This window comes from Amycolatopsis sp. NPDC004079 (genome assembly GCF_040610415.1).
Classification (GTDB): Bacteria; Actinomycetota; Actinomycetes; order Mycobacteriales; family Pseudonocardiaceae; genus Amycolatopsis; species Amycolatopsis halotolerans.
Genome location: NZ_JBEXMH010000036.1, coordinates 1 through 56,497, shown reverse-complemented (window position 1 = coordinate 56,497; position 56,497 = coordinate 1). Strand labels below are relative to the sequence as shown.

The 56,497-nt window shown below is 68.9% G+C and carries 58 protein-coding genes (1 of these 58 cut by a window edge); 31 read left to right on the top strand and 27 right to left on the bottom strand.

Annotated elements, in window-relative coordinates; translation table 11 throughout:
* From ABZX37_RS30600 to ABZX37_RS30580, 5 genes are all read right to left on the bottom strand, one after another.
* On the bottom strand, positions 1-289 hold the beginning of the coding sequence (locus tag ABZX37_RS30600) for an ESX secretion-associated protein EspG (RefSeq protein WP_354745372.1). 452 nt of this gene lie to the left of the window's left edge; the window shows 289 of its 741 coding nt (coding positions 1-289); its start codon is at positions 287-289; the stop codon falls past the left edge of the window.
* An 8-nt stretch (positions 290-297) separates the two neighbouring features.
* Complete coding sequence (locus ABZX37_RS30595) at positions 298-1,761, bottom strand: hypothetical protein (RefSeq protein WP_354745370.1); 1,464 nt, start codon at positions 1,759-1,761, stop codon at positions 298-300.
* A gap of 3 nt (positions 1,762-1,764) precedes the next feature.
* Positions 1,765-2,409 carry a DUF3558 domain-containing protein gene (locus tag ABZX37_RS30590; protein ID WP_354745368.1) on the bottom strand — a complete coding sequence of 215 codons (645 nt, stop codon included), beginning with the start codon at positions 2,407-2,409 and terminating at the stop codon, positions 1,765-1,767.
* The gene (locus tag ABZX37_RS30585) at positions 2,406-2,879 is read right to left on the bottom strand and encodes a hypothetical protein (protein WP_354745366.1); all 474 of its coding nucleotides are present in this window, start codon (positions 2,877-2,879) and stop codon (positions 2,406-2,408) included. The genes ABZX37_RS30590 and ABZX37_RS30585 overlap by 4 nt, the downstream gene beginning before the upstream one ends.
* A gap of 499 nt (positions 2,880-3,378) precedes the next feature.
* The gene (locus ABZX37_RS30580) at positions 3,379-4,536 is read right to left on the bottom strand and encodes an acyl-CoA dehydrogenase family protein (RefSeq protein ID WP_354745365.1); all 1,158 of its coding nucleotides are present in this window, start codon (positions 4,534-4,536) and stop codon (positions 3,379-3,381) included.
* A 119-nt stretch (positions 4,537-4,655) separates the two neighbouring features.
* Here ABZX37_RS30580 and ABZX37_RS30575 point away from each other — a divergent pair, with 119 nt between their 5' ends.
* Positions 4,656-6,329, top strand: a complete 1,674-nt coding sequence (locus ABZX37_RS30575; RefSeq protein WP_354745363.1) for an AMP-binding protein — start codon at positions 4,656-4,658, stop codon at positions 6,327-6,329.
* 46 nt (positions 6,330-6,375) lie between these two features.
* Here ABZX37_RS30575 and purE read toward each other — a convergent pair whose 3' ends face one another.
* On the bottom strand, positions 6,376-6,873 hold the full coding sequence (gene purE / locus ABZX37_RS30570; RefSeq protein ID WP_101435814.1) for a 5-(carboxyamino)imidazole ribonucleotide mutase: 498 nt from the start codon (positions 6,871-6,873) through the stop codon (positions 6,376-6,378).
* 11 nt (positions 6,874-6,884) lie between these two features.
* Complete coding sequence (locus ABZX37_RS30565; protein WP_354745360.1) at positions 6,885-8,069, bottom strand: 5-(carboxyamino)imidazole ribonucleotide synthase; 1,185 nt, start codon at positions 8,067-8,069, stop codon at positions 6,885-6,887.
* Between the two features lie 645 nt (positions 8,070-8,714).
* On the opposite strand from ABZX37_RS30565, the gene ABZX37_RS30560 reads away from it, so the two are divergent.
* Complete coding sequence (locus tag ABZX37_RS30560) at positions 8,715-9,077, top strand: hypothetical protein (RefSeq protein ID WP_354745358.1); 363 nt, start codon at positions 8,715-8,717, stop codon at positions 9,075-9,077.
* A 167-nt stretch (positions 9,078-9,244) separates the two neighbouring features.
* Here the strand turns inward: ABZX37_RS30560 and ABZX37_RS30555 are convergent, their stop codons facing one another.
* Positions 9,245-10,588 (bottom strand): glycosyltransferase 87 family protein, encoded by a 1,344-nt coding sequence (locus ABZX37_RS30555; RefSeq protein WP_354745356.1) that lies wholly within the window; start codon positions 10,586-10,588, stop codon positions 9,245-9,247.
* Positions 10,589-10,641: 53 nt separating this feature from the next.
* A complete protein-coding gene (locus ABZX37_RS30550) occupies positions 10,642-11,493 on the bottom strand; it encodes a hypothetical protein (protein ID WP_162834763.1) in 852 nt (283 codons plus the stop codon).
* 256 nt (positions 11,494-11,749) lie between these two features.
* Here ABZX37_RS30550 and ABZX37_RS30545 point away from each other — a divergent pair, with 256 nt between their 5' ends.
* The 4 genes from ABZX37_RS30545 to ABZX37_RS30530 are packed head-to-tail and all read left to right on the top strand — an operon-like array spanning position 11,750 to position 15,782.
* Positions 11,750-14,002 carry a sigma-70 family RNA polymerase sigma factor gene (locus ABZX37_RS30545; protein WP_354745354.1) on the top strand — a complete coding sequence of 751 codons (2,253 nt, stop codon included), beginning with the start codon at positions 11,750-11,752 and terminating at the stop codon, positions 14,000-14,002.
* A gap of 10 nt (positions 14,003-14,012) precedes the next feature.
* On the top strand, positions 14,013-14,513 hold the full coding sequence (locus ABZX37_RS30540) for a GtrA family protein (RefSeq protein WP_354745352.1): 501 nt from the start codon (positions 14,013-14,015) through the stop codon (positions 14,511-14,513).
* Positions 14,514-14,550: 37 nt separating this feature from the next.
* Positions 14,551-15,075 (top strand): GtrA family protein, encoded by a 525-nt coding sequence (locus ABZX37_RS30535; protein WP_344288785.1) that lies wholly within the window; start codon positions 14,551-14,553, stop codon positions 15,073-15,075.
* A complete protein-coding gene (locus ABZX37_RS30530; RefSeq protein ID WP_354745350.1) occupies positions 15,072-15,782 on the top strand; it encodes an HAD family hydrolase in 711 nt (236 codons plus the stop codon). Before ABZX37_RS30535 ends, ABZX37_RS30530 begins: the two co-directional genes overlap by 4 nt.
* Here the strand turns inward: ABZX37_RS30530 and ABZX37_RS30525 are convergent.
* Both ABZX37_RS30525 and ABZX37_RS30520 read right to left on the bottom strand, forming a co-directional pair.
* Entirely contained in the window at positions 15,706-16,989 is a 1,284-nt protein-coding gene (locus tag ABZX37_RS30525; RefSeq protein ID WP_354745434.1) for an ATP-binding protein, read from the bottom strand. The two genes, ABZX37_RS30530 and ABZX37_RS30525, sit on opposite strands and share 77 nt — an antisense overlap.
* A gap of 12 nt (positions 16,990-17,001) precedes the next feature.
* A complete protein-coding gene (locus tag ABZX37_RS30520) occupies positions 17,002-17,703 on the bottom strand; it encodes a response regulator transcription factor (protein WP_009072764.1) in 702 nt (233 codons plus the stop codon).
* A 42-nt stretch (positions 17,704-17,745) separates the two neighbouring features.
* Between ABZX37_RS30520 and hisN the strand changes: the two genes are divergently transcribed.
* Complete coding sequence (gene hisN / locus ABZX37_RS30515) at positions 17,746-18,537, top strand: histidinol-phosphatase (protein ID WP_354745348.1); 792 nt, start codon at positions 17,746-17,748, stop codon at positions 18,535-18,537.
* Here the strand turns inward: hisN and ABZX37_RS30510 are convergent.
* From ABZX37_RS30510 to ABZX37_RS30485, 6 genes are all read right to left on the bottom strand, one after another.
* Entirely contained in the window at positions 18,531-18,794 is a 264-nt protein-coding gene (locus ABZX37_RS30510) for a hypothetical protein (protein ID WP_354745346.1), read from the bottom strand. The two genes, hisN and ABZX37_RS30510, sit on opposite strands and share 7 nt — an antisense overlap.
* Positions 18,791-19,591: a TNT domain-containing protein gene (locus ABZX37_RS30505; protein WP_354745344.1), complete on the bottom strand. Its 801-nt coding sequence runs from the start codon at positions 19,589-19,591 to the stop codon at positions 18,791-18,793. The genes ABZX37_RS30510 and ABZX37_RS30505 overlap by 4 nt, the downstream gene beginning before the upstream one ends.
* 82 nt (positions 19,592-19,673) lie before the next feature.
* Entirely contained in the window at positions 19,674-20,252 is a 579-nt protein-coding gene (locus tag ABZX37_RS30500) for a GNAT family N-acetyltransferase (RefSeq protein WP_354745342.1), read from the bottom strand.
* Positions 20,242-21,180 (bottom strand): hydroxymethylglutaryl-CoA lyase, encoded by a 939-nt coding sequence (locus ABZX37_RS30495; RefSeq protein WP_354745340.1) that lies wholly within the window; start codon positions 21,178-21,180, stop codon positions 20,242-20,244. Before ABZX37_RS30495 ends, ABZX37_RS30500 begins: the two co-directional genes overlap by 11 nt.
* A gap of 1 nt (position 21,181) precedes the next feature.
* Positions 21,182-21,757 carry a PH domain-containing protein gene (locus ABZX37_RS30490; protein ID WP_354745339.1) on the bottom strand — a complete coding sequence of 192 codons (576 nt, stop codon included), beginning with the start codon at positions 21,755-21,757 and terminating at the stop codon, positions 21,182-21,184.
* Between the two features lie 83 nt (positions 21,758-21,840).
* Complete coding sequence (locus ABZX37_RS30485; protein ID WP_354745338.1) at positions 21,841-22,650, bottom strand: biotin--[acetyl-CoA-carboxylase] ligase; 810 nt, start codon at positions 22,648-22,650, stop codon at positions 21,841-21,843.
* An 80-nt stretch (positions 22,651-22,730) separates the two neighbouring features.
* On the opposite strand from ABZX37_RS30485, the gene ABZX37_RS30480 reads away from it, so the two are divergent.
* On the top strand, positions 22,731-23,837 hold the full coding sequence (locus tag ABZX37_RS30480) for a C40 family peptidase (protein WP_354745336.1): 1,107 nt from the start codon (positions 22,731-22,733) through the stop codon (positions 23,835-23,837).
* A gap of 2 nt (positions 23,838-23,839) precedes the next feature.
* On the opposite strand, the gene ABZX37_RS30475 is transcribed toward ABZX37_RS30480, so the two are convergent.
* Positions 23,840-24,211: a hypothetical protein gene (locus ABZX37_RS30475; RefSeq protein ID WP_354745334.1), complete on the bottom strand. Its 372-nt coding sequence runs from the start codon at positions 24,209-24,211 to the stop codon at positions 23,840-23,842.
* Positions 24,208-24,762: a MarR family transcriptional regulator gene (locus ABZX37_RS30470; RefSeq protein ID WP_354745332.1), complete on the bottom strand. Its 555-nt coding sequence runs from the start codon at positions 24,760-24,762 to the stop codon at positions 24,208-24,210. Before ABZX37_RS30470 ends, ABZX37_RS30475 begins: the two co-directional genes overlap by 4 nt.
* A 122-nt stretch (positions 24,763-24,884) precedes the next feature.
* Here ABZX37_RS30470 and ABZX37_RS30465 point away from each other — a divergent pair, with 122 nt between their 5' ends.
* Entirely contained in the window at positions 24,885-25,406 is a 522-nt protein-coding gene (locus ABZX37_RS30465; protein WP_354745330.1) for a hypothetical protein, read from the top strand.
* On the opposite strand, the gene ABZX37_RS30460 is transcribed toward ABZX37_RS30465, so the two are convergent.
* Entirely contained in the window at positions 25,366-28,293 is a 2,928-nt protein-coding gene (locus tag ABZX37_RS30460) for a BTAD domain-containing putative transcriptional regulator (RefSeq protein WP_354745328.1), read from the bottom strand. The genes ABZX37_RS30465 and ABZX37_RS30460 overlap by 41 nt on opposite strands.
* A gap of 70 nt (positions 28,294-28,363) precedes the next feature.
* Between ABZX37_RS30460 and ABZX37_RS30455 the strand changes: the two genes are divergently transcribed.
* From ABZX37_RS30455 to ABZX37_RS30445, 3 genes are all read left to right on the top strand, one after another.
* Positions 28,364-29,224 (top strand): alpha/beta hydrolase, encoded by an 861-nt coding sequence (locus tag ABZX37_RS30455; RefSeq protein ID WP_354745326.1) that lies wholly within the window; start codon positions 28,364-28,366, stop codon positions 29,222-29,224.
* Between the two features lie 221 nt (positions 29,225-29,445).
* Entirely contained in the window at positions 29,446-30,195 is a 750-nt protein-coding gene (locus ABZX37_RS30450; RefSeq protein WP_354745324.1) for an alkaline phosphatase family protein, read from the top strand.
* Between the two features lie 111 nt (positions 30,196-30,306).
* Entirely contained in the window at positions 30,307-31,125 is an 819-nt protein-coding gene (locus ABZX37_RS30445) for an NBR1-Ig-like domain-containing protein (protein ID WP_354745322.1), read from the top strand.
* 126 nt (positions 31,126-31,251) lie between these two features.
* Here the strand turns inward: ABZX37_RS30445 and ABZX37_RS30440 are convergent, their stop codons facing one another.
* Positions 31,252-32,235, bottom strand: a complete 984-nt coding sequence (locus tag ABZX37_RS30440) for a helix-turn-helix domain-containing protein (RefSeq protein WP_354745320.1) — start codon at positions 32,233-32,235, stop codon at positions 31,252-31,254.
* A 70-nt stretch (positions 32,236-32,305) separates the two neighbouring features.
* Between ABZX37_RS30440 and ABZX37_RS30435 the strand changes: the two genes are divergently transcribed.
* Both ABZX37_RS30435 and ABZX37_RS30430 read left to right on the top strand, forming a co-directional pair.
* Positions 32,306-33,007 carry an NAD(P)H-dependent oxidoreductase gene (locus ABZX37_RS30435; RefSeq protein ID WP_354745318.1) on the top strand — a complete coding sequence of 234 codons (702 nt, stop codon included), beginning with the start codon at positions 32,306-32,308 and terminating at the stop codon, positions 33,005-33,007.
* A gap of 70 nt (positions 33,008-33,077) precedes the next feature.
* Positions 33,078-33,914: an SRPBCC domain-containing protein gene (locus ABZX37_RS30430; RefSeq protein ID WP_354745316.1), complete on the top strand. Its 837-nt coding sequence runs from the start codon at positions 33,078-33,080 to the stop codon at positions 33,912-33,914.
* On the opposite strand, the gene ABZX37_RS30425 is transcribed toward ABZX37_RS30430, so the two are convergent.
* Positions 33,911-34,729, bottom strand: coding sequence for a GNAT family N-acetyltransferase (locus tag ABZX37_RS30425; protein ID WP_354745314.1), 819 nt, complete (start codon positions 34,727-34,729; stop codon positions 33,911-33,913). The two genes, ABZX37_RS30430 and ABZX37_RS30425, sit on opposite strands and share 4 nt — an antisense overlap.
* 83 nt (positions 34,730-34,812) lie before the next feature.
* Here ABZX37_RS30425 and ABZX37_RS30420 point away from each other — a divergent pair, with 83 nt between their 5' ends.
* The 6 genes from ABZX37_RS30420 (at position 34,813) to ABZX37_RS30395 (ending at position 40,440) form a co-directional block, all read left to right on the top strand.
* On the top strand, positions 34,813-36,357 hold the full coding sequence (locus ABZX37_RS30420; RefSeq protein ID WP_354745312.1) for a hypothetical protein: 1,545 nt from the start codon (positions 34,813-34,815) through the stop codon (positions 36,355-36,357).
* A 14-nt stretch (positions 36,358-36,371) separates the two neighbouring features.
* Positions 36,372-38,009: an acyl-CoA carboxylase subunit beta gene (locus ABZX37_RS30415; RefSeq protein WP_344288827.1), complete on the top strand. Its 1,638-nt coding sequence runs from the start codon at positions 36,372-36,374 to the stop codon at positions 38,007-38,009.
* Positions 38,010-38,016: 7 nt separating this feature from the next.
* Entirely contained in the window at positions 38,017-38,229 is a 213-nt protein-coding gene (locus ABZX37_RS30410) for an acyl-CoA carboxylase subunit epsilon (RefSeq protein WP_354745310.1), read from the top strand.
* A 99-nt stretch (positions 38,230-38,328) separates the two neighbouring features.
* Positions 38,329-38,934 (top strand): PAS domain-containing protein, encoded by a 606-nt coding sequence (locus ABZX37_RS30405; protein ID WP_354745308.1) that lies wholly within the window; start codon positions 38,329-38,331, stop codon positions 38,932-38,934.
* Positions 38,935-38,942: 8 nt separating this feature from the next.
* Entirely contained in the window at positions 38,943-39,326 is a 384-nt protein-coding gene (locus ABZX37_RS30400) for a RidA family protein (RefSeq protein ID WP_354745306.1), read from the top strand.
* Positions 39,313-40,440, top strand: a complete 1,128-nt coding sequence (locus ABZX37_RS30395; RefSeq protein ID WP_354745304.1) for an alanine racemase — start codon at positions 39,313-39,315, stop codon at positions 40,438-40,440. Before ABZX37_RS30400 ends, ABZX37_RS30395 begins: the two co-directional genes overlap by 14 nt.
* Position 40,441: 1 nt before the next feature.
* Here the strand turns inward: ABZX37_RS30395 and ABZX37_RS30390 are convergent, their stop codons facing one another.
* Together ABZX37_RS30390 and ABZX37_RS30385 are read right to left on the bottom strand one after the other, a co-directional pair.
* Positions 40,442-40,846 (bottom strand): hypothetical protein, encoded by a 405-nt coding sequence (locus ABZX37_RS30390; RefSeq protein ID WP_354745302.1) that lies wholly within the window; start codon positions 40,844-40,846, stop codon positions 40,442-40,444.
* Between the two features lie 12 nt (positions 40,847-40,858).
* Positions 40,859-41,470: a TetR/AcrR family transcriptional regulator gene (locus tag ABZX37_RS30385; RefSeq protein WP_354745300.1), complete on the bottom strand. Its 612-nt coding sequence runs from the start codon at positions 41,468-41,470 to the stop codon at positions 40,859-40,861.
* A gap of 73 nt (positions 41,471-41,543) precedes the next feature.
* Between ABZX37_RS30385 and ABZX37_RS30380 the strand changes: the two genes are divergently transcribed.
* The gene (locus tag ABZX37_RS30380) at positions 41,544-42,848 is read left to right on the top strand and encodes an MFS transporter (RefSeq protein ID WP_354745299.1); all 1,305 of its coding nucleotides are present in this window, start codon (positions 41,544-41,546) and stop codon (positions 42,846-42,848) included.
* Here the strand turns inward: ABZX37_RS30380 and ABZX37_RS30375 are convergent.
* Entirely contained in the window at positions 42,838-43,554 is a 717-nt protein-coding gene (locus ABZX37_RS30375) for a tyrosine-protein phosphatase (protein WP_354745297.1), read from the bottom strand. The genes ABZX37_RS30380 and ABZX37_RS30375 overlap by 11 nt on opposite strands.
* A gap of 252 nt (positions 43,555-43,806) precedes the next feature.
* Between ABZX37_RS30375 and ABZX37_RS30370 the strand changes: the two genes are divergently transcribed.
* From ABZX37_RS30370 to ABZX37_RS30355, 4 genes are all read left to right on the top strand, one after another.
* On the top strand, positions 43,807-44,415 hold the full coding sequence (locus ABZX37_RS30370) for a PadR family transcriptional regulator (protein WP_354745295.1): 609 nt from the start codon (positions 43,807-43,809) through the stop codon (positions 44,413-44,415).
* Positions 44,396-46,015 (top strand): DHA2 family efflux MFS transporter permease subunit, encoded by a 1,620-nt coding sequence (locus ABZX37_RS30365; protein ID WP_354745294.1) that lies wholly within the window; start codon positions 44,396-44,398, stop codon positions 46,013-46,015. Before ABZX37_RS30370 ends, ABZX37_RS30365 begins: the two co-directional genes overlap by 20 nt.
* Positions 46,016-46,883: 868 nt before the next feature.
* Entirely contained in the window at positions 46,884-47,495 is a 612-nt protein-coding gene (locus ABZX37_RS30360) for a nucleoside triphosphate pyrophosphatase (RefSeq protein ID WP_354745292.1), read from the top strand.
* Positions 47,496-47,598: 103 nt separating this feature from the next.
* Positions 47,599-48,945, top strand: coding sequence for a dicarboxylate/amino acid:cation symporter (locus tag ABZX37_RS30355; RefSeq protein ID WP_354745290.1), 1,347 nt, complete (start codon positions 47,599-47,601; stop codon positions 48,943-48,945).
* Between the two features lie 42 nt (positions 48,946-48,987).
* Here the strand turns inward: ABZX37_RS30355 and ABZX37_RS30350 are convergent, their stop codons facing one another.
* A complete protein-coding gene (locus ABZX37_RS30350) occupies positions 48,988-49,716 on the bottom strand; it encodes a hypothetical protein (RefSeq protein ID WP_354745288.1) in 729 nt (242 codons plus the stop codon).
* A 29-nt stretch (positions 49,717-49,745) separates the two neighbouring features.
* Between ABZX37_RS30350 and ABZX37_RS30345 the strand changes: the two genes are divergently transcribed.
* From ABZX37_RS30345 to ABZX37_RS30325, 5 genes are all read left to right on the top strand, one after another.
* Positions 49,746-50,066, top strand: coding sequence for an SAV_915 family protein (locus tag ABZX37_RS30345; RefSeq protein WP_354745286.1), 321 nt, complete (start codon positions 49,746-49,748; stop codon positions 50,064-50,066).
* A 101-nt stretch (positions 50,067-50,167) separates the two neighbouring features.
* Positions 50,168-51,961 (top strand): acetyl/propionyl/methylcrotonyl-CoA carboxylase subunit alpha, encoded by a 1,794-nt coding sequence (locus ABZX37_RS30340; protein WP_354745285.1) that lies wholly within the window; start codon positions 50,168-50,170, stop codon positions 51,959-51,961.
* A gap of 54 nt (positions 51,962-52,015) precedes the next feature.
* Positions 52,016-52,579, top strand: coding sequence for a DUF1707 domain-containing protein (locus ABZX37_RS30335; RefSeq protein WP_354745283.1), 564 nt, complete (start codon positions 52,016-52,018; stop codon positions 52,577-52,579).
* Between the two features lie 8 nt (positions 52,580-52,587).
* Entirely contained in the window at positions 52,588-52,974 is a 387-nt protein-coding gene (locus ABZX37_RS30330) for a DUF1707 domain-containing protein (protein ID WP_354745281.1), read from the top strand.
* A complete protein-coding gene (locus ABZX37_RS30325; protein WP_354745280.1) occupies positions 52,959-54,239 on the top strand; it encodes a sensor histidine kinase in 1,281 nt (426 codons plus the stop codon). Before ABZX37_RS30330 ends, ABZX37_RS30325 begins: the two co-directional genes overlap by 16 nt.
* Here the strand turns inward: ABZX37_RS30325 and ABZX37_RS30320 are convergent.
* Entirely contained in the window at positions 54,233-55,687 is a 1,455-nt protein-coding gene (locus ABZX37_RS30320) for a class I adenylate-forming enzyme family protein (protein WP_354745278.1), read from the bottom strand. The two genes, ABZX37_RS30325 and ABZX37_RS30320, sit on opposite strands and share 7 nt — an antisense overlap.
* 149 nt (positions 55,688-55,836) lie before the next feature.
* Between ABZX37_RS30320 and ABZX37_RS30315 the strand changes: the two genes are divergently transcribed.
* Positions 55,837-56,370: a GNAT family N-acetyltransferase gene (locus ABZX37_RS30315; RefSeq protein WP_354745276.1), complete on the top strand. Its 534-nt coding sequence runs from the start codon at positions 55,837-55,839 to the stop codon at positions 56,368-56,370.
* Positions 56,371-56,497: the final 127 nt, after the last annotated feature.

Sequence of the window (56,497 nt, the reverse complement as noted above, 5' to 3'; positions counted from 1 at the left end):
CGAGAATCGCCCCGTTGTCCTCTTGGTGAGTGCCGAAGTCAGTCCACCCGTACACCTCATGCCGCGCGGTAGCGAGCAGCTTTAACGTGCCACGCAACGCTTCCGCCGCTGTTTCGCCAAGCTGCGCAAGAAGATCCCGCGTCCGCTTCGCCCTTTCGGCCGCACCTTCCTCGGTCAAGTACATCGGCGTGTCCTCAACCACCACCGGTGCTTTCCCGAGGTCCTCAGCGTGCCAAAGCGCCAAAAACACCGGCCGCGGCATCCGCAACGGCCTGTCGATGATCGTCATCGAACCCCTCAACCACCAATCGTCGGGGGTGTCGGGGGCAGCCCAGTGCGCGGATCGAGGGCCCGCTCGCCGTTCTCGTCGACGAGAGAGAACGCGGAGTCGTCTTCGATTCCGTACTTGCGCTGGTGTTCTTTGTCTTCCTCGCCTTTGCCTTTTCCGCCGCCGGCCACGCCACCCATCCCCGGGCTCCCCTTGGCTCCAGCCGCACCCTTCCCCGCCGCGACTGCCGCTGCGCGGCCCTCTTCCCCCGCACCCACTCCGGCGCCCGCTCCTGTGCCTACGCCCCCGCCAAGCCGCGCCGCAATCCCGCCGCCGCGACCACCAGTTCCCGCTTCGCCGCCCCCGCCGAGCGGCCCAAACCCGCCGGGTGCCCAGCCGCCAACGCTGCTGTTGCTGCTGCTACCGCCCCCAGTCCCCCAGGAGGTCGGCGTCGACGTCGGAGGTGTCCAATTGGCCCCTCCGGCCCGATCAACCGACGGCGGCGTCCACCCAGACGTCGACGTCCCGTCGGTGCTCCCCGGGTACGTCCCGCCGCTTCCCGCACTCCCCGGATGGAACGGCACCCCGCCAGTTCCGCTAACCGCCCCACTGCTCCCCGCGCCACTGCTGCCAGGACCAGCGACCCCAGGCCCACTAGTCCCCGGCCCGCTCGTCCCGGACCCACTAGTCCCAGGCCCGCTGGTCCCGGCCTCGCTGCCTCCCGGCCAGTTCCCAACCCCGCCACTGGCCCCAGGCCCACGCCCCGGCCCACCAGAATCCCGCCCCGGCCCCCGGTAAGCCTTCTCGTGCTTACCCTTCGCGTGATCGCCACCAGAATCGATCTTGAGATTCTGCCCGTCGAATCCGGAAACCTGACCGTAATTGCTATTCAGCCCTTGACCGTTGGTCTTGGCCTGGTCCGCGTACTTCTGATACCGCTCAACGTTGTGGTTAGCCGCCGCGTTGTACTCGTTGATCTGCTTCTCGGTATCGGTGTCCCACGGAGTCCCCTGGTCCCAAAGATTCTTGTGTGGGGGCGTCGGGGGCATCGACTGCAGCGCGATCTTCATGTCGTTGTAGCCGTGCGTGGTATCGACCAGCTGCTGTCCATTAACGACGTAAGCCTGCGCAGAGGTAGCCGAGGCATCAGACAAGGGCCTGAGCCTCGCGCGAGCCGCATCCGCACCGTCGCCGGTCCAGACAGATTCGAGCATGGTGGTGATCTGCTGCGCGTCGTCGCTGTTCTGGTTGTGCTCCTGGATCATCTTCTGAACCGTGGAACTGCCACTGTCCCACGACGATGTCCCCGGCCCTTGCTGAACCTGCTGCACAATCGCCGGAGCCGGAACGGCTTGGTCGCCGAGGTTTCCGTGGTAGAAGTCGGAAAACCAACCACCGGCGTCCTTGAGCCGATCATTGACCCAGTCATCCGCGTCACTGATACGGTCGCCAATCCACTTGGCTCCGTCACCGATGAAGTCGAAGAACCCCACCGGTCACGCACCCGCCTTCTGCTTCAGATTGGTGACCACCATTCCAGCGACCTGCGTAGCGGCATCACATGGATCATGCTGTGCGCCGACCTTCGCCGGGCTGAGATTAACCGAAACACCAACGGTATATTTGTCACTAATACCGACGCTTACTTGACAAAACGACTTGGATCCTTCGGTGCTATACGTTGAGTGGGCAACCGCCGGAAGTCCCTGAATAGGCGAAAGGGGGCGCCACACCGTAGACTGCGGTTTCGTATTCGCGTAAACCGCACTCAGTCCGTCCGTCACCTTGGTGACATAAATTACGCTTACGCCAGCACCGACATCACTGTTGATCCAATGGCACTGCGCACCGAGTTCAGGCTTGTCGTCATGTTCGCCCCGCGGTTTTTGAGTCAGAGCCGCGCCCACTTGATCCGGGGTGAGCGCACTATCGCACGGATGCGCCGACAGCACCGAATCCGGCAATGGATTCTCGACCTTCGGGGCACCTGCATAAGGCAGCGTCTTCCCTGTGGCCGAGGGCGAAACTGGAGCGCTTACCGAAGCGGGAGACCCACCCGACCCCGAACCACCTGAACATCCCGAAACGCACGCGACTGCCGCGACCACACCAACAGCCACGGCAACGAACTGCGCCTTCATCCGACGATCCCCTTGCCCTGACCACCACTGCCAACATTCTTCACGTCCGCAGCCGCTTGACCGTCCGACTCGTGGACTATGCCCATGGCCTTTTCTAATCGGCCGATCAATTCCACCATGTAGCCGTACACCTGCTCATTCGAGTCTTTACCCGCCGCGAAGGTCTTGACCGCCTGCTGATTGAACCCGATACTCCCCGGATCCTGCGCAGGCGGCGTAAGAAGTGTTAACGCTTCCGCGCTCGACCTCATCTTCATGGCATTGTCGCGAAGTCGCTTCGCCCGGTCGAGCAGTGAACGCGCCTCATCTGGACTCAAGGTGAACCCGGCCCCAGCCTGCGTGGCAGATGCGACAGCAGCAGCGTCCGACACCCCTTTGGCCACGTTCATCGCCGCACCCACGACGGTGATCGGCAGCCCGGTCAACCACCCCGTCGTTTCTATCGCTTTCCCTGGGTCGTTCTCAGCCATGCCCACCCTCCCGTGCACCGCGCACCACCTCTTGACCAGGCAACCAGTCCTGAGGCCCCTCCGACTGTCACTGTAACCACCTGCTCACAGCGAGGTGACGGAAACTGACAAACTCACCCCACCGTGCACCGGACCCGAGCAGGGGCGACCGTGGCGCAAAGACAGCGACGCGCCACATGGGTCACGCACCCGCCTGTGCTTCAGGTTGGCGATGGCCATGTCCGCTACGGTTGCTGCGGCGTCTTCCCAGTAGCTGAGCCAAGATCCGGGACTGACGTAGGGCTTCCGGAACACCCCGCAACGAACGCAACCCCTACCACCGCAGCAGCGGTCAAACTAGCGAAGCGCACCTTCATTCGACAGTCTCTCCCCTGCGACGTCAAAGTCTCCCGGTCGTAACTGTAGCCAGTCACGCATCCGGAGACGGCAGGATCGAGCACAAGAAGAGCCCCACCACCCGATCTGGGGTAGTGGGGCTCTTCAGCAGACCGTCGGGAGCTCAGCCCTTCAGCAGGGACCGCGCCATTACGACCTTTTGGATTTGGTTCGTGCCTTCATAAATCTGCGTGATCTTCGCGTCGCGCATCATTCGTTCGACTGGGAAGTCTCGGGTGTAGCCTGCGCCGCCGAACAGTTGCACTGCGTCCGTCGTTACCGACATTGCTACGTCAGACGCGTAAGCCTTGGCTGCAGACGCAGTAAAGCTGGCGCGCTTGTCTCCGCGTTCGGAGGACGCCGCGGAGGCGTACACCAGGTGGCGGGCGGCTTCGATTTTCGTTCCCATGTCGGCCAGCATGAACTGGATTCCTTGGAATTCCGCGATTGCCTTGCCGAATTGCTTGCGTTCCTTGACGTATGCGACGGCTGCGTCCAGGGCGCCCTGGGCGATTCCGAGGGCCTGCGCGCCGATGGTCGGGCGGGTGTGGTCCAGGGTGCGCAGGGCGGTTTTCAGGCCGGTGCCCGGTTCGCCGATGATGCGGTCCGCGGGGATGGTGCAGTTTTCGAAGTAGATCTCTCGGGTTGGGGAACCCTTGATGCCCAGCTTCTTTTCCTTCGGGCCCACCGAGAAGCCTGGGTCGTCCTTGTGCACGACGAACGCGGAAATGCCGTTGGCCTTCTTTTCCGCGTCGGGATCGGTTACCGCCATCACCGTGTACCACGACGATTCGCCGGCGTTGGTGATCCAGCATTTGGTGCCGTTGAGGACCCAGTGGTCGCCGTCGAGGCGGGCGCGGGTGCGCATTGACGCGGTGTCCGAACCGGCCTCGCGCTCGGACAGGGCGTAGGACGCGGACGCTTCGCCCGCTGCGATGGACGGCAGGACCAGCTTCTTCAGGGCTTCCGAACCGGACAGGATGATCGGCTGGGTGCCCAGCTTGTTGACTGCCGGGATGAGCGATGCCGACGCGTCGACGCGGGCGACTTCCTCGATCACGATGCATGCGCCGATGGCGTCTGCGCCCTGGCCGTCGTATTCCTCGCCGATGTGGACGGCGTTGAAGCCTGCCTTGACGAGCGCTTGGTTGGCCTCGACCGGGTAGCGCTCCTGTTCGTCGACCTCCGCCGCGTACGGGGCGATCTCCTTTTCGGCTAGAGCCCGGACCGCGGCGCGCAGTTCCTCGTGCTCTTCGGCCAGCTGATACAGGCCCTCGGCCACCTTCAGTCACCTCTTCTGCAGCGAAACGGGAGAAAGTCCCCCGATGTTAGCCCGCGTTCACACCGAACGCGGCGGCTCGCTGCTTGTGTCCTCGGCCTCACGGTTCGTATGGTCACGTGATGGCTGCCACTGCGTCGACCCCGCCGCCCGGATTGCCCGCTTCTCTTGACTACCCCCGGGTGCCGATAGGTTCGGTGCTCGCCGGTGCCGCGACGCGCTACGGCGATCGCGTCGCGTTCGCGATGGGCGACGACCAGCTCACGTTCGCGCAGACCTGGCAGGCCGCCTGCCGGTTCGCGCAGGCGTTGCTCGCCCGCGGCATCGGGCGGGGCGATGTGGTCGCCGTGCATCTGCCGAACTGTCTCGCGTATCCGATCGCCTACCACGGCATTCTGCTGGCGGGGGCGACGTTCAGTCCGACGAATCCGCTGCTTCCGCCGGATGACCTTGCCTTCCAGCTCACTGACTGCGGGGCCGCTGCGGTGGTGACGTTCGGGCCGGTCGCGGGCACGCTCGCGGCGGTCGCTGGCCGGATTCCGGCGCGGCTCACGATCGTCGTCTCGCCTGCCGGCGAGCTCGGCGAGGGGAGCGTGGAGTTCCGCGAGTTCTTCGCTGACCAGCCTGCGACCAGGCCTGACGTCGCGATCGATGTGGACCACGACCTCGCGCATCTCGCCTACACGGGTGGCACGACTGGGCGGTCCAAGGGCGTCGAGCTCACGCATCGCAACGTCGTCACGAACACGCTGCAGCACACGTGCTGGTCGACCGGCTCGGTACCGGCGCTCGACGCGAACGGCGACCTGACGATCGACCAGGTCGGCAGCCCGGACGAATGGCCGACCCGGCTTGGCACCGGCACCGCGATCAACTTGACGCCGTGGTTCCACGCGATGGGTGTGATCGCCGGGCTCAACGGTCCGCTGATGGGCGGTGGCACGACCGTGCTGCATGCCCGGTTCGATCCGGCGGCGTATGTCGCGGACGCTGAGCGACTGCAGGTCACGACTATCGGCGGCGCGCCCGCGCTGTTCGCGGCGTTGCTGGCGACGCCTGCGTTCCACACTGCTGACCTGTCGTCGGTGCGCAACATCGGCTCCGGCGCCGCGCCGATGAGCCACGAGATGATCCGCGCGCTGCACCAGCGGTTCCCTGACGTCGTGATCGCCGAGGGATACGGGCTCACCGAGGTGACGATGGGCGCGGTGATCTCGCCGAGCTACCGGTCCGGCGTACGCAAGGTCGGGTCGGTCGGCAGGCCGATCTTCGACACTGAGGTCAAGCTCGTCGCGGACGGGAGCGAGGAGCCGTTGCCGCCGGGGCAAGAGGGCGAGGTGTGCTTGCGCGGGCCGCAGGTGATGCGCGGGTACCGGAACCGTCCGGAAGAGACCGCCGCGGCGCTGGTCGACGGATGGCTGCACACCGGCGACATCGGCGTACTCGACGAGGACGGCTATCTGTCCATTGTGGATCGCAAGAAGGACATGCTGCTGTACAAGGGGTACAACGTCTTTCCGCGTGAATTGGAGGAGCTGCTGAGCGCGTCGCCGGGCGTGCTGTCGGCGGCGGTGGTCGGGCGGCCCAGTCCGGAGGTCGGCGAGCTGCCGGTGGCGTTCGTGGTGCGGCGGCCGGATTCCTCAGTGGACGCCGAGCAGCTGATGGCGGCGGTGAACGAGAAGGTGCTGCCGTACAAACGCTTGCGGGAACTGCATTTCGTGGCGGAGATCCCGGTCTCGGCGGCGGGCAAGGTGCTGAAGCGCGAACTGCGGAAGCAGCTGCCTGACCCGGCTTGAGCCTGGAAGTGGGTGCGGATGCCGGTTCCGGACCGGCATCCGCGCGCTACTTGCCCGCTTTTTCGCGGAGTTTGGCGTCCTTGTCGAGCACCAGCTGCTCCAGATCCTCCTGGAACTGCGTCAGTTTCGCCTGCAGCTGCAGGTCAGCGGCGGCGAGGATGCGGACCGCGAGGAGGCCGGCGTTGCGCGCCCCGCCGACGGACACGGTCGCGACCGGGATGCCCGCGGGCATCTGCACGATCGACAGCAGCGAGTCCATGCCGTCCAGGTACTTCAGCGGAACCGGCACGCCGATCACCGGCAGCACCGTCGCCGACGCGACCATGCCCGGCAGATGCGCGGCACCGCCCGCGCCCGCGATGATCGTGCGGATGCCCCGGTCGGCCGCGGACTTCGCGTAGTCCAGCATCCGCTGCGGGGTGCGGTGTGCCGAGTAGACGCCGACCTCGTACTCGACGCCGAACTCGTCCAGCGCTTGCCCCGCGGCCTCCATCACCGGCCAGTCGGAGTCGCTGCCCATGATCACGCCCACCTGCGGCGCCATTGTGTTCCCCTTCAGTGGATCTCGTAGCCGTCGAGCCAGACGGCGTGGGACAGCCAGTGCGCGGACAGCAGCGCGCGATCGCGCAGGTCGTCCATGCGGTCGCCGACGAAGTTGACGTGCCCGAGCTTGCGGCCCGGCCGGTCCTGCTTGCCGTAGAGGTGGATTTTCACCTCGGGGAACCGCGCGAACAGGTGGTGGACGCGCTCGTCCGGGCTCATCTGCGGCGAGACGTCCGCGCCGAGCACGTTCGCCATCACGCACGCGGGCGCGATCAGGTCGGTGCGGCCGAGCGGGTAGTCCAGGACGCCGCGCAGGTGCTGCTCGAACTGCGAGGTGCGCGAGCCGTCCATGGTCCAGTGGCCGGAGTTGTGCGGGCGCATCGCCAGTTCGTTGACCAGCAGGCCGGTCTCGGTCTCGAACAGTTCGACCGCGAGCAGCCCGGTGACGTCCAGCGTCGACGCGATGCGCAGTGCCAGCTCCTGCGCCTCGTGCACGCGCGACTCGGCCAGCCCCGGCGCGGGGGCGAGGACCTCGGTGTTGATGCCGTTCGTCTGCACGGTCTCGACCACCGGGTACGCCGCGCCCTGGCCGAACGGGGAGCGCGCGACCAGCGCGGACAGCTCGCGCTTCATCGCGACCTTCTCCTCGACCAGCAGTTCGGTGCCCGCTTCGAGGAGTTCGGGAACGGTCTCGCGGGCCTGCTGCGCGGTGTCGAGCATCCAGACGCCCCGGCCGTCGTACCCGCCGCGCGACGCCTTCAGCACCACCGGCCAGCCGTGCTCGTCGCCGAACGTCACCACATCGTCCACAGTGGACACTTCGGCGAACGCGGGGCCGGGCACGCCGAGGCCGGCCATCATCTCGCGCATCACGAGCTTGTTCTGCGCGAACCCGAGCGCGGTGGGCGCGGGGCGGACGACGAAGCCCTCGGTGGCGAGGGTGAGCAGGTGCTCGCCGGGTACGTGCTCGTGGTCGAAGGTGACCACGTCGACCTGGCGGGCGAAGTCGATCAGCGCGTCGAGGTCGGTGTGATGGCCGATGACGACGTCGCTCGCCACGAGGGCCGCCGCGTCGCCCTCGTCGGCCGCCAGCACCTTCAGCGACTGGCCGAGGGAAATCGCCGCCTGCTGCGTCATGCGGGCGAGCTGCCCGCCGCCCACCATGCCGACGATGGGAAGACCGGTTCGTTTGTCCATAGCGGAGACCAGGTTACTGGGCGGGAGCTGGCGGACCGTCGGCGACCTGCGGCGGAGGTGGCGGGTGACGGGACGACGTTGGCGGTTGGGGGCGGGCGGGGTTGGCGGGAACCGGGCGAGGTGGCGTGCACGGCTGGCGGGACCGGGCGGGCGATGCGCGGGAGGCTCTCGCGCCTCCGCGAGCCGTCCAGCAGACGCGCGGCGAACACGGCTGGTGGACGGGCGCGGGGCGGATCGGGGATGGCTGGGCTTGATGGGCCGGTCGGCGGGAACCGGCACGCACGCCCGTGGGGCAGCCGGGCAGCGGCCGGAAGGATCTCGCTCCTGCGGAAGCGTCTCGGCAGAAGCGCGGCGAAGGCGGGGATCGGCTCGCTCAAGCCGAGCCGGCGACAGCTGAGCCGACGACCGCTGAATCGGCGACAGCTGCATTCACCAGGCGAGAGCTGCATTCACCGGGCGAGAGCCAGCGAAACCGACCGTGACGACGCGCAGTTCCGCCCAACCGGCCTGGCCAACCACCCATGCGCGCCCACTTCCGCCCAACGGGGACCACCGCAACAGCACCCAGGCCTCAACAGCGACACCCCGGCAACACCCAGGCACCGAAACCCCACCTCAACCAGCCCGCTGCAGCAGGATGGCCGGATGGAATCCGTCACTCTCCCGCGTCCGGTTCTTCACGCCCTCCGGCAAGCCAGCCTCCCCGGCGTGGCCACCGGGATGCTCACCGGCGAGACCCGGCCGCTGGCCTTCCCCGCGGGATTCGGCGACGTGCTCGTCTGGCTCTGGAGCACCGACTCCAACTCAGCCGTCGTCTACCTCGCCGAGCTGATGAAGCAACTCCGCGAACGGCACCCGCTCGCCAAGACCGTCACGCCGCCCCTCCGGTTCGACGAGTTGCTCACCGCAGCACGCGACTGTCTTCCGGACGACTTCGCGCACGCCGATCTGCTGATCCAGTACACCCGCACCGCGCTGGGCGACTTCTACGGCGGTCAAGCGGAGTAACAAGGGCTCACTATTCGGTTGATCTGCCCGGGCAAACGCCGGATCAGAACGAAGGCCGTGCCCGTCCGCGAGTCAGGCTCCGGACGGCCGCGTAACCACCGCGATCCAGACAGTAACCGTCGCCACCGACAAAAACCGTGAGCAAGCCTCCGACCAGCGCAAAGAGGCTACGGAGAATCCACAGACTCGCGCTGAGCCCGGTTGCGCGCACGCCGCTGCAGGCCCCACCGCAGGACCAGCGCCACCGCCAGGACCACCGGCATCAGGATGTAAGCGTCGCCGAGAATGTTCTGCCACACCTTCCAATGCAGCTCGACATTCCGGCCGTTCGGCAAGATCAACAACACGCAGCTGACGAACACGAACGCCACCAGGAACGTCCCCAGCCACCGTTTCCACGCGGTCGCCGGGGTGGTTTTCGGCAGCCTGGACACTAGGAGCACGACCAGCGGCGCGACCCAGACCCAGTGGTGCGTCCAGGAAATCGGCGAGATCAGCAAGATCCAGAACGCTGTGACGAGCAGCGCGGCCAGCGCCTGCCCGCGCCGGTGGAAGCGGAACATCAGCCACAGCGCCGGAATCGCCAGCACCAGGCCGATGACGGTCGCCGCGCTCGAGGCCCACGGGGCCAGGTCCGTGGCGCGGTTCATCAGGGCGTTCAGGGACTGGTTGCCCGCCCAGTGCACCGGGCCGATCCGGCCGGTGTCGGGCAGTGTCTTGGTCCAGTATTTCCACGAATCGTGCGGATTGATCAGGAACAGCAGCGCCTGCATTCCGACGAAAGTCGCCAATCCGCGCAAAGCGTCTTTCCAGCGGCCGGTGACGAGCAGATGGCCGAGAAAGACGATGGGCGTCAGCTTGATCGCGGCCGCGAGCCCGACGAGCACGCCGCCCCAGCGGCTGCCGCGCGCGCCGATGACGAGCATGTCCAGCAGGACCATCGCCATCAGGATCAGGTTGATCTGCCCGAGGAAGATCGTCCGCCACACCGGTTCCAGGCCGAGGAAGACCAGGAAGAACACGATGGTCGACCGCGCGGGCGAGGCCCACCAGCGGGGTCCGTCGGCGGCCGGGCGGGGCAGTGCGCCGATCGCGATCCGCACCGACAGCGCGAGCGCGCCTAGCGACACCACGGTCAGGAAACCCCACGCGACCTGCACCGGAACGAGCGCGAGCGGCGCGAACAGCAGCGCCGCCGTCGGCGGGTAGGTGAACGGCAGCAGCGCCCAGCCCGGTTCGGTGGGCAGCGTGTTCGCGTCGTAGAGGTTGTCCCCGCGCAGCAGCTGCAGCGCGCCTGCCCGGTAGACGGCGCTGTCCACGCCGAGGTTCCAGTCGTGCGTCCAGCCCCAGAACCCCACCGCGATCGCGAGCAGCGGGAACACCGCGAAGATGAGCATCGAACGCGGGCGCACGGAGAGCCGTGCCAGAGATCGGCGCAGAGCCAGCCGGGGCTGCCCGGATCGATTCACCGGAGCTTCGCCGTCGGCGGCGGAGGGTACGGTCCTGGTCACCACACCAGGAAAGCACGAACGCGGGAATGCTGGTCGGGAAGGGGGACCGGGGCTCAGCTGTGCGCCAGTTCCGTCAGCAGTTCGCAGGCCCGGTCGTGGGTCCCCGGAAGCCGCACGGCCGACACGAGCGGACGGGCGACGTCGCGCAGCTGCGGATCCACCGAAAGGCGTTCGTTGAGGGCCCTTCGCAACGCGACCCCGCGCGTGGCCAGGCGTTCGTTGCGTTCGGCCAGCACCGCGACCGCGGACGGACCGATCGTCGCGTAGCACTCGCCGGTGTCGAACACGGCTCGGACGGCGTCCGCGGCGAGGATCATCGCGGTCAGCCGAGGCCAACCGGACACCGCCGTCAGGTCCAGCGACACGGTGAGCAGCACGTTCGCTTCGTTGACGCCGCCCCGGTAGATCTCGCCGAGCCTCGTCCGCAGGTACGCCGCGGACGGCAGGCCGGTGAGCGGGTCGGTGACTTCCGTGTGCACGAGCTGGTCGGTGGCGACATCGGCCCAGGCCAGCGCGGTTACGCGGAGCAGCCGGGCCGGAGTGGCGTCGACGTCCGGCGAGACGAATCCGTCGATCGCGTCCGGGTCGGCGAGCACCGCGTGCAGTGCGGCCAGGTCGGACAGCGTTTCCGACAGCCCCGCTCCCGCCGCGGCCCGCGCCCGGCCCAGTCCGGCCAGCGCGTTTTCCGCGCCGGTCGAGCCGTGCCGCACGACTGCCGCGCACACCGCGTCCACTTCGGGCAATGCCCAGTCGCTCGGGAAACGCCAGCCGGCCGCGAGGCTGGCTGTTCGCCAGCGAGCTCGCAATGCCCGCAAATGGCGGTCCCGCTCGAACCTCGCACGCGTCTCGTCCCCCGACGAGTCGCCTGCGGAGCCGAACCGCGCCCCGGTCGCCGGTACGTCCACCGAACCCCCAGCTCCTTCCGGTACGTGTCGATCTTGTTCCCCAATCACGGAGGGGACGCGGCGGCACTCCCCTCGTGACGCGTTTTCCCCGATCTTTTTCGGCTAATCACCAGACGAGGAGGTGAACTTGCTGCGCCTACTGAGGCATCTGTCGGACCACGGCGTGACGAGTGTCGCCGCATCCGTCACACTTGGTGTGCGTTGTAAGGAGTAAGGCGCGTGGAGTCCGCCGCGCGCGCAGCCTTAAAGGAGCCCCGTGTCCACCGTTCCCGCCGATCTCTCCGGTAAGAGTGACGCCGAGCTGATCGCAGAGGTGCGCGCGGGAAAGATCGCGTCCTACGGTCCGCTCTACGAGCGGCACAGCGGTGCCGCGCACAACCTCGCCCGCCAGCTCGCGCGGTCCAGCTCGGAGGCCGACGACCTCGTGTCGGAGGCGTTCTCGAAGGTTCTGGACACGCTGCGTGGCGGGAAGGGCCCGGACAGCGCCTTCCGCGCGTATTTGCTTACCGCGCTGCGGCACACCGCGTATGACAAGACCCGCCGCGACCGCCGGATCGACCTCAACGAGGACATGAGCGACGTCGGCGGGACCGCCGGCGAGGCGCTCACCGTGCCGTTCTCCGACACCGCCGTCGCGGGCCTCGAGCGCACGATGGCCGCGAAAGCGTTCGCGCGGCTGCCGGAACGCTGGCAGGCAGTGCTGTGGCACACCGAAATCGAGCAGCAGAGCCCGGCTGAAGTCGCGCCGCTGCTCGGACTGACCGCGAACGGCGTGTCCGCGCTCGCCTACCGCGCCCGGGAAGGGCTCCGGCAGGCTTATCTGCAGGTCCACCTGCAGGAGAACGGTGCGGACCGCTGCCGCGCGACGGCCGAGCGGCTCGGTGCCTGGACGCGCGACGGACTGTCCAAGCGCGAACGCTCGCAGGTCGAAAACCACCTCGACGAATGCGACGAATGCCGCATGCTGGCGGCCGAACTGGCCGACGTCAACGGCAGCCTGCGCGCGATCATCGCCCCGATCGTCCTGGGCGGTGCCGCTCTCGGTTACCTGGCCACGATCGGTGCGGCCAAGGCGAGCGCGGCTACCGCCGGTGCCGCCGCGGTCGGTGCTGGCGCGGCTGCGGCAGGCGGAGCCAAGGCTGGTGCGGCGGCAGCCGCGTCCGCGCCTCGGCAGTTCGCTGGAGTCGCCATGTCCGGGGCCGCGATGGTGGCCGCGGTTGCTGTTGCCCTGGCCGCTGGTGGTGGGACGCAGACCATTCCGGCCGCTCAGCAGGCGCCCGCGCCGCCGGCCGCCGCGCCCGCACCTGCGCCGAAGCCCGCTCCCCCGGCTCCCCCGGCTCCTCCGGCCCCGCAGGCCCCGCCGCCTGCTCAGCCCGCGCCTCCGGCGGTGCCGCCGCCTGCGGCACCTCCGGCCGCACCGCCGGCGCAGCCGCCAGCCCAGAACCCCGCTCCTCCGCAGCTGTCCACGGCCATGCCGCCGGGCGGGGTCGAACTCCAGCCGGGCGGCGGGGCAGTCGCGCTGCCGATCACCGTGCGCAACGACGGCGGTTCGGTGTCCGATCCGGTCCAGGCGACGCTGAACCTGCCGCCTGGCGTGCAGGCGGTTGGAGCGAACGGCGGCGGCGCTGTCGGCGCGTACTCCAGTGAGGCGGCCGCGCAGTCCGGGCCGATGCAGGTCGCGTGCCCGGGCGGCACTGGCACGGTTACTTGCAAGACCGGCAGCGGGTTGCAGCCTGGCCAGTCTGCTGTGCTGATGTTCCGGTTGAAGGCAGACGAGAACGCGAGCGGCGGCACGGTGACCGGTTCGGTCACGGCGGGTGCTGCGGTGAACGTCAGTGTCCGCGTCCAGGTGAAGGTCAAGGCTCCGAAGGATGATCTCTCGCTGGCGGCTACGGCGTTCGGCATGCCGTGGAACCTGAAGCCGGAGATCCAGGCCACGGTGTACAACACCGGGCAGAGTACAAAGCCCGTCACGATCACGTTCGACCACAGCACCGCCTGGCAACTCGGCTTGGTGAAGTTCGATTGCACGTCCGGTGAGACGAGCACGAACTGCACCAGTGCCAAACCGCTGGCTCCGGGCGAAAAGGCTGAGCTGCTGGTGAAGGTGGACCGCGAGCCGTTCGAAGGCCCGCTCACTGTCACCGTCAACGCGTCGCTTGGCGGCGCCTCGGCGAAACCGGTGCCCGTAGCGCTCGGCTGCTGGTTGGACATGTGCCACGACCCGACGATCGGGCCGTGGTCGTCCACATCGGTGCCGTTGCCACCGACCTCGACCTCAAAGAGCCACCCGCCGAGTTCGTCGAAGCACCCGAAGCCGAGCACCGCCCCGCCGACCTCGACGTCTCCCGACGACGAGACCCCGGACCCGACGTCCAGCAGCCCGGCCGCCACCACGAGCGCGCCGCCGGACCCCAGTTCGAACGGCAAGCCCGGCAAACCCGGTAATCACGACAACCGTCCGCCGTCGGTCGAACCCCGGGGGTTCTTCGGCTGGTTCACGGAGTAGCGTCCGCCAGGTGCGCGAACTCCTGGCGAAGCACCGTGAGCTGGTCCGTTTCGCCCTGGTCGGCGGCACGAGCTTCGTCATCACGCTGACGATCACGTACGTCCTGAAGTTCACCGTGCTGCGGACCCATCCGGTCACCGCGCTGATCGTCGGTGTGCTGGTCGCCACGATCTTTTCCTACGTCGCGAATCGGGAGTGGGCGTTCCGCACTCGCGGCGGACGGGAACGCGCGCACGAGGCCGCGCTGTTTTTCCTGATCAGCGGGGTCGCGCTCGGACTGAACGCGTTGCCGCAGTGGGTTTCGCGGTATGTGCTGGACCTGCAGGTGCCGCACGTGAGCCTGGTCGGCCAGGAGTCCGCCGACTTCGTCAGCGGGATGATCATCGGCACTCTGCTCGGGACGCTGTTCCGCTGGTGGGCGTTCAAGAAGTGGGTTTTTCCTACGGAGGGCGCCCGGACGGAACCGGGGCGGAATGACAATCCGGATATTCCGGACCGTAAGGCCGCCTGAGACCTGCCGTGACCTCGAATTCTCTAGACTGCGATACGTGACCGTCGTCGAAACCGTGCTCGCCCGCACCCCCGAGCCATTGCGCTCCGTGCTCGTGAAGCACCGGGAGCTGCTGAAGTTCGCGATCGTGGGCGGCACGACCTTCCTGGTCGACAACGGCGTCTGGTACCTGCTGAAGCTCAGCGTGCTGGAGTCGAAACCGACCACGGCGAAGGCGATCGCGATCATCGTCGCGACGATCGTGTCGTACGTCCTCAACCGCGAATGGTCGTTCCGCACCCGCGGCGGCCGCGAACGCGCCCACGAGGCGACGCTGTTCTTCGTGATCAGCGGCGTCGCGGTGGTGGTGAACCTCATTCCGCTGCTGATCTCGCGCTACTGGCTGCACCTGGAAGTGCCGAACGTGTCGCGCTTCGTGCAGGAGGTCGCGGACTTCGCCAGCGGGTCGATCATCGGCATGCTGCTGGCGATGGTGTTCCGGTTCTGGGGGTTCAAGAAGTGGGTCTTCCCGGATGAGCTGGGGGAACGGCGGAAGGACGGGGTCACCCGGCTTCCCCGGTGACCTGGCTGGCGCTGTTCGACCTTGACGACACGCTGACCGATCTCAGCGGGGCGTTTTCCCGCTGGACCACGGAATTCGCTTCCCAGCACCGGCTCCCCGACGACGCGGCGGCCTGGCTGATCGCCGCGCGGCGCGAAGGTCCGCTGGACCGGTTCTTCGCCGAGGTGCGGCAGAAGTTCGACTTGGCCGAGTCAGCTGACCAGCTTTGGGCGAACTATCGCGCGAGAATCCCGCACCTGGTGCAGCTCTACCCGAACGTGCTGGACGACCTCGGTTCCCTGCGTGCCGCCGGATGGCGAATCGGCATTGTCACCAATGGGATGCAGGACAACCAGCTCGCGAAACTCCAGCACACCGGCCTCGCCGAAGCAGTCGACGGTTGCTGCATTTCCGACGCCGTAGGACTGCGCAAACCGGATCCGCGCATCTTCCGTCGAGCCGCGCAAAACTGCGGAACCACGTTGTCACCCGACGATTGGCTCATCGGCGACAGTCCCCACCTCGACATCGCAGGTGGGCATAGCGCCGGAATTCGCACCGTCTGGATCAGCCACCACCGCACCTGGCCGCAAGATCAGCAACCGTCCCACCGCATCGCAACCGACCTGCGGCAAGCTGTCCGTATCCTGCTCAGCGAGGAACCGGCTCCGCAGGCCACCGTAATTCCCCCACCTCATCCGGACGCGGGACCTTCAAGAACAGGCTGAAAATCGCCGGGCGCTTATTCGACAGTTCCAGCCGCCCGCCATCCGCCTCGACAAGAGCACGCGCCAAAGCCAAACCGACCCCAGTCGAACCCCCGCCGGAAAAACCGCGTTCGAAAATGTGCGGCGCGATTTCGTCCGGCACGCCAGAGCCGGTGTCCGCGACCTCGATCACCACAGTCCCCTCCGCATCGCCGCGGCGGGCGGACAGCGTGACGGTCCCCGCACCATGGCGGAGGGCGTTGTCCAGCAGTACCCCGATCACCTCGCGCAGCCGCGCCGGGGTCACGCGCACCATCAAGCCGTCGGCGACCTTCAGCCGCAAGTTCCGGCCCTCGACTCGCAGCAGCTGACGCCATTCCTCCGCGACCGCGGGCAGCGTCACCGGCAGATCGACGGGCTCGGCATCTACCTCGCGGGCGGCGCGGGCGGCGGCCAGAAGCTCGTCCAGGGCTTGGGCTAGGCGGTCGGCTTGTTCCTGCGCGGCCCGGGATTCCTCCGCGACGTCTGGGTCTTCATGGCCGGTCAGAGGTTCCAACCGGAGCTGCAGAGCGGTCAACCGGCTCCGCAGCTGGTGCGAGACGTCCCCGACCAGCTGTCGTTCTCGCTGCACGAGCTGCGCCAAGGCGGACCCGGACGTGTCCAAGGCTTCAGCGACCATGTCCAGTTCGGCCACGCGATACCGGCTCGGGTCGGGGCGGAAATCGCCGCCGCCCAGGCGGGACGCGCGGTCTGCGACGTGCCGCAGTGGTTTCGCCAGGCGGCGGGCGGTCACTGTCGCCACCACCGTGCCGGTACCAACCGACAGGACCACCAGCAGCACGACCAGCAGTGTCACCTGCGTCTGCTTCGTGCGGACCGGACCGCTCGGGATCGCCAGCATTACCGTGCCGCTGCGGGCGGTCGGGACCGATTCGACCACTGGGTCCGGACCGGGGTTCGCGCCGAGGTGTTTCTCGCTGAAGCCCTCGGCGCGCACGATCAGCATGCCGCCCTCGGGAACGCCGACCCGAAACTGCTCCAGGTCGATTTCCTGGCCGTTCGCGACCTGCGTATCGACCGTCGCGGCGATGTTGCGGGCCCGTTCGGCCAGGCTTTCCCGGTTGAGGTTCTCCACCAGCCGCCACGCGGTGACGCCGAGCGGGATGCCCAGCACGGCCGCGGTGACCAGCACGGCGAGGAGGATCGCCAGCAGGATCCGGCGGCGCATGCTCATCGGCGGCTACTCGACATTGAACCGGAACCCCACGCCGCGCACGGTCGCGATGCGCCGTTCGGCGTCGGAGTGCGCCGGTTTCGCCTGCCTGCCCGCCGCCTCGTCGGCGGCGACCGCGAGTTTGCGGCGCAGCCAGGACATGTGCATGTCGAGGGTCTTCGACGTCTTGGACTCCAGGTCGTTCCACACCTCGGCGAGGATCTCGTCGCGGCTGACGACCTGCCCGGCCCGGCTCATCAGCACGCGCAGCAGCTCGAACTCCTTGTTCGCCAGCTGCACCTCGTGGGAGTCCACTGTGACCAGTCGCGCGCCGAGATCCATCCGGACGCCGCCCGCTTCCAGCACCTCCGGCACCCGGCGGCGCAGCAGCGCGCGGATCCGGGCGAGAAGTTCCGCGAGGCGGAACGGCTTGGCGACGTAATCGTCCGCGCCCGCGTCGAGGCCGACGACGAAATCGACCTCGTCGGTGCGCGCGGTGAGCATCAGGACCGGCAGTTCGGTGCCGCTCGCGCGCAGTCTGCGGCACACCTCCAGCCCGTCCATCCCGGGCAGCCCGAGATCGAGCACGAGCAGGTCGACGCGGTGCGCGGCGGTCGCGGCGAGCACCGCCGGCCCGTCGGTGACGACCTCGATCTCGTACCCCTCCCGGTGCAGCGCGCGGGACAGCGGCTCGGCGATGGCCGGATCGTCTTCGGCAAGTAGGACCATGCTCACCTGGCCAACCTTACGGCGCACGGGCGTGAAACCATCGTGACCGTGCCTGCCTACTCGGATGACCTCGTTCTCGCCACCCGGCTGGCGGACGCCGCCGACGCGCTGACCACTGCCCGTTTCCGTGCGCTCGACCTCGCGGTGTCCGCGAAACCGGACCGCACTCCGGTGACCGACGCCGACACCGCCGTGGAGGACGCGATCCGCGAAATCCTCGCCGCGGAACGGCCCGGCGACGCGGTCGCGGGCGAGGAACGCGGCGGCACCGCGGGCAGCGAAGGCCGCGCGTGGGTGATCGACCCGATCGACGGGACCAAGAACTTCCTGCGCGGCGTCCCGGTGTGGGCGACGCTGATCGCGCTCGTCGAGGACGGCACTCCGGTGGTCGGCATGATCAGCGCGCCGTTGCTGGGCCGTCGTTGGTGGGCCGCTCGGGGCGAAGGCGCGCACTTGCGCGACGCGGCGGGCGAACGGCGCATGTCGGTGTCGAAGGTGGCGACGCTCGGCGACGCCTATCTGTCCACGACGGACTTGAACAGCTGGACCGAGTACCACTCCCGCGAGAGGTACCTCGCGCTGACCGAGGCGTGCTGGGAGTCGCGCGCGTTCGGCGATTTCTGGAGCCACTGCCTCGTCGCCGAGGGCGCGATGGACGTCGCGGCCGAGTGCATCGTGAACCCGTGGGACGTCGCCGCCGCGCAGGTGATCGTGACCGAGGCGGGCGGCCGGTTCACCGATCTTTCCGGCGCGGAGACCTACGAAGGCGGCTCAGCGCTGTCCACGAACGGCCTCCTGCACGACGAGGCGCTGGCGATCCTGCGCCGTCAGTGAGCGCCGGGCAGCACGCCGACCGCGCCGCGCGCCACCTGTGACCAGGTCAGCCTGCCGAAGAGGTAGTGGCAGGCGACCTGTTCGGAGGTGAACGCGGCCCAGTCGTAGCGGTTGCCCTGCTCGCGCCAGAACACTTCCCAGCCGCCGTCCGCCGTCGGCAGCAGGCACCACGTGTTGTCCGCTTCCCGGCCGATCGACACGACTTCCTCGGGCACCCCGATGACGTCCAGCCACTTCCGGATCGACTGGGTGTTCATCGTGCCTCCCGCGTGACATCAACCAGGAATCCCAGCGTGACCAGTTCGTCCGCGGAGAGCACCGCACGGTAGCGGATTCCGCCGCCCGGCCCGTCGAACCACTCCGCCGACGTGGCTTGCCACACCGGCATCGGCTTCAGCACGCGGTAACGGCGGTAGCCGGAGCGCAGCGCGGCGGGCGGCAAAGCGCGCTCCGCGAACGGCGTGCCGTCCGGCGCGAACACCCGGCCGTGGTCGCTGCCGAAGCGGTCCAGCAGCGTGTTTTCCGGCAATACCACCGGATTCGGCTCTTCGACGCAGCCCTCCGCGGGCGGCCACACGTATTCGGCGCCGACCACGAATCGGCGCTCCCACTCCGGACCCGCTGGCGGCGCATAGCCTTCAGTGACCGCCTGGGGCGGCTCCGGATCGACCGGCGGCGCGGGCGAACGACGAAAGCCCTGTTTGACGTATCCGAGCACCGCCGTGTCATCGAGCAGCGCCGATTCCGGATGGTCGAACAGCGGACGCCGGGCGACCCCGTCCGAGGGCAGCGGCAACTGCCGGTCCGGACGGTCCGCGGCCACCGGCAAATGGCCGAGCGGGAACATGTGCACGGCGAACAGCGCCAGCACGCTTTCCCGGTCTGTGCGCGGAGAACCGACCGGCGGACGGCTGTGCGCGGGCAGCACTCCGGTGCCCGTTGGCGGGGTGGGCACCTCGTCGAAGCCGCGCTCGAGCAACCCGCCGTATTGCGCGGGCATGCGCACCGGGCCGGTGGCAACGTCGGTGTCTGCGGGTTCGGGTCGGTCGGACACTGGCACCCTCTTCTCGGTCGTGCCGGCACCGGGTCGGACGCTCGCTCGCGCCGGAAGGTTCCGGGCGAGCGGGAAACCCACCTTATCGGGCGACGGGGATGCGCCGCCGCACCAACGCGCGGGCCAGGCCGCGCTTCTCGACCACCTCGAAGCCCGCGTCGGTGAACATGCCGGTGGAGCCGTGATAGAGGTCCGCGGAGGTCGTTCGAGGTCCGGCCTCCACCGGATATCCCTCGACGCTTTCCGCGCCCTGTTCGGCGGCGTAGTCCACGGCGGCCCGCAGCAACGCCGTGGCCAGCCCGCGCCGACGGCCGCGCCGGTGGATGTAGAAGCAGGTGATCGACCAGACCGCGCCGGGTTCGTCCGACGCCATCACGCGCGACCGCGCCAGCCGCGGATTGTCCTTCCGCGGCGACACGGCCACCCAGCCGAGCGGTTCACCGTCGATGATTCCCAGCAGCCCCAAAGGTTTCCCGTCCTGGGCCGCGCTCCGGACATGCTCCTTGCGGCCCTCACGACCGGCGGCCTTGTAGTCCGGACCGCTGAGCCGGAAGAACGAGCACCAGCAGCCGCCCTGCACCCCGCCCGGACCGAAGAGCCGCTCGAACAACGGCCACGTCTCCGCCCCGAGCGGGACGAACTCGACGACGCTATCCGGCAAGCGCGTTCACAACCCGCGACGGCGACGGACGGCCCAGCTGCCCGGCCATCCACACGCTGGTCTCCACCAGCTTGCCGAGGTCGACGCCGTGCTCCACGCCCAGTCCTTCCAGCAGCCAGACCAGGTCCTCGGTCGCCAGGTTGCCGGTCGCCGACTCGGCGTACGGGCAGCCGCCGAGGCCACCGGCCGACGAGTCCACAGTGGACACCCCGGCGCGCAGCGCGGCCTCGGTGTTGGCCAGCGCCTGGCCGTAGGTGTCGTGGAAGTGCACAGCGAGCTTGGAGATGTCGGCGGTGTCCCCGAACGCCTCGATCAGCCGCGTGACCTGGTTCGTGGTGGCGACGCCGATGGTGTCGCCGAGCGAGAGCTGCGAGCAGCCGAAGTCGAGCAGCCGCTTGCCCGCGCGCACGACCTGCTCCGCCGCGACCACGCCTTCCCACGGGTCGCCGAAGCACATCGAGAGGTAGCCGCGGACCTCGAGGCCCTCCTTGCGGGCCCGCGTGACCACCGGTTCGAACATGGCGAACTGGTCGTCGAACGTGGAGTTCAGGTTGCGCTGGGCGAAGGTCTCGGTGGCGCTGGCGAAGATCGCGATGTGGTCGACGCCCGCGTCGAGCGCGCGGTTGAGGCCGCGGTCGTTCGGCACCAGGACCGGATACCGGACGCCGTCGTGCCGGTCGAGCCCGGCGAGCAGCTGTTCGGCGTCGGCGAGCTGCGGCACCCACTTCGGGTGCACGAAGCTGGTCGCCTCGAGAGTGGTCAGCCCGGCGCCGGCGAGCCGGTCCAGGAATTCGAGCTTGACCTCGACCGGCACGACCGAGCCCTCGTTCTGCAGCCCGTCGCGCGCCCCGACCTCCCAGATCTCGACCCGCGGCGGCAATCCGCCCGCGGGGACCCGTTCCGGCAGGCCGACCTCTCGAGCACCCACGTCAGCGTCTCCTTCCGCGCGGTTCCCGGCCGCGCGGGGGCAGAGGTTCGGTGTCCTGCGGGCCGGGCGCGCCGTGGTAGTCGTCGTAGGGATTGTCGTTGACTTCGCGGTAAATGACCGTGTGCACGTGCTCGACGTGGGGAATGTCATCGAAGCGCAGCGGCTCGTCCGAGGCCGACTCGATGATGAGCGTGCCGCAGCCGAAGATCCGGTCCATCAGGCCGTGCTCGAACTGCACGCTGTTGATCCGCGACAGCGGGATGTCGATGCCGGTGCGCTTGAGCACGCCCTCGCGCGCGATCAGCCGGTCGGTCGTCACGATGAAGTGCGTCGTGCGCCAGCGGACCAGCGGCGAGAGGAACAGCCACACCACGAAGATCAGCGCCACCACGGCGACAGCGATCATCGTGACGTTGTTCCACGGTCCGGCGAAGTCCTTGGCGAGAACGAACAGCCACACCGCCGCGCCGACGGTGATCACGAACGCCAGGAACGGGAAGATCAGCATCTTGAAGTGCGGGTGGCTGTGCACCACCACGCGCTCGTTCTGGCTGAGCAAATCGTCCGGATAGGCCACGGCGGGCGCTCCCCTGCGAATGTGTGCCGATGTGGTGGATCCACCGTACCGGCGCTGGCCCCGCGCGGGCGCGCCCGTTCCGGTCAAGCCGGGCGGACGTGCACCACATCACCGGCGAAAACGGTCAGCCGCCGCCCGTCGGCGACGTCGACCTGCAACTGGCCGGACGCGTCGAGGTCCGCGGCGCGGCCGGTGAGGGTCGACCCGTCCGGCAACTGCACCTTGACGTCCTGGCCGAGCGTCGCGCACCGGGCGCGGTAGTCGCCGAGCAGTCCCGCCTCGGTGAGGTCTCCGCCCGCGGTCCGCCAGCGGCGTTCGAGGTCGTCGAACCTGGTCAGCAGGCCGACCGCGATCTCGGTGCGGTCGGTGGTCGTCGCGCCCTGTTCGGCGAGCGAGGTCGCGGGCAGGCCGCCCGGACCGGCCGGGACGTCGTCGCCGAGCGGCAGGACGTTGAGCCCGATGCCCAGCACCACAGCCGCGTCGTCGGTGCCGACGGCCTCGGCGAGGATGCCCGCGCATTTGGCTCGGTCCGGTCCGGCGAGCACGTCGTTAGGCCATTTGAGGGCGACGTCGACACCCAGATCGGTGGCGAGCGCGTGCACCGCGAGACCAGCGACCACAGACAGTGAGCCGAGCGCGGAGAACGGCACGCCCGCCGGGCGCAGCGCGATGCTCAGGTACAGCCCGGCCCCCTTCGGCGAACTCCACGAACGAGCCCGCCGTCCCACGCCTGCCGTCTGGTGTTCGGCCAGCAAAACGGTCCGGTCCGCCGCGCCTTCGGTGAGGGCTTTCCGCAGGTCAGCGTTGGTGGAACCGGTCGTCTCCACGACGTCGAGGCGGGCGTAGCGGCCGCCGAGTCCGTCCCGCAGCCGCGCCGCGTCGAGTTCAGCCATGTGCCCACAATATGAGAGTCCCCCTAACGTGCAAGCCGTTCGCTCGTTACCCAGAGGTGCGCTCTTCTAGATTGGACGCCGTGACGCCGGAGACCCCCACCGCCGACGCGCCGCAGAAGCCCACCTGGGCTCGTGGCGCGCTGTATCGAGGGCTCGTGGCGTTGCCGCTGGTCGCCGGACTCGCCACCGCGGGTTGGCTGGTCGCCGGACGCGATCAGCCCGCTCCCGTTCCGGCGCAGGCCGCGCTCACCGCGCCAGTGCCGACGCAGACCGTCAGCGGCCCGTCGGTGCTGCAGGCGAGCGCTCCGGTGCAAGCGCAGGAACCGGCTCAGGGCGCGGCAGGCGGAGGCGGCGGTCCCGCTCCGCTGCAGAAGTGGGCGGATTCGCTCGCCGGGCCGTTGGACATCCCGGCTCCCGCGTTGCTCGGCTACGCGAACGGCGAGCTGACCATGCGCAAGGAGCGCCCGGACTGTCACCTGTCGTGGGTCACCCTGGCGGGCCTCGGCGTCGCCGGAAACAACCACGGCCGCGGCGACGGTGCCGCGATGGGGCTTTCGACGCCGCAGTGGAAGAAGTACGGCGCGCAGATTGCCGGCATCGCGAACCCGGCGCTGTCCGACCCGTCGTCCGCCTCCGTCGCCGCAGGCCGCGCACTGTGCGCGAGCGGCGTCGACCTGTCCGCGGGCAACGGCTGGTGGAAGGCGCTGGCCGGGTATGAGAACGGCAGCGGCATGGAGCTGTTCCGGCAGCGAGTGCTCGGCTACGCCCAGCTGTACGCGACGCTTTCCCTGGACCCGGCGAAGTCGAACGCGCCGTCGGTGCACGCCGCGCGGTTCGCGCTCGGCCAACTCGGCCTGCCGTACGTGTGGGGCGGCAACGGTCCCGACGCGGGCGCGGCCGGGTTCGACTGCTCGGGTCTCACCAAGGCTTCTTACGACAGCGCCGGGGTTTCCTTGCCGCGCACCGCGGACAGCCAGTTCCGTTCGATGCCGCCGGTTCCCGGCGGGCAGGAACCGCAGCTGGGCGATCTCGTCTTTTACGGCAGCCCGGCGCACATCCACCACGTGGGGCTGTATCTCGGGAACGGCCTGATGATCAACGCGCCGACCGAGGGACAGGCGATCCAGATCCACACGTTCCACCGGCCCGGCGACGATTACGCCGGGGCGGGGCGTCCGGCGAACTGACCTCAGGCGGGTCTGGCCGCGGCCATCACGGCGTGCCACGGGGTCGCGTCGAAAATCAGCAGGATCGACGTGATCCGCCCGTCGGCGAGGCGGAAGTGTTCGGCGGTGCGCTGGGTGCCGACCGGCGAGGCGGTGTGCACGTCGTAGACCAAGGTGGCTTCGGCGTCGCTGTACAGCTCGCTGATCAGCTCGACCCCGGTGACGATGGACAGCATTCCGTCGATTCCGTCGAGGTGGCCGGTCGCGCTTTCCGAGGTGATGAACGGGCTGCGGAAGCTGAATTCCTCGCCGATCCGGGCCGCGGCGGCCGGGACGTCGCCCCGGAACCGGGCTTCGTGATAGGCCCGGACGGTGCGCCGGGTTTCCGCGGTCATGGTGTCTCCTGGGGAAGATGCCGCTCGAGCTGGCGCTGGTTTTCCGCCAGGCGAAGGCACAGGTGCCGGTACTGGGCGAGTTCTTCCGGGCTGAAGCCGCGGAACAGGGCGGTCATCGCGCGTTGCGTCGGTTCGCGGAAGGAAGCCAGCCATTCGCGGCCGGCAGGCGTGATCCTGGCGCGGACCGACCGGCGGTCGTGCTGGTCTTGGACGCGTTCGGCCAGCTGATCGCGGGCGAGCGTGTCGACCAAGCCGGTGACATTCCGCGAACTGACCCCCGCGGCGCGAGCGAGCTCGCCGATGCTGAGGCCCGTTTCGGGGCCGCTGCTCAACCGCGCGAGGACATCGAGCGCTCCCGTGCTGAGACCGCGTCCGCCCGCACCGTGTCCGCGCAGTCGGTCGACAGCTTGTGCGGCGGAGCGGATCGCCGCGGCCGCTTCCAACGCGAGAGTGTTGCCGCCCAGCGCGAACGCGCTCATCGCTTCTCGGACCCCTGGGTCGTAGAGCAGACCCGCTTCGTCCGTGGTCGAGGATTTATGTACGTCCTTCACAATGAAGTCATTCTATACTTAGGCCGAGGGCTCGGCGCAAGCGGCAATATTTCCGTTTTCGCACGCAGCGCCCGTCTGTCGCTTATGCTCCGGAGCATTCTTCCTGATGGGAAAGGCACGCCATGTCCGCTCGCATTGTCTCCGTTCTTGCCGTGGGCGCTGCTCTGCTGATCACCAGCTGTTCCGGAGAAAGCGGCGGCACCGCCTCCCCCGCGCCCTCGACCGCCCCCGCGTCTTCCTCGGCCCCAAAGCCTTCACCTGCCACCTCCGCCGCGCCATCGTCGTCAACTGCGGCGGAGGCGACCGGCGGTGACGCGGTCGAGCGGTACGAGACCTTCCTGCACGCGGCGGGCAGGGAGGACCTCGCGACAGTGTGCGAGATCGCCGGTCCAGCCCTCAAGAAGGCGGAAGACGAGGGCTTCGGGCCGTGCGAGAAGACGATGCCGATGTCGTTCAAGATGCTCTCCGCCACGCAGAAGAAGGCCATGCTGACCGCGGCTGTCGACCGGTCCAAGATCAAGGACGGGGCCGGCAAGGTCGAGATTCCGGCGAGCGCGGTGAAGGCGTCCGTCAAGTTCGCCAAAAGCGACATCGGCGACGTGGTTATGGAGAAGCGCGGCGGCAAATGGTACGTAGTCGACTGACCCAATGCGCGGCGCCTGCGCGGCGGGCTACTTCAGCAGCCTTGCGGTAGTGCTCTTCGGACGGCAGTCCTAATCGGACGGCCAACTCGCCCAGGTAATAGGCGACTGGCCCCAGTGTCACCACGCCGGAACCGGCACCGGCCAGTTCGTTCTCCGCTGGGATCAGTCGCTCGTACAGTTCGCGCGCGTCTCCGGTCGAGGCGGTGAGGCACGCCCGCAGTTCCAGGAACAGGTCCGGGCGATCTGGCGGCAGAGTGAAGTCGACTGTGGATTCCAGATCGTGTTGCAGGTAAAGGCAATGCCGGGCCAGCGGCAGCAGTCCACGGTCCACTCCGGACATTCCGCTGCCGGACAACCTAGCCGCGGCGCTGCGATAGGCGGCTTCCGCGGCGGCGACCGGGCCGGTGACGGCCAGACGGAGCGCGCGGTACCAGTCGGTGAAGACGCTGACGAGCGGGAGGTCGTACTGCTCCCCCAGTCGATCCGCCGCGGTCGCGTGTTCGTCGGCGGAGGCGAAGTCGGCGAGCGCTGAGCGAGCCTGCATCAGCACGAGGTGACCGAGTACCTCGAACGTCACCAAACGGTGGCGGGCAGCGAGTTCGACCAGTTCTTCGCCGATCCGGGCGCGTTCCGGGGCCAGGCCAGCACGGGTGAAAGTCTGCGTCCAGCGTGCGTTCAACGCCAACGCCAGCAGCGCCGGATCCCCGGCGGACCGTGCCAGTTTCTCCGCTTCGACGGCCGCGTCGTGGGCGCGTTGACCGCCTTCGTTGCGCAATTCCAACGCGACGGTCGCGAGCAGCCGAGCGCGGACGTACGGATCGGTGGCGTGGACGCGTTCGGCGGCGTCGGCGATGCGGCGGGCCAGCGCGGGGTCGTCGTTCTCGGTCCAGATTCCCGGCACGTCGAACGCGGTCAGAACCCTTATGGTCAAAGCGGAATCATCACCGGCGAGGTCCAATGCCTCGGCACGGTATCGGCGTGCGGCGGACAAGGAACCGGTGAACGCGGACGTCCGGGCCAAGCCCATCAGCAATTCGACAGTACGCGGTCCTTGCGCCAGTGCGGCTTGCCAGAGCCGAAGCGCCTCGTGGGGCGCGAAATCCCGTTCGGCGCGTTCCGCCGCTGCTTGCGCATAGGCGGTACCGCGATCGTCTCCAGCGAGCAGGAAGTGGTGGGCCAGCAAGGAAATCTCGGATGGCCGACGACTCGCTAAAGCCTCACCGACTTCACGGTGCAGCTGTGCGCGCCGAGCCAGCGAAAGGTCGTCGTAGACAGCGTCGCGGACGAGCGCGTGCGCGAACCGGAATGCACGCGGTCCGCTTTCGGTTAAAAACCCCGCCTGTACAGCGGTTTCCAGCTCGTCGAGGACGTCGCCGAGTAGACCAAGGTCGACGTCCGCGCCGATCACCGCAGCTTTCCCGAGTACCGCGCGCACGTGGTCGGGCAGCGCGGCGATCCGGTTCCGGACGACGTCGCGTACTCCGTCCGGGAGGTCGCCTTCGGCATCCAGAGCGCGAGCTAGTTCCTTGACGAAGAACGGATTTCCGCCAGACCGTCGATGAATCACCGCGGCGGACTCCGGACCGACCAACTCAGCGACTGCCTCGACCGAAAGCCCGCCGAGGTACAGCCGAATCGGGTCGGCGCGCGCGAGCCTGCCCAACGCAGCGGTCAGTTCCGCGGAGACTTCGGTGGTCCGATACGTCGCGATCAACAGCACTGGAGCCGCGGTCATCGACGTCAGCAGCGCCAGAGTTTCCTCGCCCGCCCAATGCACATCGTCCAGCACAAGCAGCAGCGGACCCCGGCGGGCCACCTCCGCGATCCGCGCGCTCATCGCCTGATGCCATTCGAACCGCGCCACCGCCGGGTCACCGCCCGCGGACCGCGGCGGGACCGGTTCGCCTAGCGCGGCGAGGATCCGGGTCCACGGCCAAGCGGGCGGCACCCCGGCACCGTCCGGATTCGTTCCCCACGCCGTCGTCCAGCCCAGCCGCGCGGCGAATTCCTCGACCAGCGCGGTCTTTCCCGCACCCGCCTCGCCGGACACGAGCACAAGCCGGAATCGCTTGCGGTCAGCCACTTCCGCCGCGACTTCGGCGAGCCGCGTCAACTCCGCGTCTCGCCCGGCCAACCGGCCGGAAACCGACGGCGCCAATTGCGGGGCCTGCGCGAGAATGTCCTGCTCCACCTGCCGCAACGCCGGTCCAGGATCGACGCCTAGCTCCGCCGCCAGCCCGGCCCGCGCCCGACGCAACGCGGCGAGCGCATCACCCTGGCGCCCGGCGCGGTACAACGCGAGCGCCAGCAGCCGCCAAGCTTCCTCGCGCAGCGGATGAGCGTCCACAAGGGACTCCAGATCCGGTACCGCTTCGGCGGCGCGGCCGAGATCCAGCAAGCCGGCCGCCCGCCGCTCCAAGGCGAGCAACCGAAGTTCGTCGAGCCGAGCCCGTTCGGAACGCGCCCACGGTTCGTCGGCGAACTCCGCGTACGGCTCGCCGCGCCACCAGCCGAGCGCCTCGTCCAACTGCGCGACCGACGGCGTCCCGCGCAGCAAGGCCTCAAATCGCCAGGCGTCAACCTGCGCCGGTTCAGCACGCAGCGCATACCCCGGCCCGGTCGTGACCAGCAGTTTCGCGGGCGTCCGCGGCGGGCGGTCCGGCTCCAGCGAACGCCGCAGCGCGCCGACGAAGGTCTGCACCGCGCCGACCGCGCCCGCTCGCGGCTCGGTCCACAACGCGTCAACCAGCGCGTCCGTCGAAACCACCTGTCCGCGGGCGACGAGAAGCCGCGCGAGCACCAAGCGATGCCGCGGCCCGGGCAGCGGCACCGGCCCGCGCGCGTCGTGGGCCGTCAGCGGGCCCAGCACCGAGAACGAAATGGTCATCGGTTCCGTACTGTAATCAGCTCAGTCGGCGCTGATCGGTTGCTGATCGGCCCGGCGCACGCTGGGTCGCATGAACTTCGACTACCAGCGGGTACCCGTCGCCGATGGCGTGTCCCTCAACGTGGCGGTCGCGGGCTCCGGCTCGCCGGTCGTCCTGCTGCACGGCTTCCCGCAGACCCACCTGATGTGGCGGCACGTCGCCGCCGACCTCGCCGCCGACCACACCGTGCTGTGCCCTGACCTGCGCGGCTACGGCGACAGCGACAAGCCCGCCGACACCGGCGAGACCTACTCGAAGCGCACTATGGCCGCCGACGTCGTCGCGCTCGCCCGCGCCTTCGGCCACGAACAGTTCGCGCTGGCCGGGCACGACCGCGGCGCGCTCGTCGCGATCCGCGCCGGCCTCGACCACCCGGATCACGTGTCCCACCTGGCCATCCTCGACGTGCTGCCGACGCTGGACATGTGGGATGTGCTGCACGGCGTCAGCGCGGCGGTCGCCTTCCACCTCTACCTGATGGCGCAGCCGCCCGGCCTGCCCGAGCAGCTGATCAGCGGCGCGCCGGACGCGTTCTTCGGCTACTTCCTCGACCAGTGGGGCGCCGACCCGGAGTCCATTCCGGCCGACGTCCGCGCCCGCTACCTCGAAGCGAGCCGGAACGCGGTCCCGTCGATCGTCGCCGACTACCGCGCCTCCGCGGGCATCGACCTCGAACACGACCGCATCGACCGCGACGCGGGCCGCCAATTGAAGATGCCGACCACAGTCCTGCAGCAGGGCTGGGGCGACGCGCTGGGCTTCGACGCGGCCGCGCTCTGGCGCGCGTGGGCACCGGACTGCGTGCACGAAACCGTACACAGTGGACATTTCATGGCCGAGACTTCCCCTGCCAGCGTTACGAAATCCCTGCGGGACCTGCTCGCGCGCTGACCCTTCGAAAGTCGTGCCCCGGACGAGTGGTCGCCAGTAATTCACCCACCGACCGCTCTCCGGGACACCTCCGCCGTGGCACGGTCTATGCCGCTCCCACCTGAGCGCATTTCCCGACCGATCTTGGAGGACCTGTGTTCCGCAAGCGGATCGTGGCCGCCGTCGCGACGGCAATTCTCGGTGCGGCAACCGCCGCCCAACCAGCCTCAGCAGCGGCAACCGTGCCCACCTTCGACCACGTCGTGCTCGTGATGTTCGAGAACGAGTCGTCGACGTCGATCGACTCGACCACCGCGCCTTACTTCGCCTCGCTCGCCGCGCAGGGCGCGAACTTCACCGACTCCCACGCGCTCACGCACCCGAGCCAGCCGAACTACGTCGCGCTGTTCTCGGGCGACACCCAGGGCGTCACCGACGACACCTGCCCGCAAAACCTCGGCGCGGTGGACAACCTCGGTTCGCAGCTCGCCGGCGCGGGGAAGACGTTCACCGGCTACTCGGAGTCCATGCCGTCCGACGGCTACACCGGCTGCTCGTCCGGCGAGTACCGGCGCAAGCACAACAGCTGGGTCGACTTCTCGAACGTGCCCGCGTCGAGCAACCTGCGCTACTCGCAGTTCCCGTCAGACTACTCGCAGCTGCCCAGCGTTTCGTTCGTGACGCCGAACATGTGCAACGACATGCACGACTGCTCGGTCGGCACCGGCGACACCTGGCTGAAGAACAACCTCGACGGCTACGCACAGTGGGCCAAAACGCACAACAGCCTGCTGATCGTGACGTTCGACGAGGACGAAGGCACCTCGACGAACCAGATCTACACGAGCTTCACCGGCGCGCACGTGAAGCAAGGGGACTACTCGGAGACGATCAACCACTACACCGTGCTGCGCACCATGGAGGCCGCCAACGGTCTCCCCGGCATCGGCAACGCGGCGAACGAGACGCCGATCTCCGACGCCTGGCAGTGACGCGCGCCGGTCGCGGCCGCCTCGCCGGGGCCGCGACCGGGGTGCGCCCAGCTGTGCCGAACTGGAATGTCAGACTGGTCCGACCAGCGGATCTGACAACCAGGGAGAGCGATGGGCGACGGGCAATCTGCCGCCGAGGTGCTCTCCGCGGAACTCGCCGCACTGCGCGCGCGGGCCGGGAATCCGTCGTTTCGCAAGATGGCCGACCGCTCCGGGCAGATCTCCCACACCACGCTGCACGAGGCGGTTCGCGGCACCCGGTTCCCGTCGTGGGACACCACGCGCGAGTTCGTCCGGGCGTGCGACGCGGACGAACAGCAGTGGCGGCGACGCTGGGAAGAGCTGAAAGGCGTGCCGCCGGAACCTGAGATCGCCGCACCGGGCGAGGTCGCGATCGTCAACACGGCCGCGGAACCGGTGCTGATCACCTCGGAACCGGTCGTCCCGGAGAAGCCCCGCCGCCGCAAGTACGCGCTGGCCGCGGTCGCGTTCGTCGTCGTGCTGCTCGCCGCCGTCGCCGCGATCGTGGTGCCGAAGCTGACCAACGGCACCATGGTCGACGTCGGTGCGCGCCTCCCCGGCGACAACTCCCAGTTCGTCGGCGACGTGACCGTGCCCGACGGCACCGTGATCCACGTCGGCGAGACCGTCCAGAAGGTGTGGGAGCTGAAGAACACCGGCTCGGTGGCCTGGCATCAGCGGTACCTGCAGCGGATGGACCTGCCGCCGGCCCCCGGCTCCTGCCGCACCCCGGACCGGGTGCTGATCGGCGACACCCCGCCCGGCGACCACGTGATGGTGAGCATTCCGCTGACCGCCTCGTCCGCGCCCGGGCGCTGCTGGATCGGCTGGAAGATGGTCGACGCGAACGGCGCGGAGTTCTTCTCGACCCGCCGCCCGGTGTATGTACTGGTGACGGTCGTCTCCTGACGCGTGTCAGATTCTGTAAGACCTGGTCACCGGGGTACCGAACACCCCAGCCCGCTCGACAGGATGAGTGCCGCTGGGGGTCGGTCCGTGGCAGCTTGCGAACAGCGCTGCCACGGACCGCCGCATTCAGGCCGGTCGGCGGAACGTCGTCCGGTAGGCGCTCGGCGAAACCCCGAGCGCGGCCTGCAGGTGCTGGCGCAGCGACGCAGCCGTCCCGAATCCGCACGCCGCGGCGACCCGGTCCACCGGCAGCTCCGACTCCTCCAGCAACTGCCGCGCACGCTCCACTCGCTGCTGGGTCAGCCACTGCAGCGCCGACATCCCGACCTCGTCCCGGAACCGCCGGGTGAACGTGCGCGTGCTCATCGACTCGCGCACCGCCAGGTCGCGCAGCGTGATCGCCTGGTCGAGATGCTCCAGCGCCCACGCCCGCGCGGCCGAGGTGGACGACGACCTCGGCTCCGGCACCGGACGGCGGATGAACTGGGCCTGACCGCCCTCGCGATGCGGCGAAACGACCGTGCCGCGGGCGACCTCGTTGGCGACCGTCGCGCCGAAGTCGCGGCGGATCATGTGCAGGCAGAGGTCGATGCCGGACGCGACGCCCGCCGAGGTGAAGACGTTGCCGTCCTCGGTGTAGAGCACGTCCGGGTCGAGTTGCACGCGCGGGTATTCGAGCTGGAACTCGCACGCCGAACGCCAGTGCGTGGTCGCGCGCCGGCCGTCGAGCAGGCCCATCGCGGCGAGCACGTACGCGCCGGTGCAGATCGAGGCGATCCGGCTGTCCGGGCACACCAGGCTCATCGCGTGCTTGAGCTGCGGGGTCAGCTGCCGTCCGGTGGGCTCGTACTCGAGCGACGACGCGGGCACGATCACCGTGTCGGCCTCGGCCACCGCCTCCGGTCCTTGCGCGACCGGGATCGTGAAGTCCGAGTCGGTGCGGATGTCGCCGGGCTCCGGCGTGCAGGTGACGACCTCGTACAAGCGCTCGCCGGCCGCGGATTTGGCCTGGCCGAACAGCCGGTGGACGATGCCGAGCTCCATCACGAGCATGCCGTGCCGCACCAGCACCGCGACCTTGTGCCGCTCCGGATGACGAAAAACAGCCATGGCCCGATTCTTGCACAAGGTGGCCATCGGGCCACTGTTTTGGCCGTTTCGCCGGTTGCACCCTGGCCTCATGAACGTCTTGTGGATCTACGCCCACCCCGACCCCGCCTCGCTCAACGGCGCGCTCCGCGACGAGGGCGTCACCACCCTTCGCAACCTTGGCCATGACGTGCGCGAATCCGATCTCTACGCGATGCGCTGGAACCCGATCGTCGACGAGATCGCCACCGTGCCTGAGGACGTCCGGATCGAGCACGAAAAGCTCGACTGGGCGGACACCGTCGTCGTCCAGTTCCCGCTCTGGTGGGCGGACACGCCAGCCATCTTGAAGGGCTGGTTCGACCGCGTTTTCGTGCAGGGATACGGCTACGACTACCGCGACGAAACCGGCCATACCCTGCGCTACGGCAACGGTGTGCTGGCCGGGAAACGCGCGATGGTCATCGTCACCGCCGGGGCGCACGAGGACAGCCTCGGCCCGCGCGGCGCGCACGGTTCGCTGGACGATCTGCTGTTCAACGTCCAGCACGCGACGCTCTTCTACACCGGCATGACGGTCCTGCCGCCGCTCAAGGTGACCGGCACGAACCGGATGACGCCGGAGAAGTTCGACTGCGTCGCCGAGCGGCTGCGCAAACGTTTGCACTCCCTGGAAACGACCGATCCGCTGCCGTATCGCACGCAGGACGGCGGCGACTACGACCGGCGGCTCGTCCTGCTGCCCGAGGTCGCCCCAGGTCAGACGGGGTACGCAGTGCACCTGACGGCTTGACCCGTATATACCTCCGTGGTTATATACGGGCATGGCGATCCTGCGAACCACTCCTGGCGGACGACCGAGCGTGAAACTCGAACGGACCCTGGCGCATCCGCCGGAGAAGGTGTGGCGCGCGGTCACCTCGCCGGAAGAGCTGGCGCACTGGTTCCCGGCCGCCGTCGCCCTGCCGGAAACCCCGGCCCCGGGCGGGAAGATCACGTTCACCTTCACCGAGACCGGGGACGTCAGCGAGGGCGAGATCCTCGGTTACCGGCCGCCGGAGGTCTTCGAGTTCACCTGGAACTCGGACCTGATCCGCATCGAGTTGTCGGCCGACGGCGCGGGCAGCAAGCTCGCCTTCACGCACGTTTTCAACCGCGGCGAACCGGACCTCGCCCTGCTCGGCGCGGGACGGCACGTCACCGGCTGGGTCGCCTGCCTGGATTCCCTCGAAGCCTCGCTGGACGGCCGGACGCCGGAGATGCCGACCGACTGGCACGCGCGGATGGTGCGCTACATCGAGGAATTCGGCCTGGAGGACGGCGAAGTCCTGGACGGCGGGACGATCCGCTTCCGCCGCGACCTGGTCTGGCCGCCCGCCGAGGACGTCTGGAACCGGTTGCCGCAGCCGGAAGACGGCGCGGAGGTGCTGGAGTCGCGGTCGCCGGAGGTGCTGGCCCACACCTGGCTGCACGATGGGAAACCGGCTGGGCGCGTGCGGTGGGAGGTGACCGCGGATCCGCTGGACGGGGTGCGGGTGGAGCTGACGCAGACCGTTCCGGCGGAGCTTGCCGATCAGCTGCCGAACCTGCTGACGGGTCGGCATGAGCAGCTGAACGCGTTGTTCGCCGGGACGTTCAAGGTGGAGCTGGAGCCTTGGTCGGCGGAGCGGCGCGCCGAGGTCAGGAAGCGGTACAGCTAGCCGAGAGCGGTGTTGTACGGCGAAAACCGCACCTCCGCCGGTCCCGGCAACGCCTTTCCGTGGAGCACCAGCCGAGGGGCCGGACCGTGCACCGCCAGCCCGCGCGCCTCGCACCACGCCGACAGCTCCGGGAACCGGTGGTCCACCGCCAGCCGGAGATCGCCCGGCGTGGTGCGGGCGATGCCGCGGATCAGTGCGCGAGCCTGCTCCTCGTCCGCGGCCACCACCGGACCGATCACCAAGACTCCGGCCTGCGCGGTGCCGAGTGCATAACCGTCGTCAGTTACGTAGACGTGGTCAGCCTCGAACAGCATGCGGTTCAACAACTCCCGCCGCGCGAAGCCTTGTGAAGCACTGTCCAATTCGTACACTCGCGCCACGTCCGCCGGACCGATCGGCCGCGCCGCTGGACCACCGTCGTCGGTGAACCGGCCGCGATGGTCGTTGCAGCCGCCGTCGAATTCGAAGCCCATCGATTCGTACAGCGGACGCGCGTTTTCCGTGGTGTGCAAGGACACCACCGCATCACCGGCTTCGTCGAGCGCCCGCGCGGTCACGCGACGGCCGAGCCCCTGCCGCGCGAACCGCTCCGCGACGACGACCATCGACACGCTCGCGGTCGGCCCGGTCCGGGTGAGCACCGCCGCCGCGGCGAGGCCGCCGTCCGGGGCGTCGATGCCGAATCCGCGGCCGACGTCCAGCAGCATCGCCCATTTCCGCTCTTCGCGCGGCCACCCACGATCGGTTCCGAGGTCGAGGCAGGCGGACAGGTCGGCAGGCCCGAGCGAGCGGACCGAGGCGTCGGCGAGCAGCACGCTGCCCACCCTAGGCCGGAGAACGCCGGTCAGGGCCAGGCCGACGCCGAAAATTCAACTGACGCCCGGCATAGGCTTCGCTGGTGACCGACTCCGAAGTGCTGACCGTCCAGCAGGTTCTCGGCGACGGCCGGTTCGCCGAAGTCGGCGAGGTGCGGCTGACCGAGACCGATTCCCGCACGGGTCATGTGGCCGTCGGGGGTGCGCTGGGACGTCCGCTGTGGGCCGGGCACAGCGTGGCGAGTTCGTCCGGCCCGACCGCGTGGACCCGTGTCGGCGTCTACCGCGCCGACACGCTCGAATGCGTTCACCTCGTGAGCCTGCATTGGCCGGTCAATGCGTTGGCGTTCCATCCGGAACTGCCGATCCTCGCCATCGGCTCCGGGTCGTACGACGGCGGCTATTTCTACGAGGGCGAGCTGACCGTCCTCGACCTCGAATCCGGCCACGCGACCTCTTTGCTGAAGGACCGCCGTGAGGTCACCGGACTTCGCTGGCGCGACCGGCACACTCTCGACGCGAAAATTTCGGTCCCCACCGAGGACGACGAGAATGAGCTCGGCACCACCACGATGGACGTCGCCATCGCCGTGCCGGACTGGCGAGCGGCGAAGGCCCGTTCACTGCAGGTCAACGGCGTCGCTGTGGCACCGACCGCCACGCCGTTCGCCCCGGAAAAACGCCGACGGCAGGTGTGGGCGGTCGCCGCGTTGAGCGACGGGCGGATTCTCGCCAGTCTTGATCGGGTCGCCGTGGAGTGCTGGTCAGCCACCGGCGAACGGGAATGGTCCGTGTCCGCCTCGGGCGTCGGCTGCCAGCTCTACGTCGACCTTCACGAGAACACCGCCGTCCTCAACACCTGGACTGGCTGGGCAGGATCGGCCTCGACCGTCGAACGCGTCCGGCTGGCCGACGGACACGTCGAACCGGTCCGGGCCTTCGACCGCCCCGCCGTGGTCGTCACCGACGAAACCGGACAGCTCGCGATCCGCCCCGAAACCGGGCCGACCGAGGTACTGCCGTCGGAAAGCCGGGTCGAACTCGGCCGCTACGACCTGATCAACCACTTCTTCGACATCCGCCGCGCCCCCACGCTGCTGTTCCTGCAAGGCATGGGCGCCCGAGCGCACGAGGACAAATGGATCGTCGCCTTCGATCCCACACGGCAACGAACCGAGCGCTTGTTCCCGCTGGAATGGGACGCGGCGCAAGGCAGGCACCTCTTCGGCGGCCCGGGCGTCTTCGTCGACGGCTCGATCGTCCACGCCACCGCGGTCCACAGCGGAGCCGGACTACAGCCCGGCAATTCCTGCGTCGTCCGCCGCTCCTATCCCGACGGAAAAGCCCAGTGGGTCTTCACCGCCGACCACCAGGTCACCGCGATGGACACCATCGGGTGCACCGTCTACGTCGCGTTCAACTCCGGCGAGATCGTCGCCCTCGACGCCACCGACGGCCAACTGCTCGGCAGGCAACACCTGCAGGTCAACGGGCACCCGGTCGTCCCGCTCTCGATGAGCGCGGCTGCCCCGAACCGGCTGATCATCGGCACGCTCGACGGCCGCGTGCTGGTCTGCGACACAGCGACGAGGGAGTCCTACGCCACACGCGCGGCAACCGCGCAGTAGCTAAGCTCCGCCACATGAGCAGTGCGACGCAGCCGCTCGGGACGCCGCCCGAGGGAGAACCGGACATCCACACGACGGCCGGCAAGCTCGCGGATCTCTACCGCCGCTACGACGAGGCCGTGCACGCCGGTTCGGCGCGCGCGATCGAGAAGCAGCACGCCAAGGGCAAGAAAACCGCCCGCGAGCGGATCGATCTGCTGCTCGACGAGGGCTCGTTCGTCGAGCTGGACGAGCTGGCGCGGCACCGCTCCACGAACTTCGGGCTGGAGAAGAACCGCCCGTACGGCGACGGCGTCGTCACCGGGTACGGCACCGTCGACGGGCGTCCGGTGTGCGTGTTCAGCCAGGACGTCACCGTCTTCGGCGGCGCGCTCGGCGAGGTCTACGGCGAGAAGATCGTCAAGGTGATGGACCTGGCGATCAAGACCGGCCGTCCGATCATCGGCATCAACGAGGGCGGCGGCGCGCGGATCCAGGAAGGCGTCGTCTCGCTCGGCCTGTACGGCGAGATCTTCCGCCGCAACACCATGGCCTCCGGCGTCATCCCGCAGATCTCGCTGATCATGGGCGCGAACGCGGGCGGCCACGTCTACTCCCCCGCGCTCACCGACTTCGTCGTGATGGTGGACGAGACGTCGCAGATGTTCATCACCGGACCGGACGTCGTTAAGACGGTGACCGGCGAGGACGTCACCTTCGAGGAACTCGGCGGCGGGCGCACGCACAACACCAAGTCGGGCGTCGCGCACTACCTCGGTTCCGACGACGAGGACGCCATCGCCTACGTCAAGGAACTGCTCTCCTACCTGCCGCAGAACAACCTGTCCGAGCCGCCGGAGTTCGACGCGGACGCGCCGCCGGCCGGGTTCTTCGAGAACGTCACCGACACCGACCGCGAGCTGGACACGCTCATCCCGGACTCGCCGAACACGCCGTACGACATGCACGAGGTCGTCACCCGGGTGCTCGACGACGGCGAGTTCCTCGAGGTGCACGAGCTGTTCGCGCCCAACATCCTGGTCGGCTTCGGCCGGGTGGACGGCCAAAGCGTCGGCGTCGTCGCGAACCAGCCGACGCAGTTCGCTGGCTGCCTCGACATCGACGCGTCCGAGAAGGCCGCCCGGTTCGTGCGGACCTGCGACGCGTTCAACATCCCGGTGCTGACCTTCGTGGACGTGCCCGGCTTCCTTCCCGGCACCGACCAGGAGTGGAACGGCATCATCCGCCGCGGCGCGAAGCTGATCTACGCGTACGCGGAGGCGACCGTCCCGCTGATCACGGTGATCACGCGCAAGGCCTACGGCGGCGCGTACGACGTGATGGGCTCCAAGCACCTCGGCGCGGACATCAACCTGGCCTGGCCCACCGCGCAGGTCGCGGTGATGGGCGCGCAGGGCGCGGCGAACATCGTGCACCGCAAGACGCTGGCCAACGCGGCGGCGGAGGGTCGCGATGTGGACGCGTTGCGCGCCGATCTGATCCAGGAGTACGAGGACACCCTGCTGAATCCGTACGCGGCGGCCGAACGCGGCTACGTCGACTCGGTGATCGTGCCCGCGCACACTCGCGGCCACGTCGCCAAGGCGCTGAGCCTGCTGCGCGGCAAGCGCGAATCCATGCCGCCCAAGAAGCACGGCAACATCCCCCTGTGAGGTCGCGATGACGGACGCTCCCCTGCTCCGCGTAGTCCGCGGCAACCCGGACGACGCCGAACTCGCCGCGCTCACCGCGGTGGTGGCCACTGTCGCTTCGGCGTCGGCGCCCGCTCCGGCGCGGCGTCGCACGTCGTGGTGGGGCGGCCGGTCGACCGCAGTGCACGCGCCGATCGCGGCTGGTGACGGGGCCTGGCGCGCCTCAGCTCTGCCTCGCTGAAGTCTCTCTGGTTGATCCCGGTTTCCGAGCCGGGATCAACTTTGTGCCCACCTGCTAGACTCATTTTCTAAAGTTGGATATTGAGTCAAAGGCGGCAGCGTGGACGAGCACCTCATCCGGGAAACCGAGAAGATCGCGGTCGCGGTCGGCCGGATGTTCCCCGGCCTGTGCGAGGTCGTACTGCACGACCTGCGGGATCCGGACCACGCGATCCGCGCGATCGAGAACAACCTGTCCGGCCGCCAGGTCGGCGACCCGGCCACCGAACTGGGGCTGCAGCGGATCAGCGACCCGGACTACCCGAGCGTCCTGCAGAACTACGCGAACCAGTTCCCGGACGGGCGGCCGGTCAAAAGCACGTCGATCGGCATCAAGAACGCCGAGGGCGAGCACATCGCCGCGCTGTGCCTGAACCTCGACGTCTCGGTGTTGTCGCCGCTCACGCACACGCTGACCAACCTGGTCGCCACTGACGCCGCGCAACCCGATGTCGTCGAAGACCTGCGTTCCCGTACTTCGCGTGAACTGCGGGAACGGATCGAGCGTGCGGCCGGCGGCAGCCCACGTTCTCTTTCCCGCGACGCCAAACGCGACCTGGTCCGCCGGTTGCGCGACGAGGGGTACTTCGAATCCCGCGACGCCGCCCAGATCATCGCCGACCTGCTCGGAGTATCCCGGGCGACTGTCTACAACTACGCGAAATGAGCCCGTCGATGACCGAAATCGTTCTGCGCGACAGTCCTGAACTTTCCGCGCCCGGAGGGCATTACTCGCACACCGCGCAGTACGGCGGGATGGCGTTCGTCTCCGGGCAACTGCCCATCACCAGCGACGGGACCCGGCTGGTGGATGAGCCGTTTTCCGTGCAGGCCAAGCAAGTTCTGGCCAACGTCGACGCGTGTCTCGCCGCTGCTGGCACGAGCCGGGATCGGCTGCTGTCGGTCACCGTGTACGTGACCGACATGGGCGACTGGCCGGAGTTCGACCGGATTTACCGTTCCTGGCTTGGCGATCATCGCCCGGCGCGCGCGGTCGCCGGGTCGAGCACCCTCCACTTTGGGGCGAAGGTCGAGGTGCAGGCAATTGCCGCCGGCTGAGGAAACTCTGGCTGATCCGGACACGCCGTTCGCCGTCGTCGAGCTGTCTCGCGCCCAGCGCAACGCTGAATTCTTAGCGCAGCGGATGCGCGAACTCGGCGTTTCCCTGCGCCCACACACCAAAACGGCGAAGGCGTTGCCCGCGACCACGTTGATGCACGGCGGCAAGCCAGGCCCGATCACGGTGTCGACGCTGGCCGAAGCAGAAGCCTTCGCCGACGGCGGCTACACCGACATCACCTACGCAGTCGGCATCGATCCGCACAAGCTCCCGCGCGTGATTTCGCTGCTGCGACGCGGAATCACCGTGCGGGTGCTGCTGGACAGCATCGCGCAAGCCTCTGCGGTAACCGCTGCAGCACGCGAAGCCGAGTTACGCATTCCGTCACTGATCGAGGTCGACTGCGACGGTCACCGTGGTGGCGTACTGCCCGAAGACCCCGCGCTACTCACCATCGGACGACAGCTGCACGACTGTCTCGACGGTGTCCTCGTACACGCCGGTGAGTCCTACTTCGCGACAACCCCTGCAGCGCAGCGCGAAGCCGCCGCGCACGAGCGTGACGTCGCTGTCGCTGCAGCACAACGCCTTCGCGACGAAGGCCTGTACGCAGGCACAGTCAGCGTCGGCTCCACCCCCACCGCACACGCAGCCGACGACCTCACTGGCGTCACCGAAGTCCGCGCTGGCAACTACATCTTCTTCGACCTGGTGATGGCCGGGCTCGGCGTCTGCCGCGTCGAAGACCTTGCGCTGTCCGTGGTCGTCACCGTGATCGGACACCGCCCCGAGCACGGCTGGATCCTCACCGATGGCGGCTGGATGGCGTTGTCGCGAGACCGAGGCACCGCGAATCAAGCCGTCGACCAGGGATACGGCCTGGTCGCCGACCTCGACGGCACCCTGATGCCCGGTCTCGTAGTGACCGGCGCGAGCCAGGAACACGGAATCCTCACCGCGCGCGACGGGCATCCGCTGCCCGACCTGCCGATCGGCACCCGCCTGCGCGTCCTGCCCAACCACGCCTGCGCCACCGCCGCACAACACGGCAGCTACCGGATCGCGGAGAACGGCCGCCTCACCGGCACCTGGCAGCGAATGAGCGGCTGGTGAATCAACGTCCGCGCTGAGCCCAATCCGGAGCGTCAGCGCCCGCGTGCGCCAACAGCTCCTCCCGGGTGATCGAACCGAGCGGGCCGACTCCGCGCAGCAACAGGTAATCGCCCGCGTCGGCCTGGTCGTGCTCGATCTCGACGTCCTCGGCGTGATAGCTGTCGGTCCAGACGATCCGGACCTGGCAGCCGCCGTTCTGGGTGAGCGCGTGCACCTGCTGGACGGTCGCGAGCCGCGCCATCGGTTCCGATTCCCATCGCTGCTGCAGGAATCGCCAGCGCGAGGCCTGTTCGGCCGCCCGCAACCGCTGATCCAGCCCGCCCGCGCGGTCCCGGAAAATCCAGACAATCCCGGCCATGACCGCGGCGGCCACAGCCAGCCCGACCAGCCACCAGACCGTTCCCATGTCTCCAGGAGCCTACTCGGGCTGATGCTCCCGGAGGTATCGCTCAACCAGGCCATCTGTGAATTCCGGCGGCACCGGAGCGCCGGTGACCAGCACGCGGTAGTGGATCGGCCCGACGAGCTGTTCGACCGCGCTGTCCAGGTCAGTGTCCGACGGCAGTTCGCCGCGAGCAACGGCGCGTTCGAGCGGCAGCCGGTCGCGCGCATGCTGGCCGCGGATGTGGTCCTCACGCAGCAATCGGGCCAGGTCCGAGTCGTGCTGGGCCTGGCCGAGCAGCGTGCGGAACACCGCACCGGCGTCGGCGGTGGTCAGGAAGGACGCGATCGCGGCGAGGTGCGCGCAGAGGTCCTTGCGGAGGTCGCCGGTATCGGGCGGGGTGAGTTCCTCGACGAGGTCGTCGCCGAGGGCTTCGAGCAGAATGTCCACTTTGGACGGCCACCAGCGGTAGACGGTCTGTTTGCCGACGCCCGCTCTGGCCGCGATGCCCTCCATGGTGAGCCGGGCGAAACCGACCTCCACCAGCAGATCGTCGACCGCGTGCAAGACCGCGCGGCGCGCGTTCTCGCTGCGGCCGTAACGGTTCCCGTGATGCCGGCGCTCGCCGGGCTCAGTGACGTCGCCCACGTGCCGGAGTCTAGCCAAGACGCAACGTCTCGTCTAGCGTAGAGCGCACCAGCTCACTAGGGGGTTCTCAGTCATGTGTTCCGCGTGCGGGGTGCCGACGCACCAACCCGAAGCCGAGGCTGCCCCCGCGGCCCCGCGCAAATTCGCCGCGCTCTACAACAAGGATTGCCGTCCGTATCTGATCGGCACCGGGCTGGCGATGATGGCCGACAACGTCGAGCACGTCATCACCTACTGGGTGCTGTGGGAGAAGTTCCAGTCGCCCGCGCTGACCGGGTTCGAGGTGATCAGCCACTGGGTGCCGTTCCTGCTGTTCTCGGTGTATTTCGGCGGGCTGGCCGACCGGCACGACTGCCGCCGGATCATCCAGGCCGCGCAGGTGCTGTTCATGGCGGTGTCCGCGGCGTGGGGCGTGCTGATCCTCACCGACACCCTCGAGGTGTGGAGTGCCTGCGTACTGCTGATTCTGCACGGCTGCGCGGGCGCGATCTGGGGCCCGGGCGAGCAGTTGATGCTGCACGATTTCGTCGGGCCCGCCGAATTGCCGAGCGCGGTCCGGCTCAACGCCACCTTCCGCAGCCTGGGCATTCTCTTCGGCCCGGTTGTCGGCTCGGCCCTGCTCCTCGGCCTCGGGCCGGTGGCGGGCATCTTCGTGAACGTCGCGTTCTACCTGCCGCTGACGGTGTTCCTGTTCCGCACCAAGTTCACCGGCCACACCCGAGACGGCGGAATCATCCGCCGGCCACGGGTCGGGCTGATGGATTCGGTGCGGATCCTGAAGGACATCAGCGGGAATCCGACGATGGTCGGGATGATCATCCTCGCCGGGCTCGGCGCGTTCTTCGTCGGCGCTTCGATGCAGAGTTCGATGCCGATTTTCGCGCAGGACCTGGGCGCGGGCAGCGCCGGAACCGCGTACGGCGTGCTGCTGTTCGCCAACGGCGCGGGCGGCGTGATCGGCGGGATCCTGCTGGAGGCGACCGGAAAGATCAAACCGAACGTGCCCGCGGCGGTGATCAGCACGGCGGTCTACGGGATCTCGAGCCTGTTCTTCGCGATGACCGCCAGCTATCCGATCGCGGTGGTGCTGCTGGTGATCGGCGGAGTGGCGAACCTGGCGTCGATGTCGATCGGCCAGACCGTCGTGCAGCTGCTGGCGAAACCGGAGGAACGCGGCCGGGTGATCGGCGTGTACAGCGTGTCCGCGAGCGGTCTTCGCGCGGGCAGCGGATTCACCGTGGGGCTGCTCGGTTCTGCCGTCGGGGTGCACTGGTCGCTGGGCCTCAGCGCGGCCGCGCTGACCGTCGGCACTGGGATCGCGGGCTGGTATTCACTGGGCAGTCGCCGGGCACGGCAGCTGCATCAAGTCACCGACTGAGCCGGTCCCGAAGCCGGTCTACCTCGTCCGCGGCCATTCCGGCGCGGACGAGGTATTCGCGGACGTCGAATCCTTCGAGGGTCTTTATGACGGCTTCGCGGATGGTCGTTCGGCGGCGGGCCAAGGCTGCTTCGAGCAGCTCCGTTTGGTCTTCGACGCCTAGCGCCCGGTACAGCGGGAGGACGGCTTCGGTCGAGAGCGCGTAGTCAGCGGCGATGGTTTCCGGGTCGACGTCGGCCAGGGCCAGCAGGAGGAGCGAGACGAGGCCGATGCGGTCCCGTCCGGAAGTGCAGCGGAAGAGCACTCCGCCTTCTGCTTGGGCCAGTGCTCGCAGGACGGTTGCGCAGCGTTCTGCTTTGCGGTCAAGGAAAACGCGGTAGTACAGCGGGGTTCCGTCTAGCTGTTCGTCGGCGATGTACTGCCAGAACTCGGTGTCTTCGATGTCGTCCAGCGGGACTTCGCGACGCGTCATCCCGGACGGCACGGTGGCGGCATAGGTGCTGATCTCGGCGGGGTTGCGCAGGTCGAGGACGGTGCGCAGGCCGGATTCTCGCGCGCTGGCCCAGCCCTCGCCGGTGACGAACCGGAGACTGGCGGACCGGTAGAAGCGCGCGAGTTCGGTACTGCCGCCGGATCGGGTCGGGAGACCGCCGAGGTCTCGAGTGTTGAAGAAGCCTTCCCAGTCGACTGCCCGGTTCTCGCCCATGAGCCGATCTTGGCCCGGGTTGTCGGTCGCGGACAGCCTTTCGGGGCCGCGGAAGGGCCGTCGAACAGGCGATCGCCGGTTTTTGTCGGTGGTCCTGGTTACGCTCTCCCCATCTCGCAGCACCCATCACCGTCAGCCACAAGCTGCTCACCAGCTCAGATCACACTGGACCGCAGCTTGCTCCACACCGTATAGTCCACGTGGAATAACCCACTTGGTATCACTCGATTGGATTCCTGGAGGAACACCGTCATGGTCGCGGCCAAGCTCACGGCGCTGGGCGTCGCCGTGCTCGAGCTGCTGCACGAGCGGCCGATGCACCCGTACGAAATGGCCCAGCTGATGCGGGAACGGCACGTCGAGGCCCGCGTGAAGCTCAAGGCCGGCTCGCTCTACCACACGGTGGATCGGCTGCAGCGCAACGGTTTCGTTGACGTCGTCGAAACCCAGCGAGACGGCAGGCGGCCGGAGCGCACGGTGTACGCGATGACGGCCGCGGGCAAGGACGCCTTCCAGGAACGAGCCCGGCAAATGCTGGGCGACGTGGTGCCGGACTACAGCGACGTACTCAGCGGGCTCGCCGTGATCGACGATCTGGGGCGCGACGTGGCGCTGCTCGAACTGGAGCACCGGATGACCGCGCTGCGCGCGGCCGTGGCCTCCGACGAGGTGCTCATCGACCGGCTGGAATCCGACGGCACCCCCGACGTCTATTGGCTCGACTTCCGCTACAGCGCGGCACAGCGGAAGTTCGAGCTCGCGTGGATCGAGCAGCTGTTCGCGGACCTCGACAGCGGCCGGATCCCTTTCCAGGACAAGAAACTCAAGCTCAAGGAAGACCATGAACGCAAGACCGGTTAACCCGTGGGCCGCGCTCAGCGCGCTCTGCATCGGGTTCTTCATGATCCTGCTGGACACCACGATCGTGTCCATCGCGGTGCCCGCCATGCTGCAGCACCTCGGAGCCGGGCTGAACTCGGTGGTGTGGGTGATCAGCGTCTACCTGCTCACCTACGCCGTGCCGATGCTCTTCACCAGCCGCCTCGGCGACCGCTTCGGCCCGAAGCGCGTCTTCGTCGCCGGGCTCGTCGTGTTCACCGCGTCGTCCCTGTGGTGCGGCCTGTCCGGCAACGTCGAGATGCTGATCGCCGCCCGTGCCGTGCAAGGCCTCGGCGCGGCGCTGATGACGCCGCAGACGCTGGCGTTCATCAGCCACCTGTTCCCGCCCGCGAAGCGCGGCGCGGCGATGGGCGCGTGGGGCGGCGTGGCCGGCCTGGCCACGATCACCGGCCCGCTGCTGGGCGGCGTGCTGGTGCAGCACCTCGGCTGGGAGTGGATTTTCTACGTGAACGTGCCGATCGGCGTCGTCGCCATCGCACTCACGCTGTGGCTGGTGCCGGACTGGCAGCCGAAGCACTCGCACTCGTTTGATCTGCTCGGCATCCTGCTGTCCGCCGCCGGACTGTTCTGCATCGTGTTCGGCGTCCAAAATGGACAGCAGTACGACTGGGGCACCGTTTTCGGCGGCATCACAGTCTTCGAAATCATCGGCGCTGGCGTAGTACTCCTGGTCGCCTTCGTGCTGTGGCAGCACCGCAACCGCCGCGAACCGCTGGTCCCGCTGGCGGTGTTCGCGAACCGCAACTTCTCCGCAGGCACGCTCACCGCGACCACCGTCGGCTTCACGATGACCGGCATGTTCCTGCCGCTGATCATCTACATCCAGACGGTGCTCGGCCTCTCCCCCACCATGGCCGGTCTTCTCACCGCCCCGATGTCACTGCTGTCCGGCGTGATCGCCCCGTTCGTCGGCCGCGCCTCAGACCGGATCAACGGCAAGTACCTGGTGATGGGCGGCCTCGCGCTGCTGGCCGCAGGCGTGGGCATCATCGCGCTGCAAGCCCGTCCGGACACCAGCCCGTGGGCGCTGATCCCGGCCCTGCTGGTGTGCGGCCTAGGCGTCGGCTGCATCTTCTCCCCCATGAGCAACCTGACGATGGCGTCGGTAGAACCACGGCTCACCGGCACTGCCTCGGGCATCTTCAACACCGCCCGCCAGGTAGGCGGAGTCCTGGGCAGCGCCGCGATCGGCGTGCTCCTGCAAGCCCGGATCAGCGCTTCCATCACGAGCGAAGCCGCCACCGCCGCCCAGCAACTGCCAGAGCAATACCGCGCGCCGTTCACCGAAGGCATCGCCCACGCCGCCGCCTCCACCGGAGAATTCGGCTCCTCGGGCGGCCCGGCCCCGATCCCCGGCCTCCCGGCGGACATCGCCGCCCAAGCAGGCCGCCTCGCCGGGGAGGTAGTCCACAGTGGACTCACCGACGCCGCCCGCGCGACGCTGATCCTGCCGATCGTGGTGCTGGTACTGGGAGTCCTGTCAGCAGCGGCTTTGCGCCGGGTGACTCCCCGGTCGCACACGCCGGCGCCGACCGCCCCGACCCCGGAACCGGCCCGATGAACAGCTGACCCCGACCCGCCCCGGCTGGGCAAACCCCAGCCGGGGCAGGGACTTCGGGAAGGACAACGCGAACAGGAAGGACAAGGCAGGGCAAGCCGAAGCGCCTGAACCGGACAGGTTCAGGCAGGGCCGCGCCGCCGCAGGTATCGGCGGCGACGGCGTGATCCGCGGCAAGGCGGCGCTGCGCGCGTACTGGGCCGAAGGGCCGCGCCGGAGCCGGACAGGATCCGGGCGGGGCCAGGCCGCCGCGGGCCGAGGCAGGGCATCCCGGAACTTTCGGCGAGAAAGCCGGAGCGAACCGCACGGTGCGGCCCGAGCGCGCCGTGCATCGCGCAGCAGCGGTGTTGCGGTGTTGCGGTGTTGCGATTGCGTTGCACCACAAACCGCGCCTGGGGCAGTCCGCGCAATGCGGCCGCAACGTCTCCCGATCCTCAGCGACATCGCAGCCCGTTCCTCGCCCGCACTCCTCGTCCCCGCACCTCGCTCGCACTCCTCGCCCCCGTTCCTCGCCCGCGTTCCTCGCCCGCGCTCCCCGTCCCGTTCCTCGCCCGCGCTCCTCATCCCCATTCCTCGCCCGCGCTCCCCGTCCCCGCTCCTCGCCCGCGCTCCCCGTCCCGTTCCTCGCCCGCGCTCCTCATCCCCATTCCTCGCCCGCGCTCCCCGTCCCCGCTCCTCGCCCGCGCTCCTCGCCCCCGCACCTCGCTCGCCGCTCGCCACACCACGCACCGCGCACCGCGCACCACGCACCAAAATCACCCAACTCGGCAACCTGGCGCACAACCCCGCCTCCGAATCCCGGCCCCCACGCGAACCCGCCAGCCCGGGTCACAACCCCACACCCCACCCAGCCGAGGTAGCGTTCGCGACCGTGCGTCTAGTCCTCGCCTCCCAGTCCCCCGCCCGCCTCTCCGTGCTGCGCAGCGCCGGTCTGGACCCGGCCGTCGTCGTGTCCGGCGTCGACGAAGACGCCGTCGCCGCCGCGCTCACCGACCCGGCGCCCGCCGAGCTCGTCACGGCGCTCGCCAAAGCCAAGGCCAACGCGGTCGTCGAGATGGTTTCCGAACCCGACGCCGTGATCGTCGCCTGCGACTCCATGCTTTCCATCGGCGGCGAGATGGTCGGCAAGCCCGCCAACGCCGAAGTCGCGAAGCAGCGCTGGGCGAGGATGGCCGGCAGCTCCGGCGTCCTGCTCACCGGGCACGCCGTGGTCCGGCTCGACGGCGGGCAGCGCACCAAGGAAGCCTCCGGCACGCGGTCCACCACCGTGCACTTCGCCAACCCCAGCCAGGCCGAGATCGACGCCTACGTCGCGACTGGCGAACCGCTGCACGTCGCGGGGGCGTTCACGCTTGACGCGCTCGGCGGGTGGTTCGTCGAGGGCGTCGAGGGCGACCCCTCCAGCGTGATCGGGATCAGCCTTCCGCTGCTGCGGCAGCTCCTCGCCGAGGTGGGCGTCGGCGTCACCGAGATGTGGAAATAGTTCACATACTGGGACGATGTGTCACTCGGACGAGTGATCAGGGAAAGTCGATCCCGGCCCGCATCCGGGCCAGCGGAAACTCTCGACCTCCCTGGGGTGGCACATGTCCTTCGTCAGGACGTATACCAAACCGCGCGTGTTCGCCGCGGCCGTGCTCGGTTCGCTTGTCGTGGGCGCCGGCCTCGGCGTGCTCGCGCGGACGACCGAAGCCGGCTGGCTGACCGACACCCTCGACCAGATCGGCACGATTTTCACGACCCTGCTGCAGATCGCGGTGATCCCGCTGGTCTTCACCGCGATCGTGGTCGGCATCAACAGCCTCCGCGGCCTCGGCGGCGGCCGCACCGCCGCGCGGCTCGGCGGCAAGACTGTGCTGTGGTTCGCGATCACGTCGCTGATCGCCTCGCTGGTCGGGATCGCGATCGGCAAGCTGTTCAACCCCGGCTCCGGCGGGCTCGGCGAAGGCGTCGCGGCCACTGCGAAGAACGCCGACAAAGCCGAGATGAGCATGAGCCACTGGGGTTCCTGGGACGCCTTCATCAAGGGCCTGCTCCCGGAAAACTTCTTCTCCGCCTTCGCCGAGGGCAGCACGCTCCAGGTGCTCTTCCTCGCCGTCGTGATCGGCGCCGCCGCCTACAGCCTTGGCGACAAGGCGAAGCCGTTCGTCGACTTCACCACCAGCGTCTTCGAAATCATCCAGCGCTACCTCGGCTGGATCGTGCGGCTCGCGCCCATCGGCATCATCGGCCTGATCGGCGCCGCGGTCTCCAACTACGGCGACGCGCTGTTCCGCCCACTGCTGTCGACCACGCTCGCGGTGTACGTCGGCTGCCTGCTGATCCTGTTCGTGGTCTACCCGATCCTGCTGCAGTTCGTCGCCAAGGTGAACCCGCTGACGTTCTTCGCCAAGGCGGGCACCGCGATCCAGTTCGCGTTCGCTTCGCAGTCCAGCTCGGCGACGCTTCCGCTGACCCGCCAGTCCGCGGTGAACCTCGGCGTCGACCCCGGGTACGCCGCCTTCGCCACCCCGCTCGCCAGCGCGACCAAAATGGACGGTTGCGCCGCGGTGTTCCCGGCGATCGGCGCGATCTTCATCGCCAACCTCTCCGGGGTGCCGCTGAGCTTCGGGCAGTACGTCGGCATCGTGGTCGTCGCCGTGCTCGGCGCGCTGGCCACCGCGGGCACCACCGGCTGGCTGACCGCACTCACCCTGACCACCGCGTTCATCGGCCTCGACGCCAAGCAGGTCGCGATCGGCATCGCGCTGATCTACTCGGTGAACCCGATCATGGACATGATGCGCACCGCCACGAACGTCGCGGGCCAGATCGTGGTCCCGACCATCGTCGCCCGCAGCGAGGGCCTGCTCGACGAGGAGATCCTCAACACCCAGACCGCTCGCCCGAACCACCGCGACGAGGGCGGCGCCGCCCGTCCCGCAACCGCCTGACGCTTCGTGCGCGGCGATCCCGGCGAGAACCGCGATCGCCGCTCACGAGGTGCCGGAACACCGCCGCAGCTGGGATTTCTTCAGCTCGACGTCCGGCCAGCCGCGGAAGTTCGACGGCGAGGTGACGGTGCTCGTGCAGCCCATCACCTCGCCGTCGAGTTCGTACACCTCCGCCACCACCGGGGCCGCCTGGCAGCGCGGCGAGCCGGACACCGCCTGCGGGCATTCGTGCCGGACGACGATCACGTCCGGACGGCCGTCCTGGCTCACGTCGTAGAGCGACAGCGAACCCGCGTCGGAGAAGTACGGCTTGCCGTAGTCGCGCCACACCCCGCCGGACGCGGTGAGCAACTCGCCGTACGAACCGCCCGCCGCGTCGCCGCGGATCAGGCACGCGGCGGTCGACCCGTCGACGCAGCGCAGGGAATTCGCCGTCAGCTTCGCGCCCAGGTTCGTGATCGCCAGTTCGAACTCGGTGCCCGGCTGCTGCCCGACCTGGACCCGGCCCCATCCGCCCGCGGCGTCCGCCAGCAGCACGACCGGGGTCCCGCCGACGCTCATCGCCGCCAGCTGCTTGCAGGGGCCGTTCCCGCAGGTAGCGGACGATCCGTTGACCGGAGCCGCCGCGGGCTCGCGCGGCGCCATGGTCACCGCGCCGTCCGGCTTCGGGCGCAGCACGACGACCACCACGAGCGCCGCCGCCGTCACCACCGCCGCGAGAACGGCGGTGAGCAGCGCGGATCGCGGGATGCGCTTCGGCCAAGTCCCCATATCCGAGACTGTAAGCGACCTTGCGCACCGTGTCCGTCTATGTTGTCGGAGTGACGAACCCCAATCTGCCCCCGGCGCTTTACCTGCCGACCGGCCCCACCGGCCCGACCACCGACGGCCAGACCGGAGCCAACGTCGAACTGCGCCGCACCCCCGACGGCCGCACCGCGCTGGTCGCGTTCACCGCGCTCGACCGGCTCGTCGACTGCTGCGGCGAGCACCAGCCGTGGATCCTGGTCAACACCGAGAATCTGGCCCTGGTGCACCAGGTCAACCCCTACGACGTGATCGTGCTCGACTCCGAACTACCGGCCGAACTCCGGCATCAGGCCCCGGCCGAACGGGTATAAACAGGACCGAACTGGGTGGTCCACCTCTCAATCCAGGCTCTGTCCTGATCCGTAGACTCCCGGTTGACCAGCAGCGCGGCGACGGGCACGGGAGGTATGTGGTGAGCGAGCAGGACACCGCGAGCACAGGCGGTCCGGTGACCAAGATCCTGGTCGCGAACCGGGGCGAGATCGCGGTTCGCGTGATCCGGGCCGCGAAGGACGCGGGCTTGCAGAGCGTGGCCGTGTACGCCGACCCGGACCGCGACGCTCCGCACGTGCGCCTCGCCGACGAGGCGTTCGCCCTCGGCGGGAACACCGCGGCCGAAAGCTACCTCGCGATCGACAAGATCCTCGACGCCGCCAAGCGGGCCGGCGCCGACTCGGTCCACCCCGGCTACGGCTTCCTTTCCGAGAACGCCGAGTTCGCCCAGGCCGTCCTCGACGCGGGCCTGACCTGGATCGGGCCGAGCCCGCAGTCGATCCGCGACCTCGGCGACAAGGTGACCGCGCGGCACATCGCGACCCGCGCGGGCGCGCCGCTAGTGCCCGGTACCAAGGAGCCGGTGAAGGACGCCAGCGAGATCGTCGCGTTCGCCGACGAGCACGGCCTGCCGGTCGCGATCAAGGCGGCGTTCGGCGGCGGCGGCCGCGGCCTGAAGGTCGCCCGTACCCGCGAAGAAATCCCCGAACTGTTCGAGTCCGCGACGCGCGAGGCGGTGGCCGCGTTCGGCCGCGGCGAGTGCTTCGTGGAGCGCTACCTGGACAAGCCGCGGCACGTCGAGGCGCAGGTGCTGGCCGACCAGCACGGCAACGCGATCGTTGTCGGCACCCGCGACTGCTCGCTGCAGCGCCGCCACCAGAAGCTGGTGGAAGAGGCCCCCGCGCCGTACCTGTCCGACGACCAGCGCGCCCGGATCCACGAGTCCGCCAAGGCCATCTGCAAGGAGGCCGGCTACTACGGCGCGGGCACCGTCGAGTACCTCGTCGCGGTCGACGGCACCATCTCCTTCCTCGAAGTGAACACGCGGCTGCAGGTCGAGCACCCGGTCTCGGAGGAGACCACCGGCATCGACCTGGTCCGCGAGATGTTCCGCATCGCGCGCGGCGAGAAGCTCCGGATCACCGAGGACCCGGTGCCGCGCGGCCACTCGATCGAGTTCCGCATCAACGGCGAGGACGCCGGCCGCGGCTTCCTGCCCGCGCCGGGCACGGTCACGAAGTTCGTGGCCCCGTCCGGGCCGGGCGTGCGCGTCGACTCCGGCGTCGAGTCCGGCAGCGTGATCGGCGGCCAGTTCGACTCGATGCTCGCCAAGCTCATCGTCACCGGTTCGGACCGGCGGAACGCGCTCGAGCGCAGCCGTCGCGCGCTGGCCGAGTTCGAGGTCGAGGGCATGGCCACGGTGCTGCCGTTCGACCGCGTGATCGTCGACGACCCCGCGTTCATCGGCGACGACAACGGCTTCAGCGTGCACACCCGCTGGATCGAGACCGAGTTCGACAACAAGATCGAGCCGTTCGTCGCGCCGGACGTCGAGGCCGAGGAAGAGGCGCCGCGGCAGAACGTCGTGGTCGAGGTCGGCGGACGCCGGCTCGAGGTGTCGCTGCCGGGCGGGTTCGCCCTCGAAGGCGGCGGCGCGCCCGCGGCGACGAAAGCCAAGCCCCGCAAGCGGGCCGGCGGCGCGAAGGCAGCGGTGAGCGGCGACGCGGTCACCGCGCCGATGCAGGGCACCATCGTGAAGATCGCGGTCGAGGAAGGCCAGCACGTCGAGGCGGGCGAGCTGATCGTGGTCCTCGAGGCGATGAAGATGGAGAACCCGGTAACCGCGCACAAAGCGGGCACTGTCACCGGGCTTTCGGTCGAGATCGGCTCCGCGGTCACACAGGGAACGCAACTCTTGGAGCTCAAGGACTGAAGTTGTGCTGAATGTCGTGGGTGCCGCGCGCTCGCGCGGCCTACCATCGACAACGTGACTGAGGTTCCGTCTCCGCAGCTGCGGATCAGCGACCAGGAGCGAGAGTCCGCGCTGAATGCGCTCGGTGAGCACATGAGCGCGGGGCGGATCGACATCGACGAGTTCGGCGAGCGCTCCGCCCGGATCACCGCGGCCAAGACCCGCGGCGAACTGGGCGAACTGTTCAACGACCTGCCGGTGCCGCATCCGGTGTTCGGCGCGGGCGCGACCGCCGCGCCAGAACCGGCCGCGGCGCCACCGCCGCCGATGCCCGTTCCGCAGCCCGCGGCGTCCGGCGAGGTGGCCGCGCGGCAGCCGGAGTGGTCGGGCGGGCAACGCGCCGTCGCGGCTTTGATTCCGCTGGTGTGGATCGCGGCGATCGCCTTGATCGCCACCGGCACCGCGGGCTGGCCGGTGATTTTCGCGCCGATCGCGCTCACCGCGGTCGGCCGCGCGCTCTGGGGCAAGGGTTTCGAGCACCATGACCATCACCACCGCCACGACCGGCACCGGGAACGCCGCGAGGAGTTCCGGGCGATGCGCGACGAACACCGGCGGCAGCGCCGTCTGGATCCTTGAGGCGGACCATGCCTGACCTGCGGTTGAGCGACGACGAACGGCAGGACGCGCTCGACGTCCTCTCCGAGCACGTCCGCACCGGACGCCTCGACATCGACGAGTACGGCAGCCGTTCGGCGAAGGTCACGTCGGCCAAGCTGGTCAGCGAACTGGTGCCGCTGTTCGACGACCTGCCCTCGCCGCGCCCGAGCGCGCTGCTGGCCACGGCCCGGCCGCAACCGGCCGTGCCGTCCGCCGCTGGCAACGGCAAGGTCGGTTCGTTCGTGATGCGGTATTCGGTGCCGCTTTCGATCGCTCTCGCGGTCATCGTGCTCATCGTGACGCGCGGACGGCTGCTGATCGTGTTCGCGCTGCCGTTGCTGCTGATCCTGCTCAGCGGATGGCGACGCCGCTGAGCCCGCCAGAACGCGCGCCGCGGTTCAGTCCGATGATGGGGCTGCGGCCGGGCTCAGTCGATCCGAGGGCCGAGCGATGGGCGGGCCCGGTGTTCGCCGGGATCGGGATGCTGGCGCTCGCCGTGTGCACCATCATCGCCGCAGGTCAGCCGCACGGCCATCCCGCCCAGTGGCGCACCACGCTGCTTCTCGCCGCGGCGACCGGGCTGTGGCTGCTGGTGCTGATCCCGGTCTTCCCGCACCGCACGCGAAACCCGTGGCTGGCCATCGGATTCTTCGTCGTACTGCTGGCCGGCGCGACCCTGCTCGCTGCCCGGGTGGACCCGTTCACCGCCTTCGCTTCCATCGGCTACCCGATCGCATTCGTGTTGTTCCCGACGCGCTGGAGCATCTTCGCGGCGGCTGCGACAGCGGTGGTTCCGTTACTGGCCAAGGGAATTTGGCAACCGTCGCCGCCATGGATCACCGCGGTGTCGATCGTCGGACCGATTCTCTACGTGGCATGGTTTGTGGGCGCGGAGAACGAGCAACGCCGTCGCACCAACGAAAAGCTCGCGCAGTCGAACGCACAGCTGGAAACGGCGTTGACGGAAAATGCCGCGCTGCACGCACGACTGCTCACCCAAGCCCGCGAGGCAGGGGTGCTCGACGAGCGACAGCGGATGGCTCGCGAAATCCACGATACCGTCGCCCAGGGATTGACCGGCATCGTCACGCAACTGCAGGCTGCCGACCGGGCCACCGAAGCCGCGGATCGGCAACGGCATCTCGACCACGTGCACACGCTGGCGAAGGACAGCCTCACCGAGGCGCGCCGAGCGGTGCAGGCGTTGCGCCCGGAGCCGTTGGCCGACTCGCACCTGCCGGAAGCGTTGGCAGGCTTGGCGAATCGAGTGTCCGATACTTCTGGCGTCAAGGTGACAACCGACGTCGAAGGCGACGCGCGACCGTTGCTGCCGGAACTGGAAGTGGCGATGTACCGGGTGGCGCAGGAAGCCTTGGCCAACGCGGAAAAACACGCGCGCGCCAGCCGGATCGGGATCACGCTGACCTACACCACCGACCTGGTCATGCTCGATATCCGCGACGACGGACGTGGTTTCGCCCCCGGTGACCGCGGCGACGGCACCGGCTTCGGGCTGGAAGCGATGCGCCAACGCGTGCAGCGGGTCGCGGGTTCGCTGGCCATCGAGTCCGCGCGGGGTGAAGGGACCGCCGTGCACGCCGAGTTCCCGGCGATCCCTTCACCCGGCTTAGGTCATTGACCGCCCGCGGTACGCAACTGCCGCCGCAACACCTTGCCGTTTGCGTTGCGCGGCAACGCTTCCAGCCACGTCACGTCTTGCGGCACCTTGTACCACGACAGGTGCTCGCGAGTCAGCGCGACCAACTCCGCGCCCAGATCGTCGTCGCCGGTGCCTGAAGTGGCGACCACGTATGCGCGCAGTGTCGTGTCCCCCGCCTCGCGCCGCACCGCGCTGACCGCCGCTTCGCGCACCTTCGGATGACTTTCGAGGAGCCGTTCGACCTCACCGGGCACGACATTCTGCCCGCCGATCACCTCGACGTCGTCCAGCCGTCCGTAGACGTGGATGACGCCCTGTGCGTCGATCGACCCGAGATCGCCGGTCGACCACCAGGCGTTGGTCACCTGATCCGGGCCGAGGCTGCCCCGAGCGACGCCCCGCGTGGCGAACGGGACCAGAACCTGCAGTTCGCCCTGCACACCGGCGGCCACCTCCTGCCCGCCGACCACCACGCGCGCCGAACGTCCCTCGAAAGCCGGCCCGACCGCCGACGGGTCGGCGTAATCCGCCGGTCGGCCGACGGCGTACCCGCCGGCTTCAGTAGCCCCGTAGAGATTCACCAAGCGATCGCCGAAGACCGGCATCAGTTTCTCGCGCAACCGTGCGGAAAGCACCTCGCCAGCGCACATCGCGCCGCGCAACTGTCCGAGTGTCTCGGCGTGCCCCGGCTCCTGCAGCAGGCGCGCGTAGAAACTCGGCTGCGCGAAAAGCGTCGCTACGTTGTGGCGGCGGATCAGCTCCAGCGCGGCGGCCGGGGTCGCGCGCGGTCGTGAGAGCACCGACGTCTGGCCGGTGCACATCGTGGCCATCGCGGAGGAGTACAGGCCGCCGGAGAAGTACATCCGCGACACCGAAAGCGCGACCGTGCCGACCCCCTCCGTGCTGAGCATCGACGGATCGAAATTGCTGTGCAGGTAGAAGCACAGCTTGGGCGCGCCGGTGGTCCCGGACGTGAACATCGCGTGCGACGGATGATCTCCGCCCGGCGCGAACTCCGTCTCCGGTTCCGCCTTCGCCAGCCGATCCGCGTCGGTCGTCGGGGCGAGACCGGCATCGTCGAGCCAGCCCGCGGTTTCCGGGTCGACGACGATCAACGCGGGTTCGGCGGTGCGGATGTCGCGGGTCAGATCGTCGTGGCTCATCTGGACATTCACCGGAATCGCGACGATTCCGGCCTGCCACGCGCCGAGCAGGCACCAGACCATTTCGACGCTGTCCGGGAGCGCGAGCAGAACGCGATCGCCGCGGCGCAGCCCGGCGGCTCGGTAACCGCCCGCGACGCGCGCGGCCCCGGCGTAGACCTCGGCGAACGTCCAGGTCCGGTCGTCGGCGAGGAAAGCGGGAAGGTCGTCCCATCCGTGCAGACGGGAATGTTCGGCGGCAAACTGGGTCAGATTGTCCGGCATACCGGCAACGCTGCCAGTGTGATCATCACCGCGCGACGGCTTTTCCCCCAGCACTGCCCGAAACGGCAAGGATTTTTCACCCTGGCTCCCGCCCCGGTCGTGACGCGGCACGCAGCCGTTTTCCGGTTCCGGACGGTTAGGCTCGAGTTGTGGAACCCGTGGAAATCAACGCGGGCGCGTACTACCTGCGTCAGCTGCGCGCGGACCGGAAGCTCGACGACCGGCCCGCGCTGATGGAGGCGTTCGCGGACCCGCGGCATCGGCGGTACGTGCTGAATTACCGGCTGCGCACCCCCGACGAAGCCACCGAATACGTGACCCTGCGCGCCGCGCAGTGGGCGTGCGACGAACGCTGCTCGTGGGCGGTCGCGGAACCGGCGACCGGCCGCCTGCTCGGCGAGGTCGGGCTGCGCGACCTGGACCTCGACTTCGGCACGGCCGAGGCGTCGGTGTGGACGCATCCGGCCGAACGGGGCAAAGGCATTGCGGCAGCGGGACTTTCGGCCGCGATCCAGTTCGGCTTCGCGCGGCTGGGGTTGCACGAGATCGCTTACCGGCACGACGAAAGCAACACCGCGTCCGAGGTCGTCGCGCGGCGGGCCGGGTTCAGCCGGGTCGGGCCGGAGGAGCGGCCCTCGCCTAGCGGGGAGACGCTCATCCGGTGGGTGCTCAAGCCCTCGTGACTGCCTACGCCAGTTGGAGCGGACACTCGCGCTGGCTGCCTGCGGTGGGGCGCGCCCCAATGTGGCATTGGGTGCGTGGGATGCACCCAATGTGGCGTTCGGTGCGTGGGACGCACCCAATGCCACA

Coding starts and splice junctions, on each gene's coding strand:
- ABZX37_RS30590 (WP_354745368.1), bottom strand. CDS start 2,409: ATGAAGGCGCAGTTCGTTGCCGTGGCTGTTGGTGTGGTCGCGGCAGTC.
- ABZX37_RS30585 (WP_354745366.1), bottom strand. CDS start 2,879: ATGGCTGAGAACGACCCAGGGAAAGCGATAGAAACGACGGGGTGGTTG.
- ABZX37_RS30575 (WP_354745363.1), top strand. CDS start 4,656: ATGGCTGCCACTGCGTCGACCCCGCCGCCCGGATTGCCCGCTTCTCTT.
- purE (WP_101435814.1), bottom strand. CDS start 6,873: ATGGCGCCGCAGGTGGGCGTGATCATGGGCAGCGACTCCGACTGGCCG.
- ABZX37_RS30565 (WP_354745360.1), bottom strand. CDS start 8,069: ATGGACAAACGAACCGGTCTTCCCATCGTCGGCATGGTGGGCGGCGGG.
- ABZX37_RS30560 (WP_354745358.1), top strand. CDS start 8,715: ATGGAATCCGTCACTCTCCCGCGTCCGGTTCTTCACGCCCTCCGGCAA.
- ABZX37_RS30525 (WP_354745434.1), bottom strand. CDS start 16,989: ATGCGCCGCCGGATCCTGCTGGCGATCCTCCTCGCCGTGCTGGTCACC.
- ABZX37_RS30520 (WP_009072764.1), bottom strand. CDS start 17,703: ATGGTCCTACTTGCCGAAGACGATCCGGCCATCGCCGAGCCGCTGTCC.
- ABZX37_RS30510 (WP_354745346.1), bottom strand. CDS start 18,794: ATGAACACCCAGTCGATCCGGAAGTGGCTGGACGTCATCGGGGTGCCC.
- ABZX37_RS30485 (WP_354745338.1), bottom strand. CDS start 22,650: ATGGCTGAACTCGACGCGGCGCGGCTGCGGGACGGACTCGGCGGCCGC.
- ABZX37_RS30475 (WP_354745334.1), bottom strand. CDS start 24,211: ATGACCGCGGAAACCCGGCGCACCGTCCGGGCCTATCACGAAGCCCGG.
- ABZX37_RS30465 (WP_354745330.1), top strand. CDS start 24,885: ATGTCCGCTCGCATTGTCTCCGTTCTTGCCGTGGGCGCTGCTCTGCTG.
- ABZX37_RS30460 (WP_354745328.1), bottom strand. CDS start 28,293: ATGACCATTTCGTTCTCGGTGCTGGGCCCGCTGACGGCCCACGACGCG.
- ABZX37_RS30455 (WP_354745326.1), top strand. CDS start 28,364: ATGAACTTCGACTACCAGCGGGTACCCGTCGCCGATGGCGTGTCCCTC.
- ABZX37_RS30445 (WP_354745322.1), top strand. CDS start 30,307: ATGGGCGACGGGCAATCTGCCGCCGAGGTGCTCTCCGCGGAACTCGCC.
- ABZX37_RS30440 (WP_354745320.1), bottom strand. CDS start 32,235: ATGGCTGTTTTTCGTCATCCGGAGCGGCACAAGGTCGCGGTGCTGGTG.
- ABZX37_RS30435 (WP_354745318.1), top strand. CDS start 32,306: ATGAACGTCTTGTGGATCTACGCCCACCCCGACCCCGCCTCGCTCAAC.
- ABZX37_RS30415 (WP_344288827.1), top strand. CDS start 36,372: ATGAGCAGTGCGACGCAGCCGCTCGGGACGCCGCCCGAGGGAGAACCG.
- ABZX37_RS30410 (WP_354745310.1), top strand. CDS start 38,017: ATGACGGACGCTCCCCTGCTCCGCGTAGTCCGCGGCAACCCGGACGAC.
- ABZX37_RS30400 (WP_354745306.1), top strand. CDS start 38,943: ATGACCGAAATCGTTCTGCGCGACAGTCCTGAACTTTCCGCGCCCGGA.
- ABZX37_RS30390 (WP_354745302.1), bottom strand. CDS start 40,846: ATGGGAACGGTCTGGTGGCTGGTCGGGCTGGCTGTGGCCGCCGCGGTC.
- ABZX37_RS30380 (WP_354745299.1), top strand. CDS start 41,544: ATGTGTTCCGCGTGCGGGGTGCCGACGCACCAACCCGAAGCCGAGGCT.
- ABZX37_RS30375 (WP_354745297.1), bottom strand. CDS start 43,554: ATGGGCGAGAACCGGGCAGTCGACTGGGAAGGCTTCTTCAACACTCGA.
- ABZX37_RS30370 (WP_354745295.1), top strand. CDS start 43,807: ATGGTCGCGGCCAAGCTCACGGCGCTGGGCGTCGCCGTGCTCGAGCTG.
- ABZX37_RS30365 (WP_354745294.1), top strand. CDS start 44,396: ATGAACGCAAGACCGGTTAACCCGTGGGCCGCGCTCAGCGCGCTCTGC.
- ABZX37_RS30355 (WP_354745290.1), top strand. CDS start 47,599: ATGTCCTTCGTCAGGACGTATACCAAACCGCGCGTGTTCGCCGCGGCC.
- ABZX37_RS30350 (WP_354745288.1), bottom strand. CDS start 49,716: ATGGGGACTTGGCCGAAGCGCATCCCGCGATCCGCGCTGCTCACCGCC.
- ABZX37_RS30330 (WP_354745281.1), top strand. CDS start 52,588: ATGCCTGACCTGCGGTTGAGCGACGACGAACGGCAGGACGCGCTCGAC.
- ABZX37_RS30325 (WP_354745280.1), top strand. CDS start 52,959: ATGGCGACGCCGCTGAGCCCGCCAGAACGCGCGCCGCGGTTCAGTCCG.
- ABZX37_RS30320 (WP_354745278.1), bottom strand. CDS start 55,687: ATGCCGGACAATCTGACCCAGTTTGCCGCCGAACATTCCCGTCTGCAC.